This window comes from Marinobacter sp. G5_S1_61_S3 (assembly GCF_054968585.1).
In genome coordinates this window covers 115343-170001 of sequence record NZ_JBQKUK010000012.1, presented here as the reverse complement: position 1 = coordinate 170001, position 54659 = coordinate 115343, and the positions used below count along the sequence as shown (strand labels likewise).

The following is a 54659-nucleotide window of genomic DNA, read 5'->3' as shown; positions in this document are numbered from 1 at the left end:
GCTTTGTATTGCCTCACTGGTTCTACTGGGGCTGGCTGGCGGTCATGCCGCTGATCATGATGGCGCTGGACCGTTGGTTGTCCCAACGGGGTGTGAAAGCCATCGACAAAAATGCCGAGGCCAACCAGAAGCTTCAACAGATTGAAGCGGAACTGAAAAAAAGCGTTGATTACAGTGATGCGAGTAACTGGTTCACCAAGGCGGTGGACTGGATCAGCGAGAAATCCGGTGTCTTTATTTCCTTCTGGACCGTGAACGCGGTGGTGTTCTATTTCTTCGAAGTGGTGATGCGCTATCTATTCAACCAGCCCACCATCTGGGTACACGAGGCCAGTTTTCTACTGTTCGGCATGCAGTACCTGATGGCGGGTGCGTTTGCATTGCTTCACGGTGCCCATGTGCGGGTTGACGTGGTTTACAACTTCCTGCCACTTCGGGGCCGCGTGGGCATGGATATTTTCACGTCCATGTTCTTCTTCATGTTCGCGATTGCGTTGATGATTACCTCCTGGACCTTCCTTGAGAACTCTTATTCCATGGACGAACGAACCGTTGAGACATGGGGCATTCAGTACTGGCCGGTGAAGGGCGTTATGCTCCTCGGGTCGACGCTGCTGTTCCTGGCGGGCCTGTCCAAACTGCTCAAGGACATCACTATCTTCATTAAACTCGGCCGGGAGCAACACGCATGAGCACAGAGACCATGACCAACCAGGGCACGGGTTCGCTGATCGGCAAGCTCGGCACCTGGCTGATGATCATCGCCACGATTGCCCTTGCTTTTGTCGTGCTGGTGGAAGTCATCAATATCCTGTTTTATGACCCCTGGAGCGACGAAAAATTCCTGTTCAAGCTCTCCGGCATGCTGTCGGATGTGAAGATTGGTCCGCTGACCTACATCATGTTTGGCTCCCTGGCGGTGCTGTTGATGATGGGGCTGCCGCTGGCCTTTGTGACCGGTGGCCTGGGCGTGGCGTTTATCTATCTGGTGGGCGACTCGATGATGCTGAACATCATCCCCAGTCGAATCTTCCCGATGATGACCAACTCGGACCTTGCAGCGATCCCCCTGTTCATCTTCATGGCCTCCATGCTGGAACGGGCGGGCCTGATCGAAGAGATGTTCAACGTGGTCTACAAGTGGATGGGCGGCCTGGGTGGCGGCCTGGCCATTGCCACCATACTGGCGTCCACGATTCTGGCCGCCATGGTCGGGGTTATTGGTGCGGCCGTGGTGACCATGGGCATTATTGCGCTACCGGCGATGCTCAAACGCGGGTACGACCAGAAGATCGCGTTGGGCTCGATCATGGCCGGGGGCACACTGGGCATCCTGATCCCGCCTTCCATCCTGGCGATCCTTTATGCGGTTGTGGCGCAGCAGTCAGTAGGTGAGTTGTACCTGGGCTCAGTGATTCCGGGGCTGATTCTGGCTGGCCTGTACGTGATTTATGTGGGTACCCGCGCGTGGCTCAATCCGGAACTCGGGCCGCCAGTGCCGGAGGAAGAGCGGATTGGCCTCAAGGAAAAACTCCTGCTGCTGAAAGACCTGATCGCCCCACTGGTACTGGTATTCCTGGTGCTGGGCTTACTGTTTGGCGGTGTTGCGACACCCGTTGAGGCGGCCGGTATCGGTTCTTTCGGGGCGATCCTGGTGGCCATGAAACACAAGGTATTCTCTGTCGCCACACTGCGCGATGCGTCGGTCACCACCGCCAAGGCTTCGGCGATGGTGCTGTGGATCATGTTTGGTGCATCGGTGTTTGTCGGGTTCTACATCCTGCAGGGTGGTCAGGACTTCATTACCGAAACCATCCTCGGTATTGGTCTGTCGCCCTACGCCGTTCTGCTGTTGTTGATGGTGCTGCTGGTGGTGCTGGGCATGTTCCTCGACTGGGTGGGTATTCTGCTGCTGGCTGTGCCCATTTTCATTCCGATTGTCGAGGCGCTGGAATTCCCTGGCCTGCTGGGTTTCCCGGCCGTGCCCGGTGAGGACGTGGTGCTGTGGTTTGGTGTGCTCTATCTGGTGAACATGCAGATGTCGTTCCTGAGCCCGCCGTTCGGCTACGCACTCTTCTACATTCGGGGCGTGTGTCCGCCGGATATCACCATGGGCACAATCTTCAAGTCGTCACTGGTATTTCTTGCTATTCAGGCATTCGGTTTGTTTATCTGTGTGCTCATTCCGGGCGTCGTTACCTGGCTGCCCAATCTGGTTTATGGCTAATAAAGAGGAGTAATTGCTCATGTTGACGGTTAAACGACTTGATCTGGCGGACGCCAGAATACTCATCGAAGGCGCGGCGGAGAAGGCGCGCGAGATCGGCGTACCCATGTGCATCGCCATCACCGACGAGTCCGGCAATTTGATCGCGTTCGAACGCATGGACGGCGGCAAGATCACCAGCGTGACCATTGCCCAGGACAAGTCCTTCACCGCATCAGCGGCGAAAAAGGCGACACACGATTACAACGCCGTGAACGTACCCGGCAAGCTGGCTTTCGGCATTCATACCGAAGTGGGTGGGCGTATCAGTTCTGTCGGTGGTGGCCTGCCGGTGATGGTCGATGGCGAGGTTGTTGGCGGTATCGGTATCAGCTCTGGCACCCCCCAACAGGATATGGACTGTGCCCAGGCAGGGATTGATCACTTTGAAACCAAACGCGGTTGATGGCTGTCTCACTGAAAGCCATGACTCCCAGAGAATGATATGAACAGCAAACCGAAAATCAGCGCAGCGGAGCTGGCGGAACAGTTCCGTGCGTTCATAGACCCGGACTTCGTCATTACCGATGACGAAACCATGAAACCCTATGAATGCGACGGTATGTCGATGTACTGCGAGATGCCAATGCTCGTGGTGCTGCCGGAGACCGCCGAACAGGTGCAACGGGTGATGCGCATCTGCAACGAGCACGAAGTGCCGGTTGTGGCCCGTGGTGCTGGAACGGGCCTGAGTGCCGGTGCCATGCCGCACAAGGAAGGCGTGGTGTTGTCGCTGGCCAAGTTCAACCGCATCCTGGACATCGATCCGCTGGCGCGAACGGCCTTACTGCAACCGGGTGTGCGTAACCTGGCGATCAGCGAGGAGGTTGCCCAGTACGGTCTCTATTACGGGCCGGATCCTTCCTCCCAGATTGCCTGCACCATTGGCGGCAACGTGGCGGAAAACTCCGGCGGCGTGCATTGCCTGAAATACGGTTTGACCGTTCACAACATTCTCAGCGTGGAAATGATCACCGCCGAGGGAGACCGGGTGACCGTCGGCAACGACGCTCTGGACGCCTGTGGAATGGATCTGCTGGCGTTGATGACCGGCTCTGAAGGGTTGCTGGGCATCGTCACCAAAGTGAAAGTAAAACTGCTGCCGAAACCGGAGATAGCCCAGGTGGTGATGGCCGGCTTCGACAGTGTGCAGAAAGCCGGCGATGCCGTCGGCGGAATTATCTCCCATGGCATCATCCCCGGCGGCCTGGAAATGATGGATGGCCATGCGATTATTGCGGCTGACGATTTTGCCCAGGCAGGTTACCCGCGCGAGGCGAAAGCATTGCTTCTGTGCGAGGTGGACGGCACCGAGGAAGAAGTCCATGAACACATCGAACAGGCCGAGAATGTGTTCCGAAAACTGGGCGCTACCTCGGTCAAAACCTCCCAGAGCGAAGAGGAGAGGGCGCTGCTCTGGAAAGGCCGTAAATCGGCCTTCCCGGCAGTGGGCCGTATCTCGCCGGATTACTACTGCATGGACGGCACCATTCCGCGTCGGCACCTGGCGCACGTGTTGCTGGAAATGGAGAGAATGTCCGAAGAATTCGGCCTGCGGGTAGCCAACGTATTCCACGCTGGCGACGGCAACCTGCACCCGCTGATCCTGTTTGATGCCAACGTGCCCGGCGAGTTTGAGCGCACCGAAGCCTTTGGCAGCAGCATTCTCAACCTTTGCGTGGAAGTGGGGGGCTGCATCACCGGTGAACACGGCGTGGGTGTGGAAAAAATCCGCCAGATGGCCATACAGTTCAACGACGAGGAACTGCAGCAGTTCCACGACGTCAAATCGGCGTTCGATCCGGCTGGCATTCTCAACCCTGGCAAGGGCGTCCCGGCCCTGCGTTTCTGTCAGGAATACCGCTCACTCGAGCACAAACAACACAAGCACGACACGGTGGACGCGGCGCATGGCTGATCTGTCTCAAAAGCTGCAGGAGCAGGTTCTCCAGGCCCGCAAGACGGGCCAGAAACTGAATATCGAAGGCGGTGGCACCAAGGCCTTCATGGGGCGGGCCGCCGACGCTGATGCAGGCTCTCTGAACATGGGCGAGCACACAGGCATCGTTGAATACCATCCTGTGGAACTAATATTGACCGCACGTGCCGGCACCACCCTTGCGGAAATCGAAGCCACCCTGGCCGAAGAAGGCCAGTGCCTGCACTTCGAACCGCCCAGGTTTGGTGATGGTTCCACGCTCGGTGGCACGCTCGCGTGCAACCTCTCCGGCCCCGCACGGCCCTGGTCCGGCTCGGTACGGGACCAGGTGCTGGGCATCCGCCTGCTCAACGGCAAGGGTGAACACCTGCGCTTTGGTGGTCAGGTAATGAAAAACGTGGCCGGCTACGACACCTCCCGGCTACAGGCCGGTGCCATGGGCACACTGGGCGCGATCACCGAAATCAGCCTCAAAGTCATGCCCAAACCGGCGATGTCCGTCACCCTGGTGCAGGACATGGCGATGGACGAAGTCATCCACTACATGAACAGCCGCGCCAAAGAGCCCAAGCCCATCACCGGCGCCGCCTGGGTGGACGGCAAGGTGTATCTGCGCCTCGCGGGCGCCAAATCCGCCGTGGAGGCCACCGCCGAAAAGTGGACCGGTGAAGTCATGGAGCAGGGTGACCAGTTCTGGCAACAGCTACAACACATGCAGCACGAATTCTTTGCCGGTGATGAACCGCTTTGGCGCTTCTCCGTCGGCTCCACCGCCGAAAACCCGGACCTCGATGGCCCCTGGCTGATCGACTGGGCTGGCTCCCAGCGCTGGTATCGGGGCGAAGCCGACATCGCCAAACTGGAAACCATGGCGCAACGCGCCGGCGGCCAGGTAAGCCTGTTCCGCGGCGGGGATCGCACCGATGAAGTGATGCACCACCAGCCAAGGGCGCTAAAAGAAATTCAGCAACGGCTGAAAAAGTCGTTCGATCCCGACGGTATTTTTAACCCGGGCCGACTTTATAGCTGGTTGTAACAATCAGCTCCGGTATCTCACAGGAAACTGAGCGGGCCTTCTGAGATGCCGGGGAAGTGAGTGGTGGCCCTTTTTCTGAAACTGTACGGAGCCATGGATGGCGGAGTCCAAGCGTCACATGGATGTGCCGAAGGAGCGTGTTTCAGAAAAGGGGTTACCGCTCACTTGTGCTCCAAATCAAAAAAAGCAGGTAAACAATGCAAACCAATTTAGTCCAACAATTCGCCAACACCCCAGAAGGCCAGGAAGCCGAATCCATCCTGCGTGCCTGCGTACATTGCGGCTTTTGCACCGCCACCTGCCCAACGTACCAGGAACTGAACGACGAACGCGACGGCCCCCGCGGTCGCATCTACCTGATGAAAATGTTCCTGGAAGGCGAAGAAGTCACCGAAAAATCCCGTGAATACCTCGACCGCTGCCTCACCTGCCGCAGCTGTGAAACCACCTGTCCTTCCGGTGTGAAATACGGCCGCCTGGTCGACATCAGCCGAGGCCTGATGGAACAGGAAATGCCACGGCCACCCAAAGAGCGCTGGATACGCTGGTCGCTGGCCCGGGTACTTCCCAACCGTCGACTGTTCGGCTTCCTGCTACGCATGGGCCAACTGTTCCGCCCGGTACTGCCATCCGTATTGCGCACCAAAGTACCGCCCAGAAAAAAGGCCAGCCCCTGGCCGGCTGCCAGCCACGACCGCATTGTGCTGGCCCTTGCCGGTTGTGTTCAGCCCTCCGCCACGCCGAACACCAACGCCGCTGCCGCCCGGGTGCTCTACAAACTGGGTGTCACCATGGTGGAAGCTCCGGAAGCCGGATGCTGTGGTGCAGTGAACCATCACCTCTCGGAACATGATCAGGCCTTCAACGCCATGCGCCGCAACATCGACGCCTGGTGGCCCGCCATCGAAGCTGGCGCCGAGGCCATCATCATGACCGCTTCCGGTTGCGGGGCGATGGTTCAGGAGTACGGCCATCTGCTAAAGGATGACCCGATGTATGCCGCCAAGGCGCAGAAAGTCAGCGACATGACCATTGACCTAGGCGCTTTCCTGCTCAAACAGGACCTGGAAAAACTGAAGGTACCCCAGGGAGCCGGTAAGGTCGCTTTCCATTGCCCCTGCACCCTGCAGCACGCCATGCAGCAAAACGGCGTGGTAGATCAGGTATTGCGCAGGGCGGGCATTGATCTGGCTGAAACCAAGGAGAAGCATCTGTGCTGCGGTTCCGCCGGCACCTACTCCATTCTCCAGCCCAAGTTAAGCCAGCGCTTGCTGAACAACAAGCTCAAGGCGCTGACTGTAGACAATCCTGACCGCATCGTCACCGCCAACATTGGCTGTCAGATGCATCTGGAAACCAAGGCTCAGGTGCCAGTTCAACACTGGATTGAGTTGCTGGATGCTTGATCTGTGGGCCAGCCGTCATACTGGCCCTCTCACTCGCACGCGGTTTTGTTTATAATGCCCGCGCCGACACACAAACCACAGGGAGTGGAAACCAATGCCATGGAGGCAGGCCGCAGTCTTTGTATTGCTCGTTATTCCCGCCATCTCATCAGCCCAAAAAATGTACACCTGGGTTGATGAACAGGGGGTTGCTCACTTTACTGACATAAAGCCCGGTGTACGCGAACACAAACGCGTTGAGCTGAGGACGCCCTCGCTGATTCCCATGCGGGAGAACATCACCCGGGGCAAGCGGGTGAGCACCATCAACCAGCAGGTGAATCGTAGCCTGGAAGCGGGCAACGGTGGCGGGCGAACGTTATCCGACAAACAGGAAGCCCGCGAGCGTGAGCGTAAGAACGTCCGCTGTAAGGAGTATCGGGAAAAGCTGGACCGCATCCAGAAGCAACTGCGGGCCGGGTACTCCAACGACCAGGGCAACCGCCTGCGGCGACAGCGCCGGGAAGTTAGCCAGAAGCTCTCGCGGGAGTGCCTGCTTGGCTAGGCCCGGTCAGGATGTGAACGTGGTTGAGATCAGGTAGACGGTGTAGCCTACGAAACAGGCGAGTAAAAGCCCGCCCTCCAACCGGTTAATCCGTCCCGGCCCGCGAAAGCCATAGCCCAGTATAAACAGCGACAGAGTCAGCGCTGACATCACCGCGATATCCCGGTAGAACACCTCTGGTGCCACTGCCATCGGGCTGATGGTGCCGGCAATGCCCACAACCGCCAGGGTGTTGAACAGGTTCGAGCCGAGAATGTTGCCAAGGGCAATGTCATGCTCACCCTTGCGCGCCGCGATAACCGACGACGCCAGTTCAGGCAGGGAAGTTCCCACCGCCACAATGGTCAGCCCGATGATCAGGTCGCTTACGCCAAAGCCAAGCGCCAACTCAACGGCGCCCCAGACCAGAATCCGCGAGCTCACGATCAGCAGCAACAGGCCCGCAATCAGCCACAGCACCGCGTTGCGAAGTGGCATGGAGCAATGGCTCATTTCTTCCGCAACCTCCGTGCCCAGGGCATCGTTTTTCTGAGTCATACCCTGGCGGATGGACCAGGCCAGCAACAGGAAAAACACACCCAGTAGCACCAGCGCATCCACAAACGTCAGCTCGCGGTCCCACACCTGCCAGGCTGCCAGTGCCGTCACAGCGGTGAGTATAGGCAGCTCCTTGCGCATCACCTGCGAGTGAACCGCAATCGGGCTGATCAACGCCGTAATACCCAGGATCAGGGCGATGTTGGTGATGTTTGAGCCATAGGCGTTACCCAGTGCCAATCCCGGATTCCCCTGAGTGGCGGAAAGGGCAGACACCACCATCTCCGGCGCCGATGTACCAAAACCAACCACCACCATGCCGATCAACAGCGGTGGCATGCCAAAGTATCCGGCCGTGGCCGCAGAACCCTCAACAAACTTGCCGGCGCTCCACACCAGAACGGTGAGGCCGATGGCGATAGCCAGAAACGAAAGAAGCATGGATGGTTCCCTGAAAAATGGCGCTGTTGGCAGTGGTGTTAATGATGTAAGTCATTCTGGTTTCAGAGAATGTTAGACGCAAATATGAGCGTTGTTATCTCAGCAGTTATGCGGATGGAGCGGTAGAGGATAAAAGCAGGTATTTTCCCGTGTGTGGCAACACGCATTCGGGTTCGGCGAGAAAAAGGCACCGGTCTCGTTTAAGCCGGCGGAGCAAAAGTAGGGCGGCAGAAACAACAAAGCCCGCACAATGGCGGGCTTTGTCAGAATTCTTAATGGTGCCCGGAGGCGGAATCGAACCACCGACACGGGGATTTTCAATCCAAGTACCAAGCGACACAGTAAACCACAGTACTGCATAATCAATCATTTACGCGATTTCCGAACCACTGAAAGCCACATAAAACCGCGATTGCGTGGACGCTTCGTTGACACTTAGAAGTCTTTATAAACGGTATCCCTGCGGGCAACTGTGACCACCGTAACGACCACTTTTCCGTCGTCAATATGGTAAACCAGGCGAAAGCCTTGAGATCTGAGTTTGATCTTGTAGAAGTCGGAGGAGCCCTTCAACTGGTGTTTCGGAATTCTTGGATTTTCCAAGCGTCGTTCCAGGATCTTCAGGAACTCCGCCTGGATAGTAGGGTTAAGCTTGTTCCACTCCTTGAGCGCTTTTTTCTTGAATTGCAGCTCGTAGCTCATCGATAGTCACCGGTACTGATTCGTCGTCCATACGCTTGCGTGCCTCCTGTAGAAGCCGGTAATCCTCTAGCTGCTCTTGCATAGCTTCGAACGTTTCAACCGGCACCATATAAGCCCTGGGCTTGTTATGGCTCAAAATTACGACCGGCTCGCCGTTAGCCTGATTGAGCACCTCGTTCGGATTAGCTTTCAGCTCCGAAATAGTGGCCGCAAGCCTCGCAAAAAGGCTCTTCATGTCTGTGCTCCGTGGTTATCTGTTTTGGTTAGCCTTATTTTTAGATCTAATTTTAAGTCTTAAAAAAGATCTTTTCAAGTTGGTCTTTACGGATGGACATCGAAGTAGAGGAATGGCTAAATTCATGTTGGTATTCAAAGGAGTGAATGATGTCCTGGTTCAAGATCTTTTCTGCAGTCGTCGTTGGCAATATCGTTTCCTGGGCAATAATAGTAATTATCGGTTTCTTTCTGTCTTTCGCCATCATGGGAGCGGCTATGGAAGAGATCTTTGGTGGTCGTCCTACATTCAACGCTCCGCCCAGCTCAGCACAACAACCATCCAGGAGCTCTACCGTATCGCCCAATGATTTCTTAGCTGATCAGGCAAGACAGGAGCAGCAGCGCCTGGAGGAGAGCCGACGTCAACAAGCTCGGAATCGCACAGATCCGAGTGTGATTCGCACCAACAAACAAATGTGCGAGTTCTGGACTGAGGAATTCAGGAAAGATGGGGTCGAGCAAAGCCGAAAATACCGTGATGCTGCTTGTTCACGTTACCGCGAAAGCCTTCATTGATAGCCGGCCATAAAGAGTTCATTGTAAGACATTTTAGGTGAGAATCTTTCAAGGCTTTCGCAAAACATTGAATATTGGTGACACATATTATGACATTCTTCTTCGATAGTATGACTTGTTCCGAAATCTCTGATTATCACGCCCTCAGTGATTCCGGCAGGATTGAGTTTAATAGGTTTACCATATTCATTGGGGCTAACAATTCTGGGAAAAGTCGACTTATTAGAAAATTATTTTCCGCCGATTCAGGTGATCTTAGAATATGCTCCTCCGTACTTAGTAATGAGTTGAAAGATAGTCTAGGATCTATGATTAATTTTATATCTAAAGATAAAGCAAATAAATTTTTTAAAGGAGCGGACGCCTTAGAAATTGCGACCGGAGATTTCGTATTAAGGAATAAAGTGTCAGAGTTTATTAATAAATATAATAAGTTCTGTGACTTCGTGAGGTCTGACGATCGTTTAGATGGATCGGTAGCAGAAATAGAGGTTTCAGATCAACAAAGAGCGAGATTTAAAAGTGATCCAACTTGCCCAATGGTTAAGCTTGAACCTAGTTGGTCAACTTTAGCTAATAATTTTGGAAGATTTTATCTTCCAGCATTGAGAGGAATGCGACCATTAGATAAAGATAATGATTTGTTCAAGTCGCGGACAATCGCTGATTATTTTTCTATTCCAGGGTTTAATGCTGAAAATGTTATAACAGGATATAATTTATATGATTTGCTTGCTCGATTTTTGTTGGGGAAGCCCGGCCAAAGGGAGGTTATAAAGCGTTACGAGAAACTTCTCGGAGACCATTTTTTTAATGGCAATGAGGTTACGTTAATACCACAGTATGATGGTGATACGGTAGCTGTGAAAATTGGGGACGAAGATCAATTTCCAATATATGATCTTGGTGATGGGCTGCAGCAAGTTATAATAATTACATCAGCTGCGTTTTTAACGGAAGAGTTCTCTGTTTTTTTCGTCGAAGAGCCTGAGATTTTTCTGCACCCTGGCCTTTTGCAAAAGCTAGCTGTTTTTTTACTTGAGTTCACAGACCACCAATTTGTTGCTGTCTCACACAGTAATCACCTTCTTGATCTTGCCGAGTCAAGGAATGATGTGTCAATAAACAAAGTTAAAAAGGAGAGGAATGAAGGTGGCCTCAAATTTCTAGTTGAGTCTAAAGAACAAGATCAAGAAATATTGGAGGCCCTTGGCGTCACTCCTTCCTCTCTTTTTTTGGCTAATAGTTCTATTTGGGTAGAGGGTATTACTGATAGGCTATATCTGCGTCGATTTATGCAAAAATATATAGAAGAGTTGTCAGACGACGCTGAAAAATCTCTCCTAAGTTCTTTGTCTGAAAATTTCCATTACACTTTTGTGGAGTATCAGGGTGCAGCTCTGAGCCATTGGAGTTTTTCCAAAACTGGTTCTGACGGAGACAAAAATGACAACTTGTCTGCCCTAAAGGCTTCCTCTAATATTTTTCTGATAGCTGATGGTGACATTAAGAATAAAGGTGACAGAGCTGATAGGCTTAAAACCAGTCTTTCTGAAAAATTTTATATCCTTGATTGCAAGGAAATTGAAAACTTGCTGCCTCTGGATGTTTTAAAGGGAACTGCAGCTAATTTTTATGAAACTAAAAGGACGAAAAAGGATTTCGTGAATATTGATGGCCTCGAAAAGCTAAAGTATGAAACTTATAGCAACTCCCTAAGAGATGGGATAGGAAGGTTCTTGGATCGTGCTTGCGGTGTTCCAAAAGAAAGCAGGTTTTTTTCAGAAGACAGTGGAACGATTAAGAACAAGCTTCGGTTTTGTAAAATTGCGCTAAGCGTTATGGATGAAATCGAATGGGATCTTACCGATGAGGTTCGAGATATTTGTTCAGCTATTTTTGAACATGTCAAGAGTTGTAATTATCTGAGCTGATTCTATTTAATTTTGAAAAAATAACATTTTATGAGATGCGCCCATCTATCTCCCTCACATATCGATAAGGTACTGAATTACGCCTGTCTCTGATTAATTGTTTAGATTAATGTTTCCGTGTGTCAGTTCTTCCAATGGCGGTAGGCGATCCATCTCTGCTGCTTCAAGGTCTTTTTGTAGATCTTGATACAATTCTACGAAGTCTTCCTCCCTCACAGAGTTAAGGGGGAATGATTGATTAGCTCCATCGAAATCAAAGACCCTTGGTACACTTTCTGTGAAAAACTGGATGCAGTCTTCTTTCGGTATTGCTGGTGAGTAATTGTTCGTTGAATGTCTGACATGACAGAGCATGAATTTGTCATTCATTGCTTTTTGATCGATTTCCGAGAGAGCGATCTTCGTGCCTTGTGAAAGATAGTTTCTGTAGACTGTCGTGGCTCCTAAACCAAGTGCGATTCCGCCGATTGCGGTACCGATTATCCAGTATTTGATTTCACTTGCAGAGATCATTTTCGCTCTTAAATCGTTTGTGGACACTTGGTGGACACCAGAAACAACAAAGCCCGCACAAGGCGGGCTAAGTCATTGAATCTGATGGTGCCCGGAGGCGGAATCGAACCACCGACACGGGGATTTTCAATCCCCTGCTCTACCGACTGAGCTATCCGGGCGTGTTGCGGTGCTGCTGCAACGGGGCGCTATTAAACCGGTTTAGGTTGCCTGAGTCAAGGCCGTTCCGGGAAAATTTTGATAGGCGCTTCCACAAGTTGGGTGCGCCTACTTCTCTGGTGGTACATAGCCCTCAGCCTTATCGAACGGCTCGTTGTTGAAGAAGCGTTCCATCTGCGCCTGCAGGTACTTGCGGGTGTTGGGATCCATCAGGCTCAGGTGTTTTTCGTTGATGAGCATGGTTTGCTGGGCCTGCCACTCTTCCCAGGCTTTCTTGCTGACGTTTTCGTAGATGTCTTCGCCTTTCTTGCCGGGCATGGGGGGGAAGTCCAGCCCTTCGAGTTCTTCCTGGTATTTGCGACAGAATACGGTGCGGCTCATGTCTGCTCCTGTTTGGAGGTGGTGTTGCTGAATCTGCTGGGATGATAACAGATCAAAGCAAGAGGGTTTGTTCCGGCGCGGTCAGCAGTGTGCGAATGGGGGCCGGCAGGCCGAGGGTAAGGGCCTGGTCCCGGTGGACCCATTTGTAGCTGTCCCGATCATTGATGTGAGCGGGGCTTTGTACGGTGAGCCGTGCCGGCTGGATATGAAGGTGGTAATGGCTGAAGGTGTGCCGAAAGCCGCTGGTGAGTTCCGGTTCGCCACAGTGGAAGCCGAAGGCCTGTTCGCAGGCGTCTGGCAGTTCTTCCGGGCCGTAGGCCGGGTCCAGTTCCGGAAGGCTCCAGAGGCCGCCCCAGATGCCGCTGGGAGGCCTGCGTTCCAGCAGGATGCGCCCTTGGTGATCTTCCAGTATCACCATCCAGGTGGTTTTTTCGGGCTTGGCTTTCTTCGGCTTTGAGCCGGGGTAGAGGCTGGTTTCGTTGTTGGCATAGGCGTCGCACCCGTTCTGTAGTGGGCAGTTGTCGCACGCTGGACGGCTGCGGGTGCAGACCATGGCGCCCAGATCCATGATGGCCTGGGTGTAGTCGCGGATGCGTGCATCGGGCGCGTGTTCTTCAGCGCGCTCCCAAAGTTGGTTGAGCACGTCGGTTTTACCCGGCCAGCCGGGGATGGCGTGGTAGCGGGCCAGTACCCGTTTCACGTTGCCGTCCAATATGGCTGCCCGTTGCTGGAAGGCCTGGGCAAGGATGGCCGCCGCGGTGGAGCGGCCAATGCCGGGCAGCGCCTGGAGTTGTTCCAGGTTGCCGGGAAACTCGCCTCCGTGCTCGTTGGCCACCTGTTGCGCCGCTTTCTGGAGATTGCGGGCGCGGGCGTAGTACCCAAGGCCGGACCAATGGCTGAGAACGTCATCCACCGGTGCAGAAGCGAGCGCTTTCACGTCTGGAAAGCGCTGCATAAAGGCTTCGAAGTAGGGAATAACAGTGGTCACCTGGGTTTGCTGCAGCATGATTTCCGAAACCCACACGCGGTATGGGTTCCGGTCATGATGCCAGGGCAGGTCGTGCCTGCCGTTTTCGTCGTACCAGGCGAGAAGCTTTTGGGCAAAACCGTCGTTCATTGACCGAACAGGCCCTTGAGGGCGTCTTTCACCTTTTCGCCACTCTCTTCACCCAGCTTCTCTTTCAGTTTTTCGGAGACTTTGTCTTCCGCTTTGGATTTGGCCTCGTCCACTTTTTCGCGCGCCTTGGCTTTGGCAGCGTTGGCGGCAATGGTCTTCAGGGTGTCGCGGAAGCGTGAGCCGTCGAAGGAGCAGAGGCCGGCCGGGTCTTCCGCGAAGTCGCCGCGGCACTCAACCGGGATCACCACGTTTTCCACGTATTCGGTCACTCGGCAAGCTTCGTCCCGGTGGATCTCGCCCACGATCCGCAGGCCAACTTCGTAATCCAGGTCGGAAGCAGCCAGGTCCACCGTGCCGTCGCCTTCCAGTCTCATGCCGGCGAGGGCAGCCACAAGGTCCGTGTTGTTCAGGGTGTTGCCGTCAATCTTGAGGGTGCCCTTCATGTCGTTGAACGGCGTGCTGGTGCCCCAGTCTGATGTAGAGAGGCTTTCCTGGTTGGCCAGTGCAATGCCCTGGCACGCCATGCGCGTGAGGTTCATGCGGGTGAACTCACCCTCGGCCAGGTTGAAGTTGATGTCGCCTTTGGCGTTGCTACGCAGGGCGGAAATGCGATTGCCTGTGGTATTCACATCCACGGACAGGTTGGCGCCACCGGCAAGCATGTCCACTTCGGCAAGGTCGGTCAGCAGTGGCAACGTCTGTACGTTGTTGACCTTGGAACCGATGCTCCACTTCGGATTGTCGGTGCGGGCATCCAGGGTCACTTTGGCGCCGAAGGAGCCTTCGTACAGTTTGCCGCTGAAGTCCTGCACTTCCAGCACACCATTGCGTGCGGTGATCACCGATTTGATTTCCTTGATGGTGAGATTACTGACGATCAGTTCGCCCAGCCCGAGATTGATATCCAGTGCTAGCGAACGGAGTGTGTCCAGGGGCAGCAAGTCGCCTTCTTCCGCCGGGGCGCCACCACCTTGCGGGGCTTCCTCGGCGGCGGCATCGGTTTGTTCCTCACTGGCAGGCGGCAGATAGCGGTCGGCATTGATCGCGTCGCCCTGGAGGTTCAGGCCAATACCGCTGTTGGCCAGGGCGTAACTGGCACTGCCCTGGAAGGTGGTGTCGTCCAGGCTGATGGTCAGGTCGCTGAGTTCCACGGTGCCGGCGGGGCCACCGATGTTGGTGGAGAAAGCGATGGCCTTCATGACGTCAGGGTCTTCTGTTTCGATGGCGGGTTGGCCAAGGGCCGCCAGAAGCGCTTTGAGGGAAAATTCGTCAATGCTGAGGCTGCCTTCGAGTTTCGGCTTGTCGCCAAAGCCGTTCACCGTCAGGTCTGTGTTGAGCGTCAGGTCGGCCAGGCTGGCGGTAAAGCCATTAAGCGTGGCGGTTTCGTTTTCCAGATTGGCTTCCAGGGAGCCAGCTATTTCGGCGCGAACGGATTCGCCGCCAAAAGGCTCGCCGTTCATGTCGAAGATGGCTTCCAGGTCGGACACGCCAAATTCGTTTAGCGCTTCATTGGCGGCCAGGCGGGCACTGATGTCGCCCTGAACTTCAAACTGCGGCTGGTTGGTGGCGAAGCGGAACGAGACGTCCAACGGGAAGCTTGAACCCAGGGTGATCTCGCTGGCGTTTACGGTGAAATCTTCCAGGGTAAATGCCTGGCCCGTGCCCTTGTCTTCGTAATGAACGCGGGCGTTGCTGATTTCCACGCTCTCTACGTTGAAGTTCAAGGGCTCGCGGGCGCCGCTGCTCTCTGGCTGTTCTTCAGCGGTTTCGGCTGGCGCGGCGGGTTCTTCCTGCTGCGGCTGTTCTTCCCCTTCCGGCATGATGCGGGTCCAGTTACCGGTGCCGTTGGCATCAACGGACAGGTTGGCGTCCAGCCCGCTCAACAGGAAAGTATCCACCCGGGGCGACATGGTTATCAGGGACCAGAAGCTGACCTGAGCCACCAGTTGGTCAAGCTTGACCAGGCGTTCGTCTTCCAGGGTGGCCTCAACGTCGTTCAGTTCCAGGCCTAGTGGGATGAAAGACCAGCCAATATCCCCGGCCAGTATCAGGTCCAGATTGGTCTTACTCTCGACCACTTTCTCAATCTGTGGCTTGTAGGTGTTTGGGTCAATAACGGCGACCGCGATAGCGACGGCGGCAACGGCAAGAATGAGCAGGCCAACGATGGCAAGAGCCACATAGCGAACAGCTTTCATGATTTTGGCGTCCTTCCGTTAATTCGTGTCCGGTAACTGGGCTTGTGATTAGCCCAAGGATAACCCAGGGGTAACAAAATAAAAGCCTGAGTGTATGACAATACGTTAGTGATCAGCCAAAATAGGCACCTTATTTCTACACAACGATATAAAGCGCGTCTTACAACGATAAAAAGGAGCAAACAGTGGCTATTACTGTCTCTATTGAGCTTAACCGGGAACTGGATCTGCCCGCCGGATATGACGAAGTATTCGAGCTGCTGGCGGACGTGCCCGCATCGGCAAGCCATTTCCCCAAGGTGCATAACCTGGTGGATCTGGGTGACAACGCCTATCGCTGGGAAATGGAAAAGGTGGGCGTGGACAAGCATGCCATCCAGTCTGTATACGCGTGCAAGTACTTCGCGGACAAGGACAACGGCAGGATTACCTGGGAGCCGGTGAAAGGCGAGGGTAACGGTGTGGTAAAAGGCTCCTGGACTCTCAAGAAGAAAGACGACAGCACTACTTCGGTGAAATTCCAGACCAGCGCCGAGTTGACCGTTCCGCTGCCGAGCCTGTTGAAACTGGCCATCAGCCCCGTGATCAAGCACGAGTTCAACAGCCTGGTCGATACCTACATGAGTAACCTCAAAAAAGCGTTCTGATGGTCGTCGCTATCAAGGCTATAAAGGCCATTGCGGGACGCGGGGAATCATAAAAGGTATAATGCGCACAGACACTTTTCCGGCATGTGCCGACTGATGACTTTGGAGTCCCCATGGCCGAACGCAAGGCTCGGGTAGAAAGAAATACCCTGGAAACACAGATCACCGTCGAGATCGATCTCGACGGCACCGGCAAGTCCAGCTTCGACACGGGCGTGCCTTTCCTTGAGCACATGATGGATCAGATTGCCCGCCACGGGCTGGTGGACCTGAACATTGTCTCGAAGGGCGATCTGCACATTGATGACCACCACACGGTGGAAGATATTGGTATCACCCTGGGCCAGGCCTTCAAGCAGGCGGTTGGCGACAAGAAGGGCATCCGTCGTTACGGCCATTCCTACGTGCCGCTTGACGAAGCACTGTCCCGCGTGGTGATTGACCTGTCTGGTCGTCCCGGCCTGATGATGGATGTGCCCTATACCCGTGGTGCTGTAGGAGGCTTCGACGTCGACCTGTTCGAGGAGTTCTTCCACGGCTTTGTGAACCACTCCATGGTCACCCTGCACATCGATAACCTGAAAGGTAAGAACACCCACCACCAGATCGAAACCGTGTTCAAGGCCTTCGGTCGTGCCCTGCGTATGGCCATTGAAATGGACGAGCGAATGGCGGGTATTACCCCGTCCACCAAGGGGTCGCTGTAAGCGGCCCTGGGCTCAACTAAAGAACCACGATTCAGGAAGTTTCTCTTCGCATGAAAACCGTTGCCATTATCGACTACGGCATGGGTAACCTTCATTCCGTCAGCAAAGCGGTGGAGCACGTTGCACCGGACACCCGTGTTCTGGTCACCGACAACGCCGAGCAGATCCGCAGCGCGGACCGGGTGATCCTCCCTGGCGTGGGCGCCATCCGCGACTGCATGGCGGAAATCCGCCGCCTGGGAATTGATGAGTTGGTGCGGGAAGTCTCCGCTGACCGTCCGTTGCTCGGCATTTGCGTAGGCATGCAGGCGCTGATGTCCCGCAGCGAGGAAAACGGCTGGGTGGATTGTATCGACCTGTTCCAGTCGGAGGTGCGCTTCTTCGGTGACAATCTCACCGAGAACGGCGAACGTCTGAAAGTGCCTCATATGGGCTGGAACGAAGTGCACCAGACCATGGATCACCCGCTTTGGCACGATATTCCCGACGGCGACCGCTTCTATTTCGTGCACAGCTACTACGCTGAAGCCGAGGGCAACCCGGATATTGCCGGCCGTACCCATTACGGCGTTGACCTGGCTGCAGCAGTAGCGAGAGATAACATCTTTGCGGTGCAGTTCCACCCTGAAAAAAGCGCTCGGGCGGGGCTGCAGTTACTGAAAAACTTTACCAACTGGACTGGAACATGCTGATCATCCCGGCCATAGATCTTAAAGACGGCAAATGCGTAAGACTGCGCCAGGGCCGTATGGACGACTCCACCGTTTTCGGTGACGATCCTGTTGATATGGCAACCCGCTGGGTGGATGCTGGCGCCCGCCGCCTGCATCTGGTGGACCTGAATGGCGCCTTCGCCGGTGAACCCGTCAACGGCGAAATCGTCCAGGCCATCGCTCGCAAATACCCGGATTTGCCCATCCAGATTGGCGGCGGTATTCGTTCGGCGGAAACCATCGAGGCCTATCTGAAAGCCGGCGTACAGTGGGTCATTATTGGTACCAAGGCGGTGAAAGAACCGGAATTCGTTACCGAGATGTGCAAGCGCTTTCCCGGCCACATTATCGTGGGCCTGGACGCCAAAGACGGCCGCGTTGCCACTGACGGCTGGGCGGAAGTGTCTGAAGTCATGGCGACCGACTTGGCGAAACGTTTTGCCAACGACGGTGTCGAGTCCATTGTTTACACCGACATCAGCCGCGACGGCATGATGCAGGGCGTGAACGTGGAAGCCACCGCGGCACTGGCGGAAGAAGGCGGCATCCCCGTGATCGCTTCTGGAGGCGTTACCAACATGGACGATCTCAAGCGCCTTGCTACCGTGGCTGACAAGGGCATCCTCGGTGCGATTACCGGCCGAGCCATCTATGAAGGCACCCTGGATGTGGCCGAGGCCCAGGCCTTCTGCGACAGCCTGAAGGGGTAACACGAATTATGGCTCTGGCAAAACGCATTATTCCCTGCCTGGATGTCGATAAAGGCCGCGTTGTAAAAGGCGTGAACTTCGTCGATATCCGCGATGCTGGTGACCCGGTGGAAGTGGCCCGCAAGTACAACGAACAGGGCGCCGACGAAATCACCTTCCTGGACATCACCGCCAGTCACGAAAGCCGCGATACCACCTATGAAACTGTGGAGCGCATGGCGGCTGAAGTGTTTATCCCGCTGACGGTGGGTGGCGGCGTGCGCACCGTTGAGGACATCCGCAAGCTCCTGAATGCAGGCGCGGACAAGGTGTCAATCAATACTGCGGCGGTATTCAATCCGGACTTCGTGCGTGAGGCCGCCGACCGTTTTGGCAGTCAGTGTATCGTTGTCGCCATTGATGCCAAGCGTGTCAGTGGTGAAGGAGAGGAGCCCCGGTGGGAGATTTTCACCCACGGTGGGCGCAAGCCGACAGGGCTGGATGCGGTTGAGTGGGCTCGCAAGATGACCGCGATGGGTGCCGGCGAGTTGCTGCTGACCAGCATGGACCGGGACGGCACCAAAATCGGATTCGACCTGGGGCTGACCCGTGCCATCAGCGACGCTGTATCGGTGCCGGTCATTGCTTCAGGGGGAGTGGGCGAGCTGCAGCATCTGGCAGACGGTGTGACCGAAGGTCGCGCGGATGCCGTGCTGGCGGCGTCCATCTTTCACTTCGGTCAGCATACGATTCCCGAAGCAAAGGCATTTATGAAGGCCCAGGGGATTGTGGTGCGGGATTGAGGTCGGGCCTCATTCCTGCTTCGCCAGCGCGGGCCGAATCGCCCGCTTTTCCCCTTCCGCAAACATTGGTCGGTTGCCATTCCTCATCGCCCATACGCCGCTGACGGTCGCTACGGCAATTCCCTGCTCGTCCAGCTCTGGCAGACGTTTCTCTAGATAATCCACCGTTACCTTGTGAGGATGGCCAATGCCGATGGCGCTGCCGTTTTCCTTTGCCCGCTTGATAAGAAGCTCGAACTGCTGATCCACGAATTCCTCGGTTTGCTCGTGATCCAGGAACACGTCGCGGGTGAGGGTGGGTATGCGGTAAGCGGCTGCGACTTCGCCCGCAATGGAGGAAGCGATGGTGCGGCTGTCCACGAAATAGACCGGGTAGTGATCGAGTTCAGACATCACCCAGTCCATCGGCTGAAGTTGTTGAGTTAGCAGGCTGCCCATATGGTTGTTCACGCCCTGCACATGGGGAATGGACTGGAGCGCTCGCCGCAAGGTAGTGGCTATGCTGTTCTGGTCCATGTCCGGGTTCAGGCCGCCGGGCCCAAGGCCGATGTTACGGGTATTGGCCATTGGCGCATGCAGCATGATTTCCTTGTGCTTTTGGTGGGCCAACTCCGCCAGTCTGGTGGTGTATCTGCGGTAGGGCAGGAAAGCCAGGGTGATGGGCTGATCCAGGGCGATCAGGCGCTCACCTTCCACCAGGTTATGCCCCATGTCATCGATGATGATGGCGATAGTGGGCGGGAGTTGCCCCTCATGCTCCCCGGCAACAACCGGGGAGGTGGCCAAAAGGGCGGCAATCAGTGTTGCTAGAACTTTCAATCCGCGCTTTCCTGTGTCGGCTTGTTACGCTTGTTGAGAATGCTCATGCCTTTCAGCAGGTTCAGTGCAGAGCGTAGCTGGAAGTCCTTGTTCGCCGGCGACGTGCTTTGTGCGTCCTCCTGCTTTTGCGGTTCTTCCTGCTGCCCCTCATCCTGCCCCTCAAGGTGGCCGCTGAGATCCGCCTCGGTAAAGAACGGCTGACTGTCGAGCTCAGTCAGCTGCGCCGGCTTCACTTCAATATCCGGTTTGATCCCCTTGGCCTGGATGGAGCGCCCATCCGGGGTGTAATAGCGGGCGGTGGTCATCTTGATGGCGTGAGTCTCATCCAGGGGGATGACAGTTTGCACGCTGCCTTTGCCGAACGACTGGGTGCCCATGACCACGGCACGCTGGTGATCCTGAAGCGCGCCCGCAAGAATCTCGGATGCAGAGGCTGAACCGCCGTTAATCAGAACAACAATGGGCGTATCCGGCATCACATCTCCGGGTTTGGCATTGAAGCGCAGGCGCGAGCTCTGGATGCGGCCTTCCGTGTAGACGATCAAGCCGCTATCCAGCAGGGCATCGGCCGCTTCAACCGCCGCCTGGAGAATGCCGCCGGGGTTGTTGCGCAGGTCAATCACCAGGCCGTCCAGGTCGCTGCCATGTTCTTTCTCCAGGGCTTCCAGTGCCTTGGTGAACTGCGTGCCGGTATCCGCCTGGAACTGGGTTATGCGGACGTAGCCATAGCCGTTCTCGATGATGCGGGATTTGATGCTGGTGACCTTGATGATGTCGCGTGTCACATCAATCTCGATCGGCGCTGATTCTCCCTCACGCATAATGGTCAGGGTGAGGACGGTTCCTGGCTTGCCGCGCATCAGTTTAACGGCTTCTTCCAGCGACATGCCTTTCACCGGCTGGTCACCCAGTTTGATGATCAGGTCGCCCGCCTGTACACCGGCCTTCTGAGCAGGGGTGTCATCGATGGGAGAGATAACTTTTACGAAGCCATCTTCCATGCCTACTTCGATGCCCAGGCCGCCAAACTCGCCGGAGGTGCTCTCTTCGAGCTGTTCGTAGTCTTTCGGGGCCAGATAGGTGGAGTGCGGGTCCAGGTCAGATAACATGCCTTTGATCGCGCTTTCGAGGAGCTGGCGGTCGTCCACCTCTTCCACATAGGCATCCTTGATTCGGCCAAACACTTCAGCGAATTTGCGAAGGTCGTCCAGTGGCAGCTGTTCTTCCGGATCAGGCAGCTGTATTTCCACCTGCTCACCGTGCTGGATGCCTTCCAGCAGGCGTCGGGTTTCTTCATCGGCTTCCTGGGCATGAATAAGGCCGGGCAGAACGGTTAAGCAGGTGGCAAGGGCGAGTGCGCGTGTGCTGGCGTGGTGTAGACTTCTTACCCGTCTCATTCACATGTCCTGTGTTAATCCGATGACTGGTTGTTCCCAAGTATTGCCGGACAGTATGGCGTTACCGGGCTGATTTGTCAGCCTTTGGGGTAGCGTGAACCCGTTCAGCGGTTGCCGAGCCAGCGTCGGGGATTGTCCGGTTTTCCATTGTGGCGGACCTCAAAATACACCGCGGGGTCATTGGTCCCGCCGGTTCGGCCAGCCTGGGCAATTGCCTCGCCCGCTTCAACCCAGTCTCCGGGGCTGGTGAACAGACTACTGCTGTGGCCGTAGAGCGTCATGTAGCCGTCGCCGTGGTCGAGGATGGTGATCAGGCCAAACCCGCGCAGCCAGTTGGCGAAAACAACGCGGCCATAGTGAACGGCTTTTACGTCGCCTTCCTCGGCGGTGTTGATCAGCAGCCCGTTGTGCTTGAGTTTTCCGCTGGCGTAGCTGTCTCCGAAGTTGCGAACGATTTTGCCTTCCGCCGGCCACGGCAGTTTGTTCTTGAGTGATCCGAACGGATCTGACTCATTGGGCGTGGGGATGTTGGCGATGGCCTCTTCGACCTCCCGCAGCAGTTTTTCCAGGCGCTTGCGATCCTCTTCCAGTTCCTCGCGTTCGCTCAGTCGATTGCTGATGTCGGTTTTCAGGGCCGCCAGGGTCTGTTCCCGTTCCTTTTTGCTGCTGCTCAGCTTTTGTTGGCGGTCGGCGACATTCTCTTCCAGTTCTGCCAGCCGCATCCGCCCGGCCTTGACCTGCTTCTGCGTTTCTTTCAATTGCCGGAGATTGGCAGCGAACGCCTCGAGGCGGTCAATGGTGTCCCGGCTGAGGTACTCGTAGTAGGTCATCGTGCGGGCGACCTTGTCCGGGTCGATCTCGTTGAGCAGGACTTTGACGGCGGGCGCGTCGCCTTCCATCCAGGCGGCGCGGATCTGTTTCTTCAGGCTGTCGCGCTGGCTTTCCAGCACGCGGGTGAGTTCGGTCTCTTCCTTGCCGAGCTCGGTCAGGCGCAGTTGCTGTTCCCGTGCCTGCTGGCGGAGCTCCCGGCGTTCGCGGGTGAGCCGGCCTATTTCCTGTTCGAGCCCGGAGAGCTGTTGCTCCAGCGAGGAACGGTCTTCCTCGGCGTCGGCAAGCCACTCATCAATATCGGCAATCTCTTCCTTGAGATCTTCTATCTGGCCAGGTGTGACCTGTTGCTCCGCCAGTGCTGGCGTGACGACTGCAAGCATCGCCACCGCCAGCCAAAGACGCAGACTCAACCGATCTCCACCAGGCTGTGCCCGGTCATTTCAGCCGGTTGTTCCAGGCTCATCAGGCTCAGCAGGGTGGGCGCCACGTCGCTGAGGCTACCGTCGTCCCTGAGGTTGACGTTGCGTGGGCCAACGTAGATAAGCGGCACGGGGCCGATCGTGTGGGCCGTGTGTACCTGGCCGGAATTGGGGTCGGTCATCTGCTCGCAGTTGCCGTGGTCAGCGGTGATCAATGCTTCACCACCCACTTCCTGCAAGGCTTCGGTAATACGGGCTACGCACTGGTCGATGCATTCCGCGGCCTTGATGGCGGCATCCAGCTTGCCGGTGTGGCCCACCATGTCGCCATTGGCATAGTTACAGACAACCAGGTCGTATTTCCCGCTCTTGATTGCCTCGACCAGCTTGTCAGTGACCTCGGGCGCACTCATTTCCGGTTGCAGGTCGTAAGTCGCCACTTTGGGCGAAGGAACCAGGATTCGGTCCTCACCTTCAAACGGTGTTTCGAGGCCGCCGTTAAAGAAGAAGGTAACGTGTGCGTACTTCTCGGTTTCGGAAATCCGCAGCTGGGTTTTGCCGAGGTTGGCCACATACTCGCCCAGACCATTGGTCAACTGCTCCGGGGGATAAGCGCACGAGGTGTTAATGTCGGCTGCGTACTCGGTCAGCATGACGAAGTCAGCCAGTTCCGGATGCTTGCGACGTTCAAAACCGTCGAAGTCCTTTTCCACGAAGCAGCGTGTCATCTCGCGGGCGCGATCAGCGCGGAAATTCATGAATATAACGGTGTCACCGTCGTTGATGGTGCCTTCGTTATCGCCGCTGGCCATGATACGGGTGGCCTTTACAAACTCGTCGTTCTCGCCGCGCTCGTAGGCTTGCTCCAACCCGGACACCGGATCAGCTGAAGTGAATTCTGCTTCGCCCAGGGTCATAACGTTGTAGGCTTCTTCCACGCGGTCCCAGCGATTGTCGCGGTCCATGGCGTAGTAGCGGCCAACAATGGAGGCCACCCGGCCCACGCCCAAGTGCTTGAGTTTGGTGGCAGCTTTTTCCAGTGACGCTTTTGCACTGCGGGGAGGCATGTCGCGGCCATCGAGGAAGGCGTGGATATAGACTTCCTTCGCGCCGCGCTTGGCTGCCATTTCAGCGGCCGCCAGTACGTGGTCTTCATGGCTGTGAACGCCGCCGGGGGAAAGCAGGCCCATCAGGTGCACAGCACGGTTGCTGCTGACGGCTTTATCAATGGCGGCGCAAAGTACGGAATTTTCCGTAAAACTACCTTCTTCTACATCTTTGTCGATGCGTGTCAGGCTCTGATAAACCACCCGGCCAGCGCCCAGGTTCATGTGCCCAACCTCGGAATTACCCATCTGTCCCTGGGGCAGACCGACAAACATGCCGGAGGTGTTGATGAGTGTTTTCGGCTGATTTTCCCAGAGCTTATCCCAACACGGGGTGTTGGCATTGCTGATGGCGTTGTCTTCAGCCGGGTCACGGTGGCCCCAGCCATCAAGAATGATCAGTGCGGTAGGCTTACGCGTGGCAGTCATCACTTAATCCGATGGTAGTTTGGTAAATTTACTAAAACGAACATTGATTCTAAACATTTTCGCACCCTCCGGCCAGTGGCGTCACCTTCGGCCTGGTCACCTTCTGTCCTTGGGGAAGGGTGTGTATAATCCCGCCACAAACTATTCAGCAAGGTGTTTTCATGGAAAGGGTGTTCGAGTTCGCGGTTAACCATTACATTCTGGTATCTCTGTTTGTCGCTTTCCTGCTGGCCATATTGGTGCTCGAGTCTCGCCGTGGCGGCAAGAAAATCTCTGCGCAGGGAGCCGTGAATCTGATTAACCGCGACGAAGCTGTCGTCGTCGATATCCGTGATCGCAAGGATTTTAACGAGGGCCGGATAATCGGTTCAATCAATATTCCCCTTAATAGTATCAAAAGTCGTGCGTCGGAACTGAAGAAGTTCAAGGACAAGCAGATTATTGTGGCTGACAAGATGGGTCAGCATTCCGCCATGGCGGTCAAGCAGTTGAATGCGGAAGGCTACGCCAATGTGGTTCGCCTCAACGGTGGCGTTGCGGACTGGAAAGGCAGCAATCTGCCGTTGGTGAAGAAGTAACGGCCCTGCCAGGCCTTGAACTGAACGGTAAACTGTCGCACTGTTTCACATCGGCCGGCGGAGCCAGGCATTACACTGTTCCGGCAGCACTGACATAACAACGGGCCCTGGTTGCCCCTTATCGAGAATGAAAGGATTGAACATGGCTGAAAACGAGCAGGCCGCAGCAGGCAACGAAAACCAGAATCAACCACAGTTCGCGCTCCAGCGTATCTATGTGAAGGATCTGTCGTTCGAGTCGCCGAATTCCCCGACGGTTTTTCAGGACCAGTGGAAACCTCAGGTTAATCTGGATCTGAACACCTCCCACAACAAGATCAGCGATAACCAGTACGAAGTGGTCCTGTCTCTGACTGTGACCGCGAAAGTCGATGAAAAAGTGGCTTACATCGTCGAGATTCAGCAGGCGGGCGTTTTCCTGGTGAAAGGTATTGAAGGCCCACAGCTTGGCCAGATGCTGGGTGCCTATTGCCCCAACATCCTGTTCCCCTACGCTCGGGAAGCCATTGACGGCGTGGTCGGTCGGGGTAGCTTCCCGGCGCTGATGCTGGCACCGGTTAACTTTGATGCCATCTATGCACAGGCATTGAAGCGCAAGCAGGAAGAGGCGTCAGGGGAAGCGAAGGAAGAACAGACTCACTGATACGTTCTCGTCACAAGCGCCAGAAAAACCCCGCCAACGGTTCAGGTTCGCGGGGTTTTTTATTGGGCGGTTTCCTGTCCGATACCGTCACTGATTATCTGGTCGATCTCGCCGGATGCCTTCATGGATTCCAGCGCCCGGGACAGGCAAGGGATATCGTCTTTTCGGGATTCATGAACCCAGTGATAGAGGGGGGCTTGCAGCAGTGGCTCGCCAATGGACAGGTTTGGGTTCTTGCGTTTGGCGGCCAGGGCGTCCCACTCCAGGGTCAGTGCCACGTCGATACGGCCTCGTTCGAGCAGATCGATCAATTGAAAGGTGTCGCTGGTGGCTACCTGTGTCGCATCCTCGGGCAGCACCCGCGCGATCATTCGATAGCCATTGAGGAAACCAATCCGTTTTCCCTTCAAAGAGGCCTTTGAATCGCCGGCCTTGCCGTTGAGAGCCACCGAAACCAGGCGTGCCTCCTGGATGGGCGTCGCCAGCGGTAGCAACGGAGCATTGTCGTTGACGGCCATCGGGATTCGGGCAAGCTCGCCGTCTGACTGGCCTTTCTCTGCCATAAGCACGGCCCGTGCGGCCGGGACATCCAGATATCTTATGTCCAGCCCGCAGCTGTCATAGAGCTTTCTGATGATCTGTTTGCCAAGGACCACAGACACTTCTGACGTTGTCGAGGGCGTGGTGATAACACGGGTAGCCTGCGTATTATTATTGGGCCAGGCGTTGCTGGTAGTCAGCATGAGCAAAACGGCAATAATGGGCCATCCGCTGTGGCGAGGGTTACTGCGACCCTTCAAATCCAAATTGCCTCCACGCTTCATAAACCACCAGTGCTACCGTGTTGGATAGGTTAAGGCTGCGACTTTCCGGTCGCATGGGCACTCTCAGGCGATGGTGCTCCGGCATCGCCTCTCGGATGTCCTGTGGCAGCCCGCGGGTTTCGGGGCCGAACATCAGATAGTCACCATTCTGGTATTCGACATCATGATAGCCGCGGCTACCTTTGGTGGTCAGCCCGAAAAGCCTTGAAGGTTGCTCACTCTCCAAAAAGGCCTGGTAGTCGGAGTGTACCGTTACCGTTGCGTATTCACTGTAATCCAGGCCTGCCCTGCGCATCTGTTTGTCTTCCAGGGTAAAACCCAGGGGTTCAATCAGATGCAGCCGGCAGCCGGTGTTGGCGCAGAGCCGGATGATATTGCCGGTATTCGGCGGTATCTCCGGCTCGAACAGCACCACGTTCAACATCCTGTGATCAACGCTCCACGGCGAGGGCAACACCCATGCCGCCGCCAATGCACAGGGTGGCAAGCCCCTTCTTTGCATCCCGGCGAGCCATCTCGTGCAGCAGGCTGACCAGGATCCGGCAACCGGAAGCCCCGATTGGATGGCCCAGTGCGATAGCACCACCGTTCACATTGACCTTCGCGGTATCCCATCCCAGGTCCCGATTAACGGAAATGGCCTGGGCGGCGAAGGCTTCGTTCGCTTCCACCAGATCCAGATCGTCCACCGACCAACCGGCCAGTTTCAGGCAGCGCTGGCTAGCAGGGATCGGGCCGGTGCCCATAATGGCCGGGTCGACACCGGCATTGGCATGAGCCCTGATAGTGGCCAGAGGCTCAAGCCCAAGTTCCTTGGCCTTGTCGGCGCTGCACACGATGACGGCCGCCGCGCCGTCGTTAAGGGAAGACGCATTGCCGGCGGTGACGGTTCCATCCTTTTTGAACGCGCCACGAAGCTTGCCCAGGCTGTCCGCGGTTACGCCAGCGCGCGGGTTCTCGTCCGTGTTGACGATCAGTGGATCGCCCTTGCGCTGAGGAATAGTGATGGGAACAATCTGGCTTTCGAAGTAGCCAGCGTCGATCGCGGCGGCCGCCTTCTGTTGGGACGCGGCAGCAAACTCGTCCTGTTCTTCACGGGTGATGCCGTACTTCTCCACGATGTTTTCTGCGGTGACGCCCATGTGGTAGTCGTTAAAGGCGTCCCAAAGGCCATCGGAAATCATGGTGTCCACCATGTTCCAGTTACCCATGCGCTGGCCGTTGCGGCTGTTGGGCAGCACGTGGGGAGCCTGGCTCATGCTCTCCTGACCACCTGCAATCATCAGCTCGGCATCGCCGCAGCGAATGGCCTGGACCGCCATGTGCACCGCCTTCAGTCCCGAGCCACATACCTTGTTGATCGTCATTGCCGGTACAGAGGCGGGGATGCCGGCGTTGATGGACGCCTGGCGTGCCGGATTCTGTCCGCAACCGGCCGTCAGAACCTGGCCAAGGACCACTTCGTTGACCTGATCGGCAGCAACACCGGTTTCTTCAAGCAGGGCTTTGATAACGGCGCTGCCCAGCTTATCGGCACTCAGGCTGGACAGCCCGCCGCCGAAGCTGCCGACGGCGGTACGTTTGGCGGCTACGATAACTACATCACGCATGGAGTCTCTCCGGTTTGCACGCAGATTTTAAAAGCTGGATTCATTGTATCGGAAAGCGAGAGTGGGCCAAAGCAGGCAACTGCGATGGTTTTACATATTGAGGCTGCGTCCGCCATCCACCGCGAGGATCTGGCCGGTGACAAACGGGGCGTCGCACAGCAGGAAGGCGATGGCGCCAGCAATGTCCTCCGGCTTGCCGGTGCGGGCCAGGGGCGTCTTGGCCAGTATACTTTGCTGGTAACCTTCGTCGATCGCCGCGTCACCCTCTGGCCAAAGGATCGCGCCTGGTGAAACCCCATTTACACGTACCTCCGGTGCCAGGTCCTTCGCCCAGGACAGGGTCAGTGAAGCGAGCCCGGACTTGCTGGCGCAGTATAGTGGATGGTCGGCCAGCGGCCGTTGGCTGTAGATGTCGATAAGATTCACGATGGCGCCCTGTGACAGTTTCAACGCTGGCAGGCAGGCCTGGCCGAGAAAAAAAGGCGCCCGCAGGTTGGTGTTCATGATCGCGTCCCAGTCACCTGGGCTGGCGTCCTGTGTAGGGTTCGGGTAGAACACCGAGGCGTTGTTCACCAGGCCATCAAGTCGACCCCAGGTGGAAACTGCCTTGCGGGCCAGCAGTTCTGTCTGATCCGGGGCGGCAAGATCGGCCTGGATGGCAACCGCCGATTTCTGTCGGATGCTGTTGAGCTCGTCACGAAGGGCGTTTGCGTCCGCCTCCCGCGAACGGTAATGAATGACCAGGTTCCAGCCGCGTTGGTGGAGATGTCTGGCGGTATGGGCGCCAAGCCGATGCGCTGCGCCGGTAATGAGCACTACAGGTGTTGAGGATGCCATCGCGTGTCTACTCTTTGTTGAGGAATGCGAGGATACGCCGTAACCGCTCTTTGCGGATTGCTTCACCCAGTTCTTTTCCACGAAACCCTTGTTCCATCAGGGTTTTCGCCTGTACCCCGGTGGCGGCGTGTTGCGCGGATTTCAGCCAATCCACCCTGTGCCGCTCTGGCTCCGGCAGCGCGCATTTCAGAGCAACCAATAGGCCGGAAAATCGGTCTGCCCGACGCCACACGTCTGCTCCATCCAGCATGTCCAGCAACAGGTCGGCGTCGTGAGACGTTATAGTGTGAATCTTTGGTATCACGTCGGTGATGAGGCGGGTGAGATCCTGGCAGTCGTTGGGGGCTTTCAGTGCCCTGGCTCGATTCCGGGCTTCGGCTGGCGCCAGGGGGGAAAGCAGCGCGGCGAAGCGGACACTCGTATCATCGCTGCTTTCGTGGGCACGGCGCAAGGCGCCGATGGCGCCTGAAAACGCCTCGAGTGGCTCAAGCTCCGGTATAAGGACGGCCAGTGCGCCGCATTCACGCAGGACTTCGAAAAAGGTGCCGGGTTCCTGCTCATGCAACGCTCGCTGGATTTCCTGCCATACCCGCTCCGGCACCAGGTTGCCGACCTCGCCCTGGTCCACCATCTGCCGCATCAGCGCCATGGTGGGTTCGGCAATGGTGAATCCCTGGGGCTGCAGGCGGGCAGCAAAGCGTGCGGTGCGCAGTATGCGCAGCGGATCCTCGGCGAAGGCCTCGGAAACGTGGCGTAGTTTGTGATCCTGCAGGTCCTGGCGGCCGTGGAAGGGGTCGACAATTTCACCTGCGGTGGACTTTGCCATGGCGTTGATGGTCAGGTCACGGCGCTTCAGGTCGTCCTCAAGGGGCACGTCCGGGGCGCTGTACACGGTAAATCCGTGGTAGCCTCGCCCCTGCTTTCGTTCCGTTCGTGCTAATGCGTACTCCTCCCGGGTGTCTGGGTGAAGGAATACCGGAAAATCCGCGCCTACCTGCTTGAAGCCCTTTCGCAACATGTCTTCCGGAGTTGCACCGGTGACCACCCAGTCCCGGTCTTTGACCGGCAGACCAAGAAGTTCATCACGGACGGCTCCGCCCACCAGATAGGTTTTCATGGATTGGGTTCTGCTCCTTGAGGGATGTTGCTCTGGGGATTATCCCGGCAAGGCTGGCCACAGGCAAACCGGTTGGCCACAAAAAAAGCCCGGTATCAAACCGGGCTTGGTGGACTGCTTCTATACAACAGGCTTAGAACGCAGCGCCGAACTCAATCGCCGCGCCCAGATCGGCATCGCTGATCAGGCCGCCGATATCGAGGCGGGCACCGAAGGGCGACAGGCCGATACCGGCCGTAAACTGGGTGTCTTCCTCGATGCCATCGTTGTCGTCATTGCTGGCCAGGTTCTGGCGCACGCCGAAGCGAAGTTGCGCGTAGCGGAAAGCGTCGAACTCCGCGCCGAGAGCAACCCACTGGGTGTCATCCTCATAGCCGAAGGCTTTCTTTTCCGTCAGGTCCACTTCTGCGGTCAGCACGTGGAAGTCGCCTTTATGGGCGATGCCCGCAGTTACCATCGGCTCAAGTTCCAGAGTGCGCTTTTCCTCGTCTGGGCGGCTGGCTGCAGAGTCCAGCTCCATCGGGATCAGGTTCTTGACCGCAATGCCGGCATTCCACTGGTTGCGGGATCCGAAAGCGTAGGCGGCGCCCACGTCCAGGTTGAACCCGCTCTTGTCGGTCTGGTATTCGTCGCTGTCGAACTCGTCGTCCTCAAACCCGGAGACGGTTTCGGTGTATTGGAAGGTGCGCAGTTGAACGTATTTTGGCGATACGCCGAGTTGCAGACGTGAGCTGTCCTGAAGCTCTATGGAAGTGGCGATGGAAAGACCTACTTCGGCAACGGCAGAGGCCAGGATGCGGCCGCGGGACTCCAGGTCGCGGTCGAGATCGGCGGCAATTAGTTCCGGGATGGTTGCCGTTTCCAGGTCGGCCAGAAACTGCTCGTCGTCCTCGTCGAACTCCCCGCGGACGGTGGCGCGAACGTTGCCGTTGGTGAAAAAGCCGACGGCAAAAGACTCGGTGGGCACGGCCAGGGCGAGTCCCAGGCCGCCGTCAATCCGGACGGTGTCGCGGTCAAAGTCATTGAGCTGGCGTCTCAGGTCACCGGCGGCTTGGCGGGCATCTTGCGGGTTGGACGTCTTATCCAGTTCCTGGAAGCGATCAATCGTGTCTTGAATATCGTCGATCTGATCAACGGTTTCCTCTTCGTCCGCAAAGCGGGCGTTGACGGAGGGCAGCATCAGACCAAAATCGTTGGACCATTCATGGTGGTCTGCAGCCATCATCGCCGGATTGGTGGCGCCCGCCGCAGCCGGATGGGCGACGGCAACACCGGTGCCGCCCATGGCGAAGGAGCGTGACGACATGAACGCCTGCGGGCTCGCGATGGCGGAGGTGGTGGCGATGGAAAGGCCGATGGCCAGTGATAGCTTGGTCAGACGATATGGGGTCATGATGTGTCCTGATGAAGCGATGATACTGCTAATTTAAAAATGACATTCAGTTCAGGTTAATTCAGTTGCCACCGTGACTCACCGGTGATGCGGTAACGGTTTGTTTTTTTACTGTAAATAGCGGTAGTTTTTTGCCGCCTGGTTTCTGTGTGGCGGGCCCGGTGGGACATGAAATTATGGAATTCAGTCGGTTACAAAGGTTGGCGTGAATTTTTCATAAGGGCAGTGAACAGATGTTTTTTGCGGAGAACCAACATGACCCTGCGGCGGATACTGATACCTGCGCTGGTGGTAACAATGATCGGCTGCGCCCCCGTGGGCCAGCACCGGAACGCCAGTGCCGACCGGCAGCAGACCGAACTGGACCCGATTACGGTGAGGGTTAGCGGCTTCGGAACCTATGAGCAAGTGTCGAAAGATCGCCTGAACACGCGTAAGCGCTTGCTTGCCCGGCGTGCGTCCCAGTTGGATGCCTATCGCAACCTGGCGGAACGGGTTTATGGCACCGTGATCTACGGCAGCTCAACGGTTAACGATTTCGTATTGCAGAACGATATGTTCCGCACCTACGTTGATAGCTACATCCGTGGCGCCAAAATGGTTGCCGTGAATGAACACAGTGACGGCGTGGTGGAAACCGTTATGGAACTCAAGCTGGAGCCCAGGTTCCGTGCCTGTGTTTCCCGCGTAACCGATCGGGAAGTGCAGGACCTGTGCCCAATTCCGATGCCCAGAGGCAATGACAGCACCGGAGATTTCCAGAGCCGGGGCGTTGATTCCCTCTACTACCTCGAATAAGAGAACGATTTCCCATGAAGCTGGCTATTTCCGTTGTCACAGCACTGTTGGTAATTGCGTGTGGCGGTGCCCAGGCAGTGGTGCTGGAGGGCGTCGGCCACGCCACCATTTACAACGATGACGTCGACAGCGCACGGCAGGAGGCTAAGAAGGCGGCGTTAAGGGATGTTTCCCTGCAGTATGAAGCCAGGATCAGTAGCCGCGACACCATGGAAAACGGTGTGGTGACGGAATCCCGCCTACAGGTTGCCTCGTCGGCGCGGGCAAAGTCCGTTGAAGTGGTGGACGAGTACCGGCGGGGCAATTTGTTACGTGTCACGGTTCGCGCCGACATGTCGGCCGGCGGCCAGTGCCAGGCCGGCGATGCCGCAGAGTTGAGAAAGCGCGTGGCCGTGACCGGTTTCCCCATGGTGTATCCGGATCAGGCCCGGATAGGGCGCATAGGGGATGCCGGCGAAGTCTTGCCGCAATTGTTGCAGGCAGATCTACAGAGTGGTGGCCAACTCCAGGTTTTTGGTGCGACCACCCAGCGCCTGTTTGATGACCTGCTTAATGCCCCAACGCACCAGAAATTCAACAATCGATTGAGCAACGTGATCCAGGTGGCTCGCGAGCTTGGGGTGCAGTTCGTGGTTACCGGTGTCATCCGTGATGTTGGCGTGTCTGACCCGGACGCCTGGGGAAGTTCTGTTATCGACCGCCTGCAACGGGGCATTGGTGCGGCGAACCAGAACCGGCGGTTTGTGGTGGACATGATGGTTTATGACGGCTTCAGCGGCGCACCTGTCTATCAGGAGCGGTTTTCGGCGGAGGCACGTTGGAACGCTGGGCCGGGGTCTTCTGATGGGTTCGGGTCGGCGGGTTTCCGGGAAACCGAGTACGGACAGGCTGTCGCTGGATTGATGAGCAACATGGTGTCCGCGGTCAATGATGCGCTGGCTTGTCAGCCATTCATCACGCGGGTGACGAGAGTCGACGGCAACAAGGTCACGCTGGATTCCGGAGCCACGGCAGGCTTGCGCCCGGGGGATGAGCTGAAACTCTATCGCAGTGCCAGTTTCTTCGATTCACCCGGGGCGACCCCGGAACTGGTGGACAGCCGCGCCACCATGACAGTGAACAACGTTCACCCGGATTTCAGTAACGGCAGCATTCCTGTCTTTGGCGGGCTGATCAATATACAGCGGGATGACGTGGCTATCGTCTGGTAGGGTTGCTCAATCACGCTGCGGCGGTTTCCGCAGCCACATCCCGGATTTTGCCAACCATGGCTCTCAGGCCGTTGCCCCGTGTGGGCGAGATGTGGCGGAACAGATCCAGTTGTTCGAACAGCTCGTCGATGTCCGTGGCCAGCAGGTCCCTGGGAGACTTGCCATTCAGGGCCACCAGGATAATGGCGGCAAGGCCGCGAACGATGATGGCGTCAGAGTCAATCAGCAGGTACAGCTTGCCACTTTGCTCATCGTAATGATGGATCAGCCACACCTGGCTCTGACAGCCGTGAACGTAATTCTCTTCCCTGCGCTCGTCGTCCGGAAATGCAGGTAGCTGCTTGCCAAGGTCGATAATGAACGCGTAACGCTCTTCCCAGTCGTCCAGGAATTCAAAGCCATCGAGGACGTCTTCGAGGGTGGTGTCTTTCCCGAGCGGATTGTTCAAAAACTCCTGTTCAGCGGCAGTCATTACAGCATCCCCAATTCAAGCTTGGCTTCGTCGGTGAGCATGTCATTGTTCCAGGGTGGATCGAAGGTCAGTTCGACGGTCACCTTGTCCACATTGGGTACATGCTCAAGCTTGGTCTTGACGTCTTCAGTGATCACCGGGCCCATGCCGCAGCCGGCGGCCGTGAGTGTCATCTTGACGTACACATGGTTGCCGTCTTCCGTGCCATTCTGTATTTCACACTCGTAGATCAGGCCCAGCTCCACCACGTTGACCGGAATTTCCGGGTCGTAGCAGTTGCGCATCGCTTCCCACACCTGGTTTTCGTTCACCGTACCGTCTTCGGGGGTGTCGAAGCTGCTTTCAAGGGGCTTCTTGCCCAGTGCATCGGCATTGTGGCCTTCAATACGAGCGAGGTTGCCGTTCACGGCCACGGTGAAGCTACCACCGAGTGACTGTGTGATGGTGACGAAGGTGTCCGACGGAATCATGATTTCGGTTCCGGCGGGCACCAGGCGCGCCTCTACTTCGCGTTTGGTCAGGACCACTTCCCGTTCTTGCATGCCTTAATGGGCCTCGTATTCGCTATCTGGTTTGTCGGGTTCAGGCGACTGTAAAGCTCTCGCCACAACCGCACTCTGCCGTCGCATTCGGATTCCGGAACTGGAACAGGGAGTTCACCCCTTCGGTCACAAAATCAATTTCAATGCCGTTCACCAGAGGCAGGTGCTCTTCCTTTACAAAGACGTCCACACCGTCGATGTGAAAAACCTTGTCGTCCGCTGCGGCTTCTTCCACCCACTGGGTTTCATACTTGAAGCCGGAACAGCCGCTTTTCTTGATCGCCAGGCGGATACCTTTCGCCTCAGGCTTCTTGTCCAGTTGTTTGCGTACGTGTTTCACCGCTGTCGGGGTCATGGTGACCGCCACGGTTGGTGTGAAGACTTCGGCTGTCATATTTCCACCTCCATCAGGCAAACAGACGCTGGATTTTCTGCAGGGCAGTGAATAATTGTTCCACTTCCTCCAGCGTATTGTAAAACGCAAAGGACGCCCGGGCTGTACCGGGAACCCCGTAAAAGTCCATCAGCGGCATGGCGCAGTGGTGGCCAGTGCGAATCGCGATGCCCTGCTGATCCAGCAGTGTTCCTATATCACTGGGGTGCAGGCCGGCGATTTTAAAGGACATGACCGGCACCTTTTGGCTGGCCGTACCGATGATTTCCATGCCCGGGACCGACTCGACCAGTTCGTTGGCGCGGGTGAGAAGCGCGTTTTCCGCCGCTTCCATGCCATTGCGATCCAGGTTGCCCAGATAATCAATGGCCGCGCCCAGGCCGATGGCCTCGGCAACCGGCGGTGTGCCGGCCTCGAACTTGTAAGGCAGCACGTTCCAAGTGGTGCGCTCGAACGACACCCGCTCAATCATTTCACCGCCACCCTGGAACGGGGGCATTTCTTCCAGCAACTGGGCCTTGCCGTACAGCACGCCAACGCCCGTCGGGCCGAACAGCTTGTGGGACGAGAACACGTAGAAATCACAGCCCAGAGCCTGTACGTCCGGCTGGAAATGCGGCACCGCCTGTGCGCCGTCGATAACGGTGATCACGCCGCGAGCCTTGGCCTGCTCAATCAGCGGTGCAATCGGGTTCACCGTGCCCAGGACGTTGGACACGTGCGTCAGTGCCAGTACCCGGGTGCGGTCGCCCAGCAAACTATTGAACGAGTCCAGATCCAATTCACCCTGTGGAGTGATCTGGATGGGAACCACCTTCGCGCCCGTGCGCTCGGCCACCATCTGCCAGGGCACGATGTTGGCGTGATGTTCCATATGGCTGACGAGAATTTCGTCACCAGGCTTGAGGCGGCCGGCCAGGCCATTGGCCACCACGTTGATGGCCTCGGTGGTGCCACGGGTCCAGATAATCTCGCGGGTGCTGTCAGCGTTCAGGAACGCGCGAACCTTCTCCCGGGCGCCCTCGAAGGCGCTGGTGGCGCGGTCGCCAAGCGTGTGGGCGCCCCGATGGACGTTGGAATGCATTTCCCGGTAATAGCGATCCATGGCGTCCAGCACGGCGATGGGCTTCTGTGACGAAGCGCCGTTGTCCAGATACACGAGGGGCTTGCCGTTGACCTGCTGATCAAGAATCGGAAAGTCCCGGCGAATGGCCTCGACGTCGAACGCCGCAGTGCCCGCCTTTTTGGCCATGGAAAGGTCTGTCATAACCGGTCAGGCCTCCTGAAACGTCTGATCGAAAAATTCATTCAGCCGGAGCTGGGCAGCGTCTTTGACCGCCTGAACCGGAATCTGTTCAACAAGTTCGTTAATAAAGGCCATTGTCAAAAGGGTATTGGCCTCACGGCGACCGATGCCGCGGGATACCAGATAGAACAGGGAAATCCTGTCGAGCTGGCCGATGGTGGCACCATGGGCGCATTTGACGTCGTCCGCGTAAATCTCCAACTCGGGCTTGGTGTCGATTTCGGCGCCGGTGGAGAGCAACAGGTTCTTGTTGTTCATGTTCGCGTTGGACTTCTGGGCATCCTCGTGGATATGGATGCGGCCATTGAACACCGCGTGGGACTCGTCTGCAGCGATATTGCGATAGGTTTCCTCGCTGTCGCAGTGAGCGGCCACGTGTTCAATGGAGGTATGGTTGTCGTAGTGCTGTTTGCCCTGGGTGACAACCACGCCGTTCAGTTTGCACTCACCGCCTTCGCCTTCCAGCCGAACCTGCAGGTCATGGCGACGCAGTGGTCCGCCGAAGCCCACGCAGTGGCTCTCGAAGCGGGAATTGGCGGCCTGGCGAACACCGGTAGCCCCGATGTGCTGTACATTTTCGCCTTCCATGACCAGCCGCACATTCGTGACCTGGGCTCCATCTGCCAGTACAAACTCGGTGACGGTATCCACCATGACCGGCTCCTCGCCACTGGAGAGGTATTCCTCTACCACCGTAATCTGGCTGTGACGCGCGGCATCCACATAAATGCGCGGGTACGCCGAGCCGGAAGCTGTGCCGGTCACTTCGTGCACGATGAACAGCGGCTGATCGAGAACCGCTTCCTTGTCCAGCTGGATGTACAGGCCGTCTTCAAAGCGAGCGGAGTTCAGTCGCGCCATCTGTACGGCACGGGTGTCCAGCGTGTTGTCCAGGCGTTCGGCCAGGGCCGCGGCCTCGTCATCGTCCAGATCGGCGAAGCGTTGAATGCGGATGCCATCCAGGTCCGGAAAGTCCGAGGCCTCCGGAATCATCACGCCGTTGTGGAACACCACGCGATAACCGGGAATCGACAAGCTGCAGCCGTCCTTGCCGGTTGTGGGCAGGGTGGTGGCCAGTTCGTCGGTCAGCTTCAGGTGCCGGCTGGAGTATTTCCAGTTCTCGGTTTTGCGGGTGGGCAATGGCATATCCACCAGTGCCGTGCCCCGCTGTTTGCGCAGTTCAAGCAACGGCTCGGGCAGCGAATGCCCGCCCGGCTCAAGGAAGGCGCTGGAAATGGTTGGTGCTGGTTTCATTCCACGGCCTCCTTAGCTGGCTGCACTGGGGGTGGCTTCTTCGTCTTTCACGCCGAGCCAGCCGTAGCCACGCTCTTCGAGCTCGAGGGCCAGCTCGCGACCCCCGGATTTGACGATCCTGCCACCGGCCAGTACATGAACATGGTCTGGCACGATGTGGTTCAGCAGACGCTGGTAGTGAGTCACCATCAGAATGGCACGGTCTTCGGCGCGCAGGGCGTTTACGCCCTTGGAAACCACCTGCAGGGCATCAATGTCGAGCCCTGAGTCTGTCTCATCCAGAATGGCCAGCTTTGGCTGCAGCAACAGCGCCTGAAGAATCTCATTGCGCTTCTTCTCGCCCCCGGAGAAGCCTTCGTTGACACCGCGCTTGAGGAACGCCGGGTCCAGGTCCACCTGTTTGGAAACCTCTTTGGCCAGCTTCATGAACTCCGCGGCGTTCATTCCCTGCTCGCCGCGGTGTGTGCGCATGGCGTTGACGGCGGTGCGCAGGAACTGCAGGTTGCTGACGCCGGGAATCTCCACCGGATACTGGAACGCCAGGAAAATACCTTCACGAGCCCGCTCTTCGGTTTCAAGGTCCAGCAGGTTCTCGCCGTTCAGGCTGATTTCGCCCTGGGTTACCTCAAATGTCTCATTGCCTGCCAGCACCTGGGACAGGGTGCTCTTGCCTGAGCCGTTGGGGCCCATAATGGCGTGAACTTCCCCGGCCTTGATCTCCAGGTTGATGCCCTTGAGGATCTCTTCACCCTCAACGGATGCGTGCAGGTTCTTGATGCTTAGCATTTCTGGCGTCTCTCTATAATCTGAAAACTGGAATCTGAATATCTGTATATGAGCCTGGGCTTAACCAACGGACCCTTCAAGGCTGACTTCAAGCAACTTGCCAGCTTCCACGGCAAACTCCATCGGCAGCTCCTTGAACACCTCTTTACAGAAGCCGTTCACAATCATGGAAACCGCCTGCTCCGGGTCGATGCCACGCTGGCGGCAGAGGAACATCTGCTCGTCGCTGACCTTGGAGGTGGTTGCCTCGTGCTCAACGATGGCCGACTTGTTCTTGCTCTCGATGTACGGGAAGGTGTGGGCGCCACAGCGGTCGCCGATCAGCAGCGAATCACACTGGGTATAGTTACGTGCACCTTCCGCACCCGGGCCGAACTTCACCAGCCCGCGATAGGCGTTGGAGCTCTTGCCGGCGGAAATGCCCTTGGAGATGATGGTGCTGGACGTGTTCTTGCCCAGATGAATCATCTTGGTACCGGTATCCGCCTGCTGGTAATTGTTGGTCAGTGCCACCGAGTAGAATTCGCCCACGCTGTTGTCACCACGCAGCACGCAACTCGGATACTTCCAGGTCACCGCGGAACCGGTTTCGACCTGGGTCCAGGAAATCTTGGAGTTCTTGCCAATAGCGGCGCCTCGCTTGGTGACGAAGTTGAAGATGCCGCCTTTGCCATTCTCATCGCCCGGGTACCAGTTCTGCACCGTGGAATATTTGATCTGTGCATCGTCCAGGGCCACCAGTTCAACAACGGCAGCGTGAAGCTGGTTTTCGTCGCGCATCGGCGCGGTGCAGCCTTCCAGATAACTGACGTAGCTGCTGTCCTCGGCGATGATCAGGGTGCGCTCGAACTGCCCGGTATTGGCCGCGTTAATGCGGAAGTAAGTGGACAGTTCCATGGGGCAACGAACACCCTTGGGTACGTACACGAACGTGCCATCTGAAAACACGGCGGAGTTCAGGCCCGCGAAAAAGTTGTCGCCTGCAGGAACCACAGAACCCAGATACTTTTTCACCAGTTCCGGGTAGTCCTGGATGGCCTCCGAAATGGAGCAGAAGATTACGCCTGCCTTGGCCAGCGGCTCCTTGAAGGTGGTCGCCACCGAAACGGAGTCGAATACGGCGTCAACAGCCACGCCGGCGAGCTTTTCACGCTCGTGCAGGGGAATGCCCAGTTTCTCGTAGGTCTTGAGCAGCTCAGGGTCGACTTCGTCGAGGCTCTGGGGCATGTCTTCCTTGCGCTTGGGCGCGGAGTAATAGGAAATCGAGTTGTAGTCGATTTTCGGGTAACCCACGTGTGCCCAGTCCGGCTCGTCCATTTCCAGCCAGCGACGGTAGGCCTTCAGGCGCCATTCCAGCATCCATTCCGGCTCTTTCTTAATGGCGGAAAGGCGGGCAATGACGTCTTCGTTCAGGCCGGGCTCGAACGTGTCGGCTTCGATGTCTGTTACGAAACCGTGTTCGTATTCCCGTTTGATCAGCTCGTTCACCTCTTTATCGGTGGTCGCCATGATCGTCGCTCCGTATTCTCTCATCTCGGGCCTTGCAGCCCCTGGTGTCGCCGGTAGTCTCGTGTTCAGGGCTGCCGGGCGGATGTCATAAATTCATGCGTCGCAGTGATCGCCCCAGATCTGGGTGCGCCCTGCAATCGGTTTTTGGATGACGGATTGGGTGCGGCCCTGTTGAAAATCAAGGGCAATATCCGTTTCTTCTGGTGAGTGAGTATACAATACCAGAGTAAAATAGTCAGGTATTAAATTGCGCGTGTCGTGATTATACCTTAATCGACCCTTGTGGCACTAAGGGTGCGGTAATCGGGTCGATAGCCCGGCTCTTTGTGCTATTAGGCGGAGTGTGTCTTCCTGTCTGCGACTAAAGCCCAATATGGTTATTTTCGGCTAACATGTGTACGCTGACCAGCGCAGGTAAAGCGTGCCTGCAGGGAATGATCAGGAGACCGTGACATGCACTCAGAACCGATGAAGCCCCGCGCGGCTATGGCACCGTTCAGTGCGCGAGTGACTTCGTTGATTGCCGGGCATCTGGAGCGAGGTCGGGTAGGGGTGGAGGCTGTTGCCTCTCAACTGCACATGAGCCGGCACACGCTCCATAAAAGATTGAAAGAAGAAAATCTGACCTTTGCTGCGTTGCTTGAGGACATCCGGCGTGAACGGGCGCTGGCCTACCTGAAGGATCGCAGTAAGCCCCTGGTGGAAATCGCTGAACAGCTCGGGTTCTCCGAACTCAGTGCTTTCAGCCGTGCGTTCAAACGCTGGATGGGTAAATCGCCAGGAGCCTACCGCTCGCGGGTTGCTTAAGGAATATTGAAAACGCCGGGGCCGCAAATTTGTGCGTGCCCCGGCGGCTTGCTGCCGGGTGGTCAGGCTTTCTTGAAGATCAGCGTGCCATTGGTGCCGCCGAAGCCAAAGCTGTTGCTCATCACCAGGGGCAGATCCACGTTGTCCTGCCGTTCCCGCACGATGGGGTAGCCTTCGGCGCCCTCATCCAGGTTCTCGATATTGGCTGACGGAGCAATAAAGTTCCCCCGCTGCATGATCAGGCTGTAGATGGCCTCGTGCACACCGGCTGCGCCCAGAGCATGGCCGCAAAGTGGCTTGGTTGAGCTCAGTGGCGGTATCTTGTCGCCAAAGGTTTCCTTCAGGGCTTTGAGTTCGGTGACATCCCCCGCTGGCGTGCTGGTGCCGTGGGTGTTGATGTAGCTGATCTCGCCATCGATGTTTTTCATCGCCTGCTGCATGCAGCGAATGGCGCCTTCACCGCTGGGCGCCACCATATCGGCGCCGTCAGAGGTTGCGCCGAAGCCCACCAACTCGGCCAGGATGTTGGCTCCGCGAGCTTCCGCATGCTCCAGGGCTTCCAGTACCAGGATGCCGCCGCCGCCAGAGATGACGAAACCGTCCCGGTCACGATCGTAGGTGCGGGAGGCTTTTCCGGGGGTGTCGTTGTATTTGGTGGAGAGCGCACCCATGGCGTCGAACATCAGGCTCAACGTCCAGTGGATGTCTTCACCGCCACCGGCAAACATCACGTCCTGGCGGCCCAGGGCAATCATATCGGCGGCATGGCCAATGGAATGGGCGCTGGTGGCGCAGGCTGAGGTGATGCCGTAGTTGATGCCGGTAATGCCAAATGCCGTGGCAAGAGAGGCGTTGATAGCGCTGCCCATGGTGCGGGGCACACGATAAGGCCCTACCCGGCGGATGCCTTTCTCACGGTGGGTGTCGATGGCGTCCATCAGCTCCACCGTTGATGCACCGCCAGCGCCGGTAATGACGCCGGTAGAGTTGGCGCGGATGTGCTCTTCTGTCAGCCCGGCTTGTTCAATGGCTTCTTTCATCGCCAGGTAGGTGTAGCCGGAGGCCGGGCACATGAAGCGCATCAGTTTGCGGTCGATCAGTTCCGGCAGATTCAGGTCAATCTGTCCGCATACATGGCTGCGCAGACCGTTGTCCTTGGCTTCCTGGCTAAAGCCAATGCCAGGAATTGAATCCCGCAGGGACCGGGTTACTTCGTCTTGATTGGTTCCGAGGCTGGAGACGATTCCCATGCCTGTAATAACAACACGACGCATTTAACGGCTCCTAGAAGTCATCCGTAGAATTGAACATGCCGACCTTCAGGTCTTTGGCGGTGTATATTTCCCGGCCATCCACTTCCATACGGGCATCGGCAATGGCCATGGTGAGCTTGCGGCGGATGACCCGTTTGATGTCGAGGTGATACCGAACGAGTTTGTTCGTGGGTAGCACCTGGCCGGAAAACTTCACCTCACCGCTTCCAAGCGCGCGCCCCTTGCCTTCACCTCCGGTGGCTGCCAGGAAAAAACCCACCAACTGCCACATGGCGTCCAGGCCCAGACAGCCGGGCATGACCGGATCGTCCACAAAATGAACCTTGAAGAACCAGAGGTCCGGGTTGATGTCCAGCTCGGCAACGATGCTGCCTTTGCCATAGAGCCCGTCGGTTTCGCTGAAATGGGTAACGCGGTCCATCATCAGCATTTCATTTATGGGCAGTCGCATCTTGCCGGGGAAGAGCGTGCCTTGTCCGCAGGCTTCCAGATCGGCCTTGGTAAAGTGATCAGGGGTCATAATGCCAGTGTTCCTGTTACAAAATGGTTTCTTATACTTTAGCTGGTATTACCGCTAAGGCTATTGACCATTGGTTGCAGTTTGCAGTCGGGCACAAATTTTCTGTGACGATTTTCCACTTCGCCATGGCGACGCCACCCTGGCCAACGACTCCGGAGGTCAGCGCCCCCCGGATTTTTCGGATACCTGCTTCGTCAGTTCCTGCAGCTGTTGCTGAACCGCCTTTAACTGGCGTGCGATCTCGTCCCGTTCATCGTGGGCTTTCTGGGCCTGCTCCGCGTTCTGTTCTTCACTCATGACTTCCAGGATCGCCCCGATCATCATGTTGAGGAATACGAACGCCGTCAGGAATATGAACGTCAGGTAGTAGAGCCAACTGAGCGGGTAGGATTCCATCGTGGCATACATTACATCCGTCCAGTCCTCGAAGGTTGCCACCCGGAACAGAGTAAGCATGGCTATGGCGACATCGCCCCAAAGGGTCTCGTCCACGTCGGCAAAGAACATTGAGCCCATGGCCGCATAAATGTAGAAAATGATAAACATCAACAGGGCGATGTAGCCCATGCGCGGGATGGCTTTCAGAAGAGAGTTGATCAGGAATCGCAGCTCTGGCACCACAGAGACCAGGCGCAACACCCGGAACACTCGCAACAATCGGCCAAGCAGCACGGCGTCGGAGTTGTCCAGTGGAATAAGGCTGCCAACCACGACCAGTGTGTCGAACAGGTTCCAGCCGTCCATCAGAAAGCGTTTCTTGTTGGGGCAGGCAGCAAAACGGAACAGGATTTCTATCAGGAAAAACAAGGTGATGGCGTTGTCCATCACGCTAAGGGAACCCTCCACCAGTGGCGGAAGCTCATAGGTCTTTGCGCCAATGGTGAGCGCCGACAGGATGATAATGCCGATAACCACGCTCTGGAATATCCGGCTGGACTCAATGCGGCGCAGTTGTTCGAATCCGGTTGTGGGGCTTGGTTGGGCAGACATGGGAAAACAGCAACTCCATAACGATCGCGGAGCCTGAATTCTAAAGGGAGTGGGCCGGATTGGGTAGCGGGAACTGTGCTCAGGCGTTGGCGAGTATGATCCGCCACTGCTCTTCAGTAACGGGCATCACCGACAGGCGGTTGCCACGCCTGATCAGCGCCAGGCCATCAAGCCCCGGCAGGGACTTGATTTCATCCAGTGGGATCAGTCGCGGCAGCTTTTTCTCAAAGGCCATATCAACGGCCTGCCAGCGTGGCTTGTCCGGTGTGCTTTTGGGGTCGTAGTAGGGCGAGTTTTCCCGGAACTGGGTCGGGTCCGGATAGGCGGACGTGACGACGCGGACAATCCCTGCCACGCCAATGTGTTTGCAGCTGGAGTGGTAAACAAGCACGTCGTCCCCCTCGGCCATTTCCTGCAGGAAATTTCGCGCCTGATAGTTGCGCACTCCGTCCCAGGGGATGGTCTGATCCTTCGCGTTCTCAAAGTCATCAATGCTGCATTCGGACGGTTCGGTCTTGACCAGCCACTTTGCCATCGCTCGGCTCCCGACATGGTGAGGTTATACAGTATAACCAAAATCCGGCTCGTCTGGCCGTTATGGCACAGTCACGCTGTCAAAGGGTATGGGGCAGGACGCCGTAGTAGATTGCGCTGAAGTGGAGGGCGCTGCCGCCGATGACGAACAGGTGCCATACCGCATGCATGTAGGGAATGCGGTCCGCGAGGTAGAAGCCGACGCCGGCTGTGTAGACCACGCCACCCGCGATGGTCAGGTAGAGGGCTGTCTCGCTGATGCTCGCTACCAGGTCCGATGAGGCGAAGGAGATCAGCCAACCCATGGCAATGTAGATACCTACACGTGCCAGTTTGAAGCGGTTCTGGAAGATGACTTTCAGAACCACGCCGGTAGCCGCCAGGGACCAGATGATGGCAAACAGGGTCCAGCCACTGGTGCCGCGCATGTTGACCAGCAGGAAAGGGGTGTAGGTGCCGGCGATCAGCACGAAGATGGCGCAGTGATCCAGGGTCTTGAACAGCGCTCGCATCCGGGGGTGGCGGGCACCATGGTAAAGCGCCGATGCCAGGTAAAGCATGATCAGGGACGCGCCAAAAATACTGAAGCTGACGATCTTCCAGACATCACCCAGTTGGCTGGCCGCGACGATCAATGCAATCGTGCCGATCACGCTAAGAAGGGCGCCGAGACCGTGGGTGGCGCTGTTCAGCCATTCCTCGATACGGTGATGGACGGATTCTTCGGGGTTCTCGCGAGCTTTCATGGGTGCCTGGTTCGGTTCTGTCATGCCGCTACGGTACTTCAGCGTACAGGTGTACGCAATAGACGAAGTGTGACGTGTTGTTCAGCTCGAACCCGTAATGACGCTGTTCGATGGATTATCCCGAGCTGCGGCCGTTGCCAGACGCTTTCTTCAGCCTTGAGAAGGTTGCCGGCACCACACCCAGCCACGACGCCAGCTGGTTGTCCGGCACCCGCTTGATCAGCTCGGGATACTCGTCCAGCAACAGCCGGTAACGCTCCTGGGCCGGCATGGTTTGCTTGCGGAATTCCCTCATGCTGGTCAGCTCGGCGACTTCCTCCGTCAGCACAATGGCGAACTTTTCCCAGGCGCCATCCCCCTGTGCCTGGACTGCTGCCCGGAACGCGGAAAAATCGGCCACCCAGAGGGTTGCGGGGGTAACGGCTGTGAGGCACAGGGTGTTGCGGGAAGTTCGGCTTCTGCCAAAGACAGGCCAGATCAGATCCCCTTCCGTGAAAAAATGGTGGATGGCCACCTTTCCCGTCAGTGATTCCCGGAACAGTCGAAGCACACCGTGCTGGATCAGGTACACGTTACCCCAGGGGCGGTTGTGTCGCTCCAGGTCGGTTTCAGCGTCCACCCGGCATTTCTGGAACAGTCCGCCCAGTTCACTGACGAAGCGCTGTTGGGGGTTGTCGCTGTCGTTGCTCAGATGAATGCCAAAGCAGTGGCTGAGCCCGCTGAGTAACGCATGGGACTCCGGCGCGGGCTCATGCCAGATAATATCCCGGTGTCGCTCTGCCAGCATGCAGGGGGGCGATGAGCTGGCAATCGGTTCCTGTTTCATGGGAGCACCTTGGCTGAGTCGGTTGTCGGAGTTTGGCATCTGGATAGGTACATTCAAAATAAATTAAACCAGTTTGTCTTAGCGGCTGAATCAATATTCCTGCTGGTGTTAAACTCGGTGCCTTTCTTGCCCTGTACCGGAGTCAGCATGGCCGCGGCCCTCGCACTGTTCTACAAACTGCTCCCCCTGTATATCACGGTTGCCCTGGGTTGGGTTGCCGGGCGTTATCTTCAGGCCAGCGGTAAACACATCGCCGGTATCATGCTCTACATTGTAACGCCCTCTGTGGTGTTTTCCGGCGTTATGGCGGCACCGCTCTCGACGGAAGTGATCCTGTTGCCACTACTGGTTTTTACGCTGTGTTCGGTGCTCGGTTTTGCGCACATGAGGATTGCCCGCGGTATGATTTCGGACGGCAGCGCCAGTCTTATTCCGTTGTCGGTGGGCACGGGCAATACCGGTTATTTTGGCATACCGGTGGCATTGCTGCTGTTTGGTCAGGAAGGACTGGCGCTTTATATCGTGTGCATGCTGGGTACGACGCTGTTCGAGAATTCCGTGGGCTTCTATCTGGCCGCCCGGGGACGATACAGCCTCAAGGATTCCCTCGTGAGGGTGGCGCGGCTGCCTTCAGTCTACGCCTTTATGTTGGCGGTTGTGCTGAACCTGAACGGATTTTCCATCCCGGATGTTTTCACGCCGCTTTTCGACAATCTTCGTGGGGCCTACAGTGTCCTCGGCATGATGATTATTGGCATGGGGATTCTCAGTTTCCGCGGGCTGGCGGGCAACCCGCGTTTTACCGGCCTGGCGTTCTTCGGCAAGTTCGTGTCCTGGCCGCTGGCGGCCATCGTGCTCTGGTGGCTGGATGCCCGTTTCTTTGGTATCTATAACCTGGCCGTCTACCAGGCGATTTTCCTGATTTCCATAACGCCCATTGCCGCCAATACGGTGGTCATAGCCACGCTGCTGGACACCGCGCCAAAACAGGCCGCCGGCACCGCCTTGCTGAGCACCTTGTTTGCCCTGGCGTTTATTCCGGTGATGGTGGCTCTGGTTATGCCGTAACCCGGGGAGCGGTGCGTAAGGTGAACAAGCCCGCTATCAGGCCGGTGAGCGCGCCAAGCCAGTGGGATTGGACGATGACATGGCCCCCAATCAATGGGTTTTCGCCAACCGCCGGGTATAGAAACACCTCCGTTGCCATCTTCAGCAGAATGAATGCCAGTATGGTGATGCTCCAGCGGGTATCCGTTTTGATATTGAACAAGGCCGTAAACACCAGAAGCCCATGAAGACAGCCTGAAAACCCCCGATACCAGTCAACCTCGGGCGCCGCCAGAAACAGGCCTGAAGATATGGCGAGAGGGGAGAGAATCAGGTAGCTTATCCAGCTCGGCAGGGGGGGATGCCTTGTGAACAACAGGCCGGTTACCAGTAGCCCCGCCAGGTTGAGTAGCAGGTGGTTCAGACCCAGGTGGGTCCAGTGGCCGGTGAGCAGCCGCCAGTACTCGCCGCCAGGAATACCCTCACGAGACCATTCCAGAGCGCTTGCCGGCCACAGGAATGCAGCCGCCAGAAGCGCTGCCAGTACCGTGAATCGCGGCCAGTAAGGGAACAGTTGTGGTGATCGTGTGTGTGTCATAAATACACGGCGTTACACAAAACGTCTGGTGCCCTGTTTGCGGATTGATTAGATTTTGTGCACCCCCTTTAAACAACAAAACAGGGATGTTCAATGCAGTTCAAGTTTATACAGGTTGTTGCGGCCATAATCACCCTCATGCTCCTTGCTGTAACCCCTGTGGCTGCGGAAACCAGCATGGTTCGTGACATCTGGATCGAGGGTCATGATTACGCAGCGGTGCTGGAGGAGAACTTGCGGGTGGACAACGCCCGGGATTCCGACCTTGCCGGCACTCACTATAAAGGGCAATTCCCGGAAGACCCGGACAGTTGGGTGAGGGTTTCCCGCCTGGACAGCGGCTGGGAAGGCTTGGCGTACGTTTTCGGGCGCATGCATGCCATCGGCGATGCCCCTCGTGCCAGTCGGGTGACCAGTTTTAGTACCAGCCAGTTGGAGGCGCCGCAGTGCGGTCTTGATCATCTCCACGGCCGAACATTCATCACTCCGCAAAGCTTGACCGGTCGTGCCATGGCGCAGGCGGTCTCCGCCAGTTACGACACACTCTGCGCAAACAAGGTAGACGGCGCCTGCCTGATGCTGGAACTTGAGCTGGCGTTTGACCAGCAGTTCCAGGATCGCTTCCCGGGCGACTTCCAGGGCCGTGCAGGAGCCATACTGAATATGGTGGAAGGCTTCTACGCTGATCAGTTCGGCATTGTGTTTGATACCTTATCGCTGACGTTCACCGGGCCGGGGACGTTCGACAGCACCACGGATGCGGGAACCCTGCTGGACGACGTAACTGCCCGTCGCGACAGCCGCAGCTTACCGTTCCTGAAAAGCGAACGTTCGATATTTCACCTGATCAGCGGTCGTGAATTCGATGGCGCCACGGCAGGCCTGGCGTGGGTTGGGACGGTGTGTTACTCGGATGGCTTTGCATCAGGAATAACCAACGCCTACGACACCAATACAACCACCGCGGTTGTGATCGCCCATGAGATCGGCCATAACCTGGGTGCAAGCCATGACTCGCCAGATAATGGGTGCGATGAAGGCGTAAATATCATGAGCCCTTATGTGGTGTCCTCGGCCACGCAGTTCTCCCAGTGCTCCGACGATGCCATTACCAACAGGATTTCCCAGCTAAATTCGGTCGAACAATGTTTTAACTTCCCGGCGGATGCGGGGCTCACCGCCGTCTCCGGAAACCCGAGTGAGGTTCAGGCTCAGTCGTCGTTTCAGGCGCATTTCGACATTGCGTATCGCCGGGCTGCCGAGCCAGCAGACGGCCTTGTCGTTGCAGGGGCTATCGGTGATCAGGAGGGGCGCTTGCTGGGCGTCAGTGTAGGTGGCGCAGCCTGTACCTTGCTGGACACCGATGCCTATGACTGTGGTGAAATACAGGCTAGAACGGGGCTTCAGCTCAGCGTTCACGCGGTTGCCGGCGATCGCCCGACTTTCAGTTTGCTGCAGAATGTGAGCCTGGCCAGCAACAGCGGTGACGTTAAGGATATCCGGCCGATAAACGATTCGATACTGACGGAAATTGCGGTTACCGACAATGAGTCTGGGACGACGGGAGAGCCGGACGACGCTGAACCGACATCAGGCACTCCGGAAACTTCCGGTTCTGGTTCAAGTTCTGGGGGAGGCGGCGGTGGTTCCGTTTCCTGGTGGTGGCTTGTGGTCGCGGTATTCGCGGCGGGCCTTCGTCGCCAGGGCCGGGTAGAATGATCCCGCAGCGGCTTTCGCTTTTACTGATCGGCTTCGCCCTGGCCGGTTGCGGGAGCTCAGTGTCCCAGGCCGGTGCGGACAATGCCCCCGTGCCGGCACCGGAGACTCTTGAGCACGCTGAGGCCGTGTGGGACAGCCATGCAACCGAGCGTTACCAGGTGACCGTGCAGCAAACCTGCTTTTGTCCAGAGGACATGCGTCAGCCAATACGCGTGACGGTATCAGCAGGTGAGGTCGTGAAGGCAGAAGGCCTTGAGCAGCCTTTGCAGAACCGGAACCTGCTGGACAACCAGAGGCTCACCGTTGCGGGGCTTTTCCTGTTTATCGAGCAATCCGCGGCGAAAGATCCACACAGGCTTGAGGTGGTGTACGACGCCCGTTATGGCTTCCCTCGCCGCATTGATTACGACGGTCACGAGATGATTGCCGACGACGAGTTCCAGTACGAGTTATCGGACTTCCGGGCTGGCGGAACTGACTGACGCCTGTTTGGCGCCTTCAATATCCTTCCGGGCATGACGCACTACGCTGACACCCGCGGTAATAGCCAAGCCGCCCATGATGGTCGCCACGGCCAGGTCAGGCCACGCGGTGCCAGTACCAAATACCCCCAGGGCGGCCACCATGACAGCGACATTGCCGATAGCATCGTTGCGACTGCACAGCCACACCGAGCGCATGTCTGAATCGCCATCCCGGTAACGGAACAGTATCAGTGCCACAACGACGTTTGCCACCAGTGCCATAAGGCCCACGACCCCCATGGTCAGCGGCTCCGGTGTGATGCCGCTCTGAAGTACCCAGATGGCCCGGGCGAGTACGATGACACCGAAAACGGCCATCGTAATACCTTTCACCAGGGCGGCCCGGCCGCGCCAAAGCATACCCATGGAAAGTACGGTCAGGGACAGCACGTAGTTGGCGCTGTCGCCAAAGAAGTCGATGGCATCGGCCATCAACGACACCGACCCGGATTGAAGGCTTGCGATGCCTTCCACCAGAAACATTGCAAGGTTGACCCAAAGCGCAATCCACAATGCCTTTCGAAAGCCTGGAGCGGGGGATTTTGGGTTGGGGGCGGAGCAGCTACTGCAGGCCATGAATACCTCCTTATGTGAGACTGTATTCATTAAAAACCCTGTAGCTACTACAGAGTCAAACCCCGTCGCGAAAATGGTGTTCAGCGAGAGCCGTGAGTGCCGGGAATATGGTTGTGGTTGCCGGAGGACGCTTCATGGGCCGGCTCCGAAGTCAGTCCGCCGAGGATGCCGCACTCGCTGACTGTACGGCCTTCGGAGCAGGCATGCTGCAGTTGTTCAAGGGTATCTTCCAGGCTTTCAAGCTCCTGCAAACGCTCGCGTACATGGCTGAGGTGCCGAGCCAGAAGGGCATCCACCTCACTGCAATCAGAGTCCGGCTGGTCGGCCAGGCGTATGAGCTCCCGGATTTCGTCCTGTGCCATATCCAGGTTACGGCAACGTTTGATGAACAGCAGGCGATCAAGGTGGCTTTGCCGGTATTGGCGATAGCCACTGGCCAGGCGGTCGGGTGCCGGCACCAGCCCGATTTTTTCGTAGTAGCGAATGGTTTCTACCGGAATGCCTGTGGTTTTCGAGATTTCGCCAATTTTCATGGTTGTTCGCCTGCCGTTTGTCCGCCAAGACCGTTATGGGTTCTTGACCGGCTTCAATGGTTCCAGATTTTTCCGGTTGGCCAGAAATTCAGGCCGTGGTTTATTGCCACAATAAGGCTCTTCCAGAGTATTGTGAACGCTGTTGTAAACGAAAAACAGGTTGCTTCGCGGCCAGCACGACATATTCACGTTGGAACCATGCAGCGTGTTGCACTCGAAGATGATCAACGACCCCGGTGGGCCCTTCGGTGCCTCAATGGCGTTCTCGTCCATCAACCGGGTCAGACTGGCTGCGTCTGGAACCCCGAGATCCTGGCTCTTGAGGGATTCCTTGTAGTTGTCCTCCGGCGTGCGACCGACGCAGGGGATAAAATACTTCTGGGAACCCGGAATCAGCATCAACGGGCCGTTGAACTCGTTGTTGTCGGTCATCACGATGGAACAACTGAGGCTGCGCATGCGCGGCATGCCATCCTCGCTGTGCCAGGTTTCGAAATCGGAATGCCAGTTGAACCCCTTGCCTTTGAAACCGGGCTTGTAGTTGATCCGCGACTGGTGAATGTAGACCTCGCTGTCCAGCAACTGACGCACGATGTTGAGCAGGTGAGCATCACGGGTCAGCCGGTCAAAGCGTTCCGAAATGTCATGAATGCCGAAGATGGATCGGATCTCCTCCTTTCCGGGCTCAAGAATGGTGCCCTCAGACAGCTTGAGGTCGTCATCGTCCTCGTAGTCTTTAAGCTCTTTGATAAACCCGTCCATCTCGTCCTTGGAGAAGAAGGAATCAAAAAACAGAAACCCCCTTTCATCGAACTCTCGCACCTGTCTGGCGGACAATGGGCCGTCAGACAGGCGCTCCGAAGGGGTGTGTACCACAGGATCCAGTCGCTCAAACATGCCCAGTTTGCGTTCGAGGCGTGTCGGAAACAGGTCTTGTGGGCGTGCCATATGTGTCCTCCTTTTTGCGGTAGATAAACAAATCCGTTGGGGTCTTAAGATGTATTTCAACCGTTGATATGGAGGGGCCCTTGAAACATCTTCGAGCGAGGCTACCGTTTGAAAAGTCCACTACCAACCGGCCATGAGTCGTGATCCTTTGAACAGTGAACGTTGATTGCCGAGGATCAGACGGTGGTTGTTTACGTGTTTTTTACGATTTACGGGTGCCCAACTCCTTTTCATGCTTCTACTATGGAAGGTTAGGAGCGTTCAGGGGAGGAAGGGTATGCGGTTGCCGTTATCAATCAGAGTGTTGTTGCTTTTGGTTCTTCCGGGGTTGGCTGCCTTGCCGGGTGCCGCCAATGGTGCTTTTCGCTGTGGCTCGTCACTGGTGGACGTCGGCGACTGGCCAGTGGAGGTTGAAGAGCGCTGCGGTGCGCCGGATTACGTAGCGACCTACCCAACGGCCACCGTTCCCGGAATAGGTGTTGTGGGCGAAGTCGAGCATTGGTACTACAACCCCGGCCCACAGGGATTTATTCGCCGCCTTGAATTCAGGAATGGCAAGCTCCGGCATGAGCACAGCCTGGGCTATGGCTTCGCCGGCGACAGTGCCGGTGACTGCTCTCCGGCGCGGCTGCAAAGCGGGCTCAGCGAATTCGAAATGGTGGCCTATTGCGGTGAGCCGCTTTCCCGGCGGGTCACCTGGGAACCCGTTGGCCGTGGATCAACGGTCGCCGGTCACTACCGTGCCGATCAACTGGTGCCTGTGGAAGAGTGGCTGTACGAGACTGGAAAGACCCAGTTCCGCCGCATCGTCAAGTTGCGTAATGGGCGGGTGGTTCACGTGGAGACCGCGAAGAAACCAACGGGAAACTGATTATGGCCCGATTCAGCGATGGACTGCCCGCACCCTCGGTATTGATGTTTGACTGGCATGGCACGCTGGTGGATACGCACGACGCCATGTTCAGCGCCATGGAAGAGATGCTGCCGCAGCTGGAAGACCTGGGCCTGGTGGACCGGCTGCTGCCCGAGGACAAATGTCGCACCTCAGACGATGCTCGCCTGGTCCGTTACATACGGATCTTCAGGCGGCTGCACCCGCGCATTCTGGCGGAACGGCGGGTATCACGAACCGATATCTTCAACGCCATCTTTGGCGACGATAAAGACGCCAAGCTGATTGCCCATAAAGCCTACAACGATTGTTACCGGAAATACTTCGGCAAGGTACGGCCCTTCCAGCAGGGCGCCTACGAGTACCTGACCGCCATGAAGGAAATGGGCATCCAGCTGGCGGTGTCCACCAACCGCAACCGGGAGTTCCTGGACAAGGAGCTGAGCATGGTGGACGAGGGGCGCTGGAGCAACCTGTTTGACGCTACGGTGTGCGCCGACGATGTCACCGAGTACAAGCCCGATCCGGAAGTGATTACCCGCGTGCTGGAGAAACTGGGGCTGCCAGTCGACGAACAGGCCTGGTATGTGGGCGATAGCTACGTGGATATGCTCACGGCCAACCGTGCCGGGGTATCGGGTGTTTTCTACAATGGCGCCTGTTGGGAGCCGGATCGAATTGACAGTTGGTTCAGTTATCGCGACGCTCCGGCCGCCATACTGGACAGCTTCGAAGACCTCATAGACCTGTTGGCGTTGCTGGAGCGACATCAGCCAAAGGCGTTTCGGGCCACTCCGGCGGAAGTCCGGCCACGGCCCTATCCTCGGCCGGAACCGCCACAGCCCCGCATTGAGCCGGATTGGCATCCTGCCGTTGTCAGCCTGATCCGCCCGTCGGTGGTGTTGTTCGACTGGCACGCCACGCTGGTGGATACCCTGGACGCCATGTATCACGCGGTGGATGATATGTTCCCGGAATTCGAGGAACTGGGCCTGGTCAGCCGTATGCTGGCGCCGGAAGACAGCAAGACACCGGAAGACGCTCGGCTGGTGGCTTACGTGCGGGAGTTTGCCAAGCTTCACCCCAAGGTTCGGGCCGACCGCAAGATTTCGCGCACCGATATTTTCGAGGTCTTGTTCGGGGAGGATCAGGAGGCCAAGCAGATCGCCCACAAAGCGTTCAATCGTCACTACCGCGAGCACTACGGCACGGTGAAAGCCTTTGAGCCGAAGGTGCGGGCCGTTCTTGAGGGACTTCGGCGGATCAATATTCAGGTGGGTGTTATTACCAATCGTGACCGGGAATTCTTCGAGCATGAGTTGGCCGCCGTAGAGGACACCGGTTGGACGCATCTGTTTGATGTGGACGTCTGTGGAGACGACACGCCGCTGAGAAAACCTCATCCCGATCAGCTTTATCTTGCCGTGCAGAAGCTGGATTACCCGCCAGACCCGAGCGTCTGGTACGTAGGTGACAGCACCACAGACGTGATAGCCGCCAAACGCGCCGGCATGACGGCGGTGTTTTTCAACGGTGCGCAGTGGGATTTGCCCTGGCTGAACCGGATCTTTCCGGGCACTCACAAGCATCCGGATAAGCCGGATGTGGTGGTCAATGACTTTTCGGAATTCTGGGCGCTGGTGCTGGCCTGCGAAATCGGCCCGCCGTAATATCAGTGAGGCCGGCTGTTCGCCAGCGCCTCTTCGATGTCGAGTCCAAGGGAGATAACGCCCTTTGGCAGCTTGTCGGTAATGGGCCCAACGGGGGCGCTGACCGTCACCTGAAAGCGGGACGTCGAGGCATCGTATCGAATGTCCGAAAGGTACATGGCCTCCAGCCCGGTTAAACCGGAGCGGATGTTTGATACGACAGCGTTGAACTTTGGCTCATCCCCCTGCCAGTAATCCGATGTGAGTTGGCTCATGGCGACCAGAGTGCCCATGTTATTGGAGAGCAATGCCTCGGTGACCAGTTCCGGGTGAGTAAGCGTCCAGGCATTCAGAGTTCGCGATCCCGGCAACTCAAGTATGGTAGTGGCAAGGTCGGTTGCCTTTTCCGGTGCCCGTGCCTGCCACATGCTGTCGAAGGTCAGTACGTCCGCCAGGGTTTCGAGGCGTGGGCCGGCATCAATGGCTTGTTGCAGGTCCAGCATGCTGTCGAGCTCGCTGAACAGCCGGTCCGCCAATTGCCTTATGCGCTTGTCCTCCTCTGCGGAGAGTGTAATCTGCCCCTCCATGCACCCGGGTAGATAGCGGTTAAAGCTTGAGATGAAGCCCGGGTTGTTGGCGGTGAAATTCTCGCTCATATACAGATACAGCGGCGCGTA

59 protein-coding genes and 1 tRNA gene (2 of these 60 running past the window's edge) are annotated in these 54659 nt (G+C 57.0%); 24 read left to right on the top strand and 36 right to left on the bottom strand.

Annotated features, from left to right (window positions below; translation table 11 throughout):
- The 7 genes from ACTRWH_RS13695 to ACTRWH_RS13665 form a co-directional block, all read left to right on the top strand.
- Positions 1-692 carry the 3' portion of a TRAP transporter small permease subunit gene (locus ACTRWH_RS13695; RefSeq protein ID WP_036208727.1) on the top strand. Its footprint begins 22 nt before the window's first position, so 692 of the gene's 714 nt are visible here — the last part of the coding sequence; its start codon lies beyond the left edge, outside the window; the stop codon is at positions 690-692.
- Positions 689-2227 (top strand): TRAP transporter large permease, encoded by a 1539-nt coding sequence (locus ACTRWH_RS13690; protein ID WP_051946996.1) that lies wholly within the window; start codon positions 689-691, stop codon positions 2225-2227. Before ACTRWH_RS13695 ends, ACTRWH_RS13690 begins: the two co-directional genes overlap by 4 nt.
- A 19-nt stretch (positions 2228-2246) precedes the next feature.
- The gene (locus tag ACTRWH_RS13685; protein WP_007153417.1) at positions 2247-2672 is read left to right on the top strand and encodes a GlcG/HbpS family heme-binding protein; all 426 of its coding nucleotides are present in this window, start codon (positions 2247-2249) and stop codon (positions 2670-2672) included.
- A gap of 39 nt (positions 2673-2711) precedes the next feature.
- Positions 2712-4184, top strand: coding sequence for an FAD-linked oxidase C-terminal domain-containing protein (locus ACTRWH_RS13680; RefSeq protein ID WP_228210132.1), 1473 nt, complete (start codon positions 2712-2714; stop codon positions 4182-4184).
- Positions 4177-5241 carry a glycolate oxidase subunit GlcE gene (gene glcE / locus ACTRWH_RS13675; protein WP_228210133.1) on the top strand — a complete coding sequence of 355 codons (1065 nt, stop codon included), beginning with the start codon at positions 4177-4179 and terminating at the stop codon, positions 5239-5241. The genes ACTRWH_RS13680 and glcE overlap by 8 nt, the downstream gene beginning before the upstream one ends.
- A 197-nt stretch (positions 5242-5438) precedes the next feature.
- Entirely contained in the window at positions 5439-6647 is a 1209-nt protein-coding gene (glcF, locus tag ACTRWH_RS13670; RefSeq protein ID WP_462826518.1) for a glycolate oxidase subunit GlcF, read from the top strand.
- Between the two features lie 94 nt (positions 6648-6741).
- On the top strand, positions 6742-7191 hold the full coding sequence (locus ACTRWH_RS13665) for a DUF4124 domain-containing protein (protein WP_228210135.1): 450 nt from the start codon (positions 6742-6744) through the stop codon (positions 7189-7191).
- 6 nt (positions 7192-7197) lie between these two features.
- Here ACTRWH_RS13665 and ACTRWH_RS13660 read toward each other — a convergent pair whose 3' ends face one another.
- The 3 genes from ACTRWH_RS13660 to ACTRWH_RS13650 form a co-directional block, all read right to left on the bottom strand.
- A complete protein-coding gene (locus ACTRWH_RS13660) occupies positions 7198-8169 on the bottom strand; it encodes a calcium/sodium antiporter (RefSeq protein WP_228210136.1) in 972 nt (323 codons plus the stop codon).
- Positions 8170-8604: 435 nt separating this feature from the next.
- Positions 8605-8871 (bottom strand): type II toxin-antitoxin system RelE family toxin, encoded by a 267-nt coding sequence (locus tag ACTRWH_RS13655; protein ID WP_228210137.1) that lies wholly within the window; start codon positions 8869-8871, stop codon positions 8605-8607.
- Positions 8816-9106, bottom strand: a complete 291-nt coding sequence (locus ACTRWH_RS13650) for a type II toxin-antitoxin system Phd/YefM family antitoxin (protein WP_228210138.1) — start codon at positions 9104-9106, stop codon at positions 8816-8818. Before ACTRWH_RS13650 ends, ACTRWH_RS13655 begins: the two co-directional genes overlap by 56 nt.
- Positions 9107-9255: 149 nt before the next feature.
- On the opposite strand from ACTRWH_RS13650, the gene ACTRWH_RS13645 reads away from it, so the two are divergent.
- Positions 9256-9663 carry a hypothetical protein gene (locus ACTRWH_RS13645; RefSeq protein WP_228210139.1) on the top strand — a complete coding sequence of 136 codons (408 nt, stop codon included), beginning with the start codon at positions 9256-9258 and terminating at the stop codon, positions 9661-9663.
- Positions 9664-9752: 89 nt separating this feature from the next.
- Complete coding sequence (locus tag ACTRWH_RS13640) at positions 9753-11597, top strand: AAA family ATPase (RefSeq protein WP_228210140.1); 1845 nt, start codon at positions 9753-9755, stop codon at positions 11595-11597.
- Positions 11598-11690: 93 nt separating this feature from the next.
- On the opposite strand, the gene ACTRWH_RS13635 is transcribed toward ACTRWH_RS13640, so the two are convergent.
- The 5 genes from ACTRWH_RS13635 to ACTRWH_RS13615 form a co-directional block, all read right to left on the bottom strand.
- A complete protein-coding gene (locus tag ACTRWH_RS13635; protein WP_228210141.1) occupies positions 11691-12110 on the bottom strand; it encodes a hypothetical protein in 420 nt (139 codons plus the stop codon).
- Positions 12111-12195: 85 nt separating this feature from the next.
- Positions 12196-12271: transfer RNA gene (locus tag ACTRWH_RS13630), tRNA-Phe, on the bottom strand.
- Between the two features lie 106 nt (positions 12272-12377).
- Positions 12378-12650, bottom strand: a complete 273-nt coding sequence (locus ACTRWH_RS13625; protein WP_036208753.1) for an oxidative damage protection protein — start codon at positions 12648-12650, stop codon at positions 12378-12380.
- A 52-nt stretch (positions 12651-12702) separates the two neighbouring features.
- A complete protein-coding gene (gene mutY, locus ACTRWH_RS13620) occupies positions 12703-13767 on the bottom strand; it encodes an A/G-specific adenine glycosylase (RefSeq protein WP_228210142.1) in 1065 nt (354 codons plus the stop codon).
- Positions 13764-15965 carry an AsmA family protein gene (locus tag ACTRWH_RS13615; protein ID WP_228210143.1) on the bottom strand — a complete coding sequence of 734 codons (2202 nt, stop codon included), beginning with the start codon at positions 15963-15965 and terminating at the stop codon, positions 13764-13766. Before ACTRWH_RS13615 ends, mutY begins: the two co-directional genes overlap by 4 nt.
- 185 nt (positions 15966-16150) lie before the next feature.
- On the opposite strand from ACTRWH_RS13615, the gene ACTRWH_RS13610 reads away from it, so the two are divergent.
- From ACTRWH_RS13610 to hisF, 5 genes are all read left to right on the top strand, one after another.
- Positions 16151-16612, top strand: coding sequence for an SRPBCC family protein (locus ACTRWH_RS13610; protein ID WP_075194381.1), 462 nt, complete (start codon positions 16151-16153; stop codon positions 16610-16612).
- 113 nt (positions 16613-16725) lie between these two features.
- Positions 16726-17319, top strand: a complete 594-nt coding sequence (gene hisB, locus ACTRWH_RS13605; protein ID WP_085679165.1) for an imidazoleglycerol-phosphate dehydratase HisB — start codon at positions 16726-16728, stop codon at positions 17317-17319.
- A 50-nt stretch (positions 17320-17369) separates the two neighbouring features.
- Positions 17370-18011, top strand: a complete 642-nt coding sequence (gene hisH, locus ACTRWH_RS13600; RefSeq protein ID WP_085679168.1) for an imidazole glycerol phosphate synthase subunit HisH — start codon at positions 17370-17372, stop codon at positions 18009-18011.
- Positions 18005-18742, top strand: a complete 738-nt coding sequence (gene hisA, locus ACTRWH_RS13595; RefSeq protein WP_036208766.1) for a 1-(5-phosphoribosyl)-5-[(5-phosphoribosylamino)methylideneamino]imidazole-4-carboxamide isomerase — start codon at positions 18005-18007, stop codon at positions 18740-18742. Before hisH ends, hisA begins: the two co-directional genes overlap by 7 nt.
- Positions 18743-18750: 8 nt before the next feature.
- Entirely contained in the window at positions 18751-19524 is a 774-nt protein-coding gene (hisF, locus tag ACTRWH_RS13590) for an imidazole glycerol phosphate synthase subunit HisF (RefSeq protein WP_075194385.1), read from the top strand.
- Positions 19525-19533: 9 nt separating this feature from the next.
- On the opposite strand, the gene ACTRWH_RS13585 is transcribed toward hisF, so the two are convergent.
- The 4 genes from ACTRWH_RS13585 to gpmM all read right to left on the bottom strand — a co-directional run bounded on the left by ACTRWH_RS13585 (position 19534) and on the right by gpmM (position 24525).
- The gene (locus ACTRWH_RS13585; RefSeq protein ID WP_075194386.1) at positions 19534-20343 is read right to left on the bottom strand and encodes a divergent polysaccharide deacetylase family protein; all 810 of its coding nucleotides are present in this window, start codon (positions 20341-20343) and stop codon (positions 19534-19536) included.
- On the bottom strand, positions 20340-21740 hold the full coding sequence (locus ACTRWH_RS13580) for a S41 family peptidase (protein ID WP_228210144.1): 1401 nt from the start codon (positions 21738-21740) through the stop codon (positions 20340-20342). Before ACTRWH_RS13580 ends, ACTRWH_RS13585 begins: the two co-directional genes overlap by 4 nt.
- Before the next feature lie 104 nt (positions 21741-21844).
- On the bottom strand, positions 21845-22951 hold the full coding sequence (locus ACTRWH_RS13575; RefSeq protein ID WP_036208774.1) for a murein hydrolase activator EnvC family protein: 1107 nt from the start codon (positions 22949-22951) through the stop codon (positions 21845-21847).
- A gap of 26 nt (positions 22952-22977) precedes the next feature.
- On the bottom strand, positions 22978-24525 hold the full coding sequence (gene gpmM / locus ACTRWH_RS13570) for a 2,3-bisphosphoglycerate-independent phosphoglycerate mutase (RefSeq protein WP_462826516.1): 1548 nt from the start codon (positions 24523-24525) through the stop codon (positions 22978-22980).
- Between the two features lie 161 nt (positions 24526-24686).
- Here gpmM and ACTRWH_RS13565 point away from each other — a divergent pair, with 161 nt between their 5' ends.
- Both ACTRWH_RS13565 and secB read left to right on the top strand, forming a co-directional pair.
- The gene (locus ACTRWH_RS13565) at positions 24687-25103 is read left to right on the top strand and encodes a rhodanese-like domain-containing protein (protein WP_462826515.1); all 417 of its coding nucleotides are present in this window, start codon (positions 24687-24689) and stop codon (positions 25101-25103) included.
- Between the two features lie 142 nt (positions 25104-25245).
- On the top strand, positions 25246-25746 hold the full coding sequence (secB, locus tag ACTRWH_RS13560; RefSeq protein WP_007153391.1) for a protein-export chaperone SecB: 501 nt from the start codon (positions 25246-25248) through the stop codon (positions 25744-25746).
- A gap of 59 nt (positions 25747-25805) precedes the next feature.
- Here the strand turns inward: secB and ACTRWH_RS13555 are convergent, their stop codons facing one another.
- The 6 genes from ACTRWH_RS13555 to ACTRWH_RS13530 form a co-directional block, all read right to left on the bottom strand.
- A complete protein-coding gene (locus tag ACTRWH_RS13555; protein ID WP_157665575.1) occupies positions 25806-26546 on the bottom strand; it encodes a substrate-binding periplasmic protein in 741 nt (246 codons plus the stop codon).
- Positions 26530-26994 carry a tRNA (uridine(34)/cytosine(34)/5-carboxymethylaminomethyluridine(34)-2'-O)-methyltransferase TrmL gene (gene trmL, locus ACTRWH_RS13550; protein WP_036208783.1) on the bottom strand — a complete coding sequence of 155 codons (465 nt, stop codon included), beginning with the start codon at positions 26992-26994 and terminating at the stop codon, positions 26530-26532. The genes ACTRWH_RS13555 and trmL overlap by 17 nt, the downstream gene beginning before the upstream one ends.
- Positions 26995-27001: 7 nt before the next feature.
- On the bottom strand, positions 27002-28180 hold the full coding sequence (locus tag ACTRWH_RS13545) for an acetyl-CoA C-acetyltransferase (protein ID WP_007153388.1): 1179 nt from the start codon (positions 28178-28180) through the stop codon (positions 27002-27004).
- Positions 28181-28270: 90 nt separating this feature from the next.
- Positions 28271-29017, bottom strand: a complete 747-nt coding sequence (locus ACTRWH_RS13540; protein WP_085679174.1) for a pteridine reductase — start codon at positions 29015-29017, stop codon at positions 28271-28273.
- A 7-nt stretch (positions 29018-29024) separates the two neighbouring features.
- On the bottom strand, positions 29025-30134 hold the full coding sequence (locus ACTRWH_RS13535; RefSeq protein ID WP_379865717.1) for a tRNA nucleotidyltransferase/poly(A) polymerase-related protein: 1110 nt from the start codon (positions 30132-30134) through the stop codon (positions 29025-29027).
- Between the two features lie 133 nt (positions 30135-30267).
- Entirely contained in the window at positions 30268-31527 is a 1260-nt protein-coding gene (locus ACTRWH_RS13530) for a conjugal transfer protein TraF (protein WP_164732106.1), read from the bottom strand.
- A gap of 255 nt (positions 31528-31782) precedes the next feature.
- Here ACTRWH_RS13530 and ACTRWH_RS13525 point away from each other — a divergent pair, with 255 nt between their 5' ends.
- Both ACTRWH_RS13525 and ACTRWH_RS13520 read left to right on the top strand, forming a co-directional pair.
- Positions 31783-32325, top strand: a complete 543-nt coding sequence (locus tag ACTRWH_RS13525; protein ID WP_036208805.1) for an LPP20 family lipoprotein — start codon at positions 31783-31785, stop codon at positions 32323-32325.
- A gap of 14 nt (positions 32326-32339) precedes the next feature.
- A complete protein-coding gene (locus tag ACTRWH_RS13520; RefSeq protein ID WP_379865713.1) occupies positions 32340-33536 on the top strand; it encodes a flagella assembly protein FlgT in 1197 nt (398 codons plus the stop codon).
- Between the two features lie 10 nt (positions 33537-33546).
- Here ACTRWH_RS13520 and ACTRWH_RS13515 read toward each other — a convergent pair whose 3' ends face one another.
- The 7 genes from ACTRWH_RS13515 to sufB are packed head-to-tail and all read right to left on the bottom strand — an operon-like array spanning position 33547 to position 39799.
- Entirely contained in the window at positions 33547-34008 is a 462-nt protein-coding gene (locus ACTRWH_RS13515; RefSeq protein ID WP_007153381.1) for a SufE family protein, read from the bottom strand.
- A complete protein-coding gene (gene sufT / locus ACTRWH_RS13510; RefSeq protein WP_007153380.1) occupies positions 34008-34550 on the bottom strand; it encodes a putative Fe-S cluster assembly protein SufT in 543 nt (180 codons plus the stop codon). The genes ACTRWH_RS13515 and sufT overlap by 1 nt, the downstream gene beginning before the upstream one ends.
- 40 nt (positions 34551-34590) lie before the next feature.
- Positions 34591-34944, bottom strand: a complete 354-nt coding sequence (locus tag ACTRWH_RS13505; protein WP_007153379.1) for a HesB/IscA family protein — start codon at positions 34942-34944, stop codon at positions 34591-34593.
- Between the two features lie 13 nt (positions 34945-34957).
- Entirely contained in the window at positions 34958-36211 is a 1254-nt protein-coding gene (locus ACTRWH_RS13500) for a SufS family cysteine desulfurase (RefSeq protein WP_462826514.1), read from the bottom strand.
- A gap of 6 nt (positions 36212-36217) precedes the next feature.
- Positions 36218-37504 (bottom strand): Fe-S cluster assembly protein SufD, encoded by a 1287-nt coding sequence (sufD, locus tag ACTRWH_RS13495; RefSeq protein WP_462826513.1) that lies wholly within the window; start codon positions 37502-37504, stop codon positions 36218-36220.
- A 12-nt stretch (positions 37505-37516) separates the two neighbouring features.
- On the bottom strand, positions 37517-38290 hold the full coding sequence (gene sufC / locus ACTRWH_RS13490; protein ID WP_462826512.1) for a Fe-S cluster assembly ATPase SufC: 774 nt from the start codon (positions 38288-38290) through the stop codon (positions 37517-37519).
- A 60-nt stretch (positions 38291-38350) separates the two neighbouring features.
- On the bottom strand, positions 38351-39799 hold the full coding sequence (sufB, locus tag ACTRWH_RS13485; protein WP_075194399.1) for a Fe-S cluster assembly protein SufB: 1449 nt from the start codon (positions 39797-39799) through the stop codon (positions 38351-38353).
- A 453-nt stretch (positions 39800-40252) separates the two neighbouring features.
- Between sufB and ACTRWH_RS13480 the strand changes: the two genes are divergently transcribed.
- Entirely contained in the window at positions 40253-40606 is a 354-nt protein-coding gene (locus ACTRWH_RS13480; protein WP_041334002.1) for a helix-turn-helix transcriptional regulator, read from the top strand.
- Positions 40607-40668: 62 nt separating this feature from the next.
- Here ACTRWH_RS13480 and fabB read toward each other — a convergent pair whose 3' ends face one another.
- From fabB to ACTRWH_RS13450, 6 genes are all read right to left on the bottom strand, one after another.
- Complete coding sequence (gene fabB / locus ACTRWH_RS13475) at positions 40669-41880, bottom strand: beta-ketoacyl-ACP synthase I (RefSeq protein ID WP_085679192.1); 1212 nt, start codon at positions 41878-41880, stop codon at positions 40669-40671.
- A 10-nt stretch (positions 41881-41890) separates the two neighbouring features.
- A complete protein-coding gene (gene fabA, locus ACTRWH_RS13470) occupies positions 41891-42400 on the bottom strand; it encodes a bifunctional 3-hydroxydecanoyl-ACP dehydratase/trans-2-decenoyl-ACP isomerase (protein WP_007153372.1) in 510 nt (169 codons plus the stop codon).
- Positions 42401-42559: 159 nt separating this feature from the next.
- Positions 42560-43390, bottom strand: a complete 831-nt coding sequence (locus tag ACTRWH_RS13465) for an ion transporter (protein ID WP_091642891.1) — start codon at positions 43388-43390, stop codon at positions 42560-42562.
- A 79-nt stretch (positions 43391-43469) separates the two neighbouring features.
- Positions 43470-43925, bottom strand: a complete 456-nt coding sequence (locus tag ACTRWH_RS13460) for an EVE domain-containing protein (RefSeq protein ID WP_091642894.1) — start codon at positions 43923-43925, stop codon at positions 43470-43472.
- 79 nt (positions 43926-44004) lie between these two features.
- Positions 44005-44694, bottom strand: coding sequence for a PAQR family membrane homeostasis protein TrhA (gene trhA, locus ACTRWH_RS13455; RefSeq protein ID WP_462826511.1), 690 nt, complete (start codon positions 44692-44694; stop codon positions 44005-44007).
- 91 nt (positions 44695-44785) lie between these two features.
- Positions 44786-45496: a Crp/Fnr family transcriptional regulator gene (locus tag ACTRWH_RS13450; protein WP_462826509.1), complete on the bottom strand. Its 711-nt coding sequence runs from the start codon at positions 45494-45496 to the stop codon at positions 44786-44788.
- 147 nt (positions 45497-45643) lie between these two features.
- Here ACTRWH_RS13450 and ACTRWH_RS13445 point away from each other — a divergent pair, with 147 nt between their 5' ends.
- Entirely contained in the window at positions 45644-46564 is a 921-nt protein-coding gene (locus ACTRWH_RS13445; protein WP_041334011.1) for an AEC family transporter, read from the top strand.
- On the opposite strand, the gene rrtA is transcribed toward ACTRWH_RS13445, so the two are convergent.
- Positions 46554-47141: a rhombosortase gene (gene rrtA / locus ACTRWH_RS13440; protein WP_085679207.1), complete on the bottom strand. Its 588-nt coding sequence runs from the start codon at positions 47139-47141 to the stop codon at positions 46554-46556. The genes ACTRWH_RS13445 and rrtA overlap by 11 nt on opposite strands.
- 93 nt (positions 47142-47234) lie before the next feature.
- Between rrtA and ACTRWH_RS13435 the strand changes: the two genes are divergently transcribed.
- On the top strand, positions 47235-48860 hold the full coding sequence (locus tag ACTRWH_RS13435) for a M12 family metallo-peptidase (protein WP_462826508.1): 1626 nt from the start codon (positions 47235-47237) through the stop codon (positions 48858-48860).
- Positions 48857-49342: a DUF6174 domain-containing protein gene (locus ACTRWH_RS13430; protein WP_151982994.1), complete on the top strand. Its 486-nt coding sequence runs from the start codon at positions 48857-48859 to the stop codon at positions 49340-49342. Before ACTRWH_RS13435 ends, ACTRWH_RS13430 begins: the two co-directional genes overlap by 4 nt.
- Here ACTRWH_RS13430 and ACTRWH_RS13425 read toward each other — a convergent pair.
- From ACTRWH_RS13425 to thpD, 3 genes are all read right to left on the bottom strand, one after another.
- Positions 49310-49960 (bottom strand): cation efflux transmembrane domain-containing protein, encoded by a 651-nt coding sequence (locus ACTRWH_RS13425; RefSeq protein ID WP_041334016.1) that lies wholly within the window; start codon positions 49958-49960, stop codon positions 49310-49312. The genes ACTRWH_RS13430 and ACTRWH_RS13425 overlap by 33 nt on opposite strands.
- Positions 49961-50040: 80 nt before the next feature.
- Positions 50041-50493 (bottom strand): Cd(II)/Pb(II)-responsive transcriptional regulator, encoded by a 453-nt coding sequence (gene cadR, locus ACTRWH_RS13420; RefSeq protein WP_085679212.1) that lies wholly within the window; start codon positions 50491-50493, stop codon positions 50041-50043.
- A gap of 33 nt (positions 50494-50526) precedes the next feature.
- On the bottom strand, positions 50527-51441 hold the full coding sequence (thpD, locus tag ACTRWH_RS13415) for an ectoine hydroxylase (RefSeq protein WP_126811634.1): 915 nt from the start codon (positions 51439-51441) through the stop codon (positions 50527-50529).
- Between the two features lie 277 nt (positions 51442-51718).
- Here thpD and ACTRWH_RS13410 point away from each other — a divergent pair, with 277 nt between their 5' ends.
- A complete protein-coding gene (locus ACTRWH_RS13410) occupies positions 51719-52312 on the top strand; it encodes a DUF2845 domain-containing protein (RefSeq protein ID WP_036208860.1) in 594 nt (197 codons plus the stop codon).
- A gap of 2 nt (positions 52313-52314) precedes the next feature.
- Positions 52315-54003 carry an HAD family hydrolase gene (locus tag ACTRWH_RS13405; protein ID WP_228210153.1) on the top strand — a complete coding sequence of 563 codons (1689 nt, stop codon included), beginning with the start codon at positions 52315-52317 and terminating at the stop codon, positions 54001-54003.
- Positions 54004-54005: 2 nt separating this feature from the next.
- On the opposite strand, the gene ACTRWH_RS13400 is transcribed toward ACTRWH_RS13405, so the two are convergent.
- On the bottom strand, positions 54006-54659 hold the 3' portion of the coding sequence (locus ACTRWH_RS13400; RefSeq protein ID WP_151982992.1) for a substrate-binding periplasmic protein. The gene runs 594 nt beyond the window's last position; 654 of the gene's 1248 nt are visible here — the last part of the coding sequence; the start codon falls outside the window, past its right edge; the stop codon is at positions 54006-54008.

Excerpts from the sequence above, each read along its gene's own strand:
- ACTRWH_RS13690 (WP_051946996.1), top strand. The coding sequence starts at position 689 with ATGAGCACAGAGACCATGACCAACCAGGGCACGGGTTCGCTGATCGGC.
- ACTRWH_RS13685 (WP_007153417.1), top strand. The coding sequence starts at position 2,247 with ATGTTGACGGTTAAACGACTTGATCTGGCGGACGCCAGAATACTCATC.
- ACTRWH_RS13680 (WP_228210132.1), top strand. The coding sequence starts at position 2,712 with ATGAACAGCAAACCGAAAATCAGCGCAGCGGAGCTGGCGGAACAGTTC.
- glcE (WP_228210133.1), top strand. The coding sequence starts at position 4,177 with ATGGCTGATCTGTCTCAAAAGCTGCAGGAGCAGGTTCTCCAGGCCCGC.
- glcF (WP_462826518.1), top strand. The coding sequence starts at position 5,439 with ATGCAAACCAATTTAGTCCAACAATTCGCCAACACCCCAGAAGGCCAG.
- ACTRWH_RS13665 (WP_228210135.1), top strand. The coding sequence starts at position 6,742 with ATGCCATGGAGGCAGGCCGCAGTCTTTGTATTGCTCGTTATTCCCGCC.
- ACTRWH_RS13660 (WP_228210136.1), bottom strand. The coding sequence starts at position 8,169 with ATGCTTCTTTCGTTTCTGGCTATCGCCATCGGCCTCACCGTTCTGGTG.
- ACTRWH_RS13655 (WP_228210137.1), bottom strand. The coding sequence starts at position 8,871 with ATGAGCTACGAGCTGCAATTCAAGAAAAAAGCGCTCAAGGAGTGGAAC.
- ACTRWH_RS13650 (WP_228210138.1), bottom strand. The coding sequence starts at position 9,106 with ATGAAGAGCCTTTTTGCGAGGCTTGCGGCCACTATTTCGGAGCTGAAA.
- ACTRWH_RS13645 (WP_228210139.1), top strand. The coding sequence starts at position 9,256 with ATGTCCTGGTTCAAGATCTTTTCTGCAGTCGTCGTTGGCAATATCGTT.
- ACTRWH_RS13640 (WP_228210140.1), top strand. The coding sequence starts at position 9,753 with ATGACATTCTTCTTCGATAGTATGACTTGTTCCGAAATCTCTGATTAT.
- ACTRWH_RS13635 (WP_228210141.1), bottom strand. The coding sequence starts at position 12,110 with ATGATCTCTGCAAGTGAAATCAAATACTGGATAATCGGTACCGCAATC.
- ACTRWH_RS13625 (WP_036208753.1), bottom strand. The coding sequence starts at position 12,650 with ATGAGCCGCACCGTATTCTGTCGCAAATACCAGGAAGAACTCGAAGGG.
- mutY (WP_228210142.1), bottom strand. The coding sequence starts at position 13,767 with ATGAACGACGGTTTTGCCCAAAAGCTTCTCGCCTGGTACGACGAAAAC.
- ACTRWH_RS13615 (WP_228210143.1), bottom strand. The coding sequence starts at position 15,965 with ATGAAAGCTGTTCGCTATGTGGCTCTTGCCATCGTTGGCCTGCTCATT.
- hisB (WP_085679165.1), top strand. The coding sequence starts at position 16,726 with ATGGCCGAACGCAAGGCTCGGGTAGAAAGAAATACCCTGGAAACACAG.
- hisH (WP_085679168.1), top strand. The coding sequence starts at position 17,370 with ATGAAAACCGTTGCCATTATCGACTACGGCATGGGTAACCTTCATTCC.
- hisA (WP_036208766.1), top strand. The coding sequence starts at position 18,005 with ATGCTGATCATCCCGGCCATAGATCTTAAAGACGGCAAATGCGTAAGA.
- hisF (WP_075194385.1), top strand. The coding sequence starts at position 18,751 with ATGGCTCTGGCAAAACGCATTATTCCCTGCCTGGATGTCGATAAAGGC.
- ACTRWH_RS13580 (WP_228210144.1), bottom strand. The coding sequence starts at position 21,740 with ATGAGACGGGTAAGAAGTCTACACCACGCCAGCACACGCGCACTCGCC.
- ACTRWH_RS13575 (WP_036208774.1), bottom strand. The coding sequence starts at position 22,951 with ATGCTTGCAGTCGTCACGCCAGCACTGGCGGAGCAACAGGTCACACCT.
- gpmM (WP_462826516.1), bottom strand. The coding sequence starts at position 24,525 with ATGACTGCCACGCGTAAGCCTACCGCACTGATCATTCTTGATGGCTGG.
- ACTRWH_RS13565 (WP_462826515.1), top strand. The coding sequence starts at position 24,687 with ATGGAAAGGGTGTTCGAGTTCGCGGTTAACCATTACATTCTGGTATCT.
- secB (WP_007153391.1), top strand. The coding sequence starts at position 25,246 with ATGGCTGAAAACGAGCAGGCCGCAGCAGGCAACGAAAACCAGAATCAA.
- trmL (WP_036208783.1), bottom strand. The coding sequence starts at position 26,994 with ATGTTGAACGTGGTGCTGTTCGAGCCGGAGATACCGCCGAATACCGGC.
- ACTRWH_RS13545 (WP_007153388.1), bottom strand. The coding sequence starts at position 28,180 with ATGCGTGATGTAGTTATCGTAGCCGCCAAACGTACCGCCGTCGGCAGC.
- ACTRWH_RS13540 (WP_085679174.1), bottom strand. The coding sequence starts at position 29,017 with ATGGCATCCTCAACACCTGTAGTGCTCATTACCGGCGCAGCGCATCGG.
- ACTRWH_RS13535 (WP_379865717.1), bottom strand. The coding sequence starts at position 30,134 with ATGAAAACCTATCTGGTGGGCGGAGCCGTCCGTGATGAACTTCTTGGT.
- ACTRWH_RS13530 (WP_164732106.1), bottom strand. The coding sequence starts at position 31,527 with ATGACCCCATATCGTCTGACCAAGCTATCACTGGCCATCGGCCTTTCC.
- ACTRWH_RS13525 (WP_036208805.1), top strand. The coding sequence starts at position 31,783 with ATGACCCTGCGGCGGATACTGATACCTGCGCTGGTGGTAACAATGATC.
- ACTRWH_RS13520 (WP_379865713.1), top strand. The coding sequence starts at position 32,340 with ATGAAGCTGGCTATTTCCGTTGTCACAGCACTGTTGGTAATTGCGTGT.
- ACTRWH_RS13515 (WP_007153381.1), bottom strand. The coding sequence starts at position 34,008 with ATGACTGCCGCTGAACAGGAGTTTTTGAACAATCCGCTCGGGAAAGAC.
- sufT (WP_007153380.1), bottom strand. The coding sequence starts at position 34,550 with ATGCAAGAACGGGAAGTGGTCCTGACCAAACGCGAAGTAGAGGCGCGC.
- ACTRWH_RS13505 (WP_007153379.1), bottom strand. The coding sequence starts at position 34,944 with ATGACAGCCGAAGTCTTCACACCAACCGTGGCGGTCACCATGACCCCG.
- ACTRWH_RS13500 (WP_462826514.1), bottom strand. The coding sequence starts at position 36,211 with ATGACAGACCTTTCCATGGCCAAAAAGGCGGGCACTGCGGCGTTCGAC.
- sufD (WP_462826513.1), bottom strand. The coding sequence starts at position 37,504 with ATGAAACCAGCACCAACCATTTCCAGCGCCTTCCTTGAGCCGGGCGGG.
- sufC (WP_462826512.1), bottom strand. The coding sequence starts at position 38,290 with ATGCTAAGCATCAAGAACCTGCACGCATCCGTTGAGGGTGAAGAGATC.
- sufB (WP_075194399.1), bottom strand. The coding sequence starts at position 39,799 with ATGGCGACCACCGATAAAGAGGTGAACGAGCTGATCAAACGGGAATAC.
- ACTRWH_RS13480 (WP_041334002.1), top strand. The coding sequence starts at position 40,253 with ATGCACTCAGAACCGATGAAGCCCCGCGCGGCTATGGCACCGTTCAGT.
- fabB (WP_085679192.1), bottom strand. The coding sequence starts at position 41,880 with ATGCGTCGTGTTGTTATTACAGGCATGGGAATCGTCTCCAGCCTCGGA.
- fabA (WP_007153372.1), bottom strand. The coding sequence starts at position 42,400 with ATGACCCCTGATCACTTTACCAAGGCCGATCTGGAAGCCTGCGGACAA.
- ACTRWH_RS13465 (WP_091642891.1), bottom strand. The coding sequence starts at position 43,390 with ATGTCTGCCCAACCAAGCCCCACAACCGGATTCGAACAACTGCGCCGC.
- ACTRWH_RS13460 (WP_091642894.1), bottom strand. The coding sequence starts at position 43,925 with ATGGCAAAGTGGCTGGTCAAGACCGAACCGTCCGAATGCAGCATTGAT.
- trhA (WP_462826511.1), bottom strand. The coding sequence starts at position 44,694 with ATGACAGAACCGAACCAGGCACCCATGAAAGCTCGCGAGAACCCCGAA.
- ACTRWH_RS13450 (WP_462826509.1), bottom strand. The coding sequence starts at position 45,496 with ATGAAACAGGAACCGATTGCCAGCTCATCGCCCCCCTGCATGCTGGCA.
- ACTRWH_RS13445 (WP_041334011.1), top strand. The coding sequence starts at position 45,644 with ATGGCCGCGGCCCTCGCACTGTTCTACAAACTGCTCCCCCTGTATATC.
- rrtA (WP_085679207.1), bottom strand. The coding sequence starts at position 47,141 with ATGACACACACACGATCACCACAACTGTTCCCTTACTGGCCGCGATTC.
- ACTRWH_RS13435 (WP_462826508.1), top strand. The coding sequence starts at position 47,235 with ATGCAGTTCAAGTTTATACAGGTTGTTGCGGCCATAATCACCCTCATG.
- ACTRWH_RS13430 (WP_151982994.1), top strand. The coding sequence starts at position 48,857 with ATGATCCCGCAGCGGCTTTCGCTTTTACTGATCGGCTTCGCCCTGGCC.
- ACTRWH_RS13425 (WP_041334016.1), bottom strand. The coding sequence starts at position 49,960 with ATGGCCTGCAGTAGCTGCTCCGCCCCCAACCCAAAATCCCCCGCTCCA.
- cadR (WP_085679212.1), bottom strand. The coding sequence starts at position 50,493 with ATGAAAATTGGCGAAATCTCGAAAACCACAGGCATTCCGGTAGAAACC.
- thpD (WP_126811634.1), bottom strand. The coding sequence starts at position 51,441 with ATGGCACGCCCACAAGACCTGTTTCCGACACGCCTCGAACGCAAACTG.
- ACTRWH_RS13410 (WP_036208860.1), top strand. The coding sequence starts at position 51,719 with ATGCGGTTGCCGTTATCAATCAGAGTGTTGTTGCTTTTGGTTCTTCCG.
- ACTRWH_RS13405 (WP_228210153.1), top strand. The coding sequence starts at position 52,315 with ATGGCCCGATTCAGCGATGGACTGCCCGCACCCTCGGTATTGATGTTT.